General features: G+C 71.3%; 51 protein-coding genes (2 of these 51 cut by a window edge). 33 read left to right on the top strand and 18 right to left on the bottom strand.

Annotation, left to right across the window (positions count from 1 at the left end):
* From ACSMXX_RS13260 to ACSMXX_RS13245, 4 genes are all read left to right on the top strand, one after another.
* Positions 1–689, top strand: partial view of an aldehyde dehydrogenase family protein gene (locus tag ACSMXX_RS13260; protein ID WP_473184225.1) — the end only. 769 nt of this gene lie to the left of the window's left edge; 689 of the gene's 1,458 nt are visible here — the last part of the coding sequence; its start codon lies off the left edge, out of view; its stop codon occupies positions 687–689.
* Positions 690–810: 121 nt separating this feature from the next.
* The gene (locus ACSMXX_RS13255; protein ID WP_473184224.1) at positions 811–1,395 is read left to right on the top strand and encodes a DinB family protein; all 585 of its coding nucleotides are present in this window, start codon (positions 811–813) and stop codon (positions 1,393–1,395) included.
* 424 nt (positions 1,396–1,819) lie between these two features.
* Positions 1,820–2,440 carry a PadR family transcriptional regulator gene (locus ACSMXX_RS13250; RefSeq protein ID WP_473184223.1) on the top strand — a complete coding sequence of 207 codons (621 nt, stop codon included), beginning with the start codon at positions 1,820–1,822 and terminating at the stop codon, positions 2,438–2,440.
* A 189-nt stretch (positions 2,441–2,629) separates the two neighbouring features.
* Positions 2,630–4,285 (top strand): threonine/serine exporter family protein, encoded by a 1,656-nt coding sequence (locus tag ACSMXX_RS13245; protein WP_473184222.1) that lies wholly within the window; start codon positions 2,630–2,632, stop codon positions 4,283–4,285.
* Positions 4,286–4,442: 157 nt separating this feature from the next.
* Here the strand turns inward: ACSMXX_RS13245 and ACSMXX_RS13240 are convergent, their stop codons facing one another.
* Positions 4,443–4,934 carry an inorganic diphosphatase gene (locus ACSMXX_RS13240; protein WP_473184767.1) on the bottom strand — a complete coding sequence of 164 codons (492 nt, stop codon included), beginning with the start codon at positions 4,932–4,934 and terminating at the stop codon, positions 4,443–4,445.
* Between the two features lie 85 nt (positions 4,935–5,019).
* Here ACSMXX_RS13240 and dacB point away from each other — a divergent pair, with 85 nt between their 5' ends.
* The 6 genes from dacB (at position 5,020) to folE (ending at position 12,840) form a co-directional block, all read left to right on the top strand.
* The gene (gene dacB, locus ACSMXX_RS13235) at positions 5,020–6,639 is read left to right on the top strand and encodes a D-alanyl-D-alanine carboxypeptidase/D-alanyl-D-alanine endopeptidase (RefSeq protein WP_473184221.1); all 1,620 of its coding nucleotides are present in this window, start codon (positions 5,020–5,022) and stop codon (positions 6,637–6,639) included.
* A gap of 79 nt (positions 6,640–6,718) precedes the next feature.
* Positions 6,719–7,855, top strand: a complete 1,137-nt coding sequence (locus ACSMXX_RS13230; RefSeq protein ID WP_473184220.1) for a zinc-dependent metalloprotease — start codon at positions 6,719–6,721, stop codon at positions 7,853–7,855.
* 346 nt (positions 7,856–8,201) lie between these two features.
* Positions 8,202–9,287 (top strand): tRNA lysidine(34) synthetase TilS, encoded by a 1,086-nt coding sequence (gene tilS / locus ACSMXX_RS13225; protein ID WP_473184219.1) that lies wholly within the window; start codon positions 8,202–8,204, stop codon positions 9,285–9,287.
* Between the two features lie 83 nt (positions 9,288–9,370).
* Positions 9,371–9,910, top strand: a complete 540-nt coding sequence (gene hpt, locus ACSMXX_RS13220) for a hypoxanthine phosphoribosyltransferase (protein WP_473184766.1) — start codon at positions 9,371–9,373, stop codon at positions 9,908–9,910.
* Positions 9,911–10,082: 172 nt separating this feature from the next.
* Positions 10,083–12,113, top strand: a complete 2,031-nt coding sequence (ftsH, locus tag ACSMXX_RS13215) for an ATP-dependent zinc metalloprotease FtsH (RefSeq protein ID WP_473184218.1) — start codon at positions 10,083–10,085, stop codon at positions 12,111–12,113.
* A gap of 118 nt (positions 12,114–12,231) precedes the next feature.
* Positions 12,232–12,840, top strand: coding sequence for a GTP cyclohydrolase I FolE (folE, locus tag ACSMXX_RS13210; RefSeq protein ID WP_473184217.1), 609 nt, complete (start codon positions 12,232–12,234; stop codon positions 12,838–12,840).
* A gap of 207 nt (positions 12,841–13,047) precedes the next feature.
* Here folE and ACSMXX_RS13205 read toward each other — a convergent pair whose 3' ends face one another.
* The 8 genes from ACSMXX_RS13205 to ACSMXX_RS13170 form a co-directional block, all read right to left on the bottom strand.
* Positions 13,048–13,542: a DUF3180 domain-containing protein gene (locus ACSMXX_RS13205; protein ID WP_473184216.1), complete on the bottom strand. Its 495-nt coding sequence runs from the start codon at positions 13,540–13,542 to the stop codon at positions 13,048–13,050.
* 14 nt (positions 13,543–13,556) lie between these two features.
* Positions 13,557–14,153: a 2-amino-4-hydroxy-6-hydroxymethyldihydropteridine diphosphokinase gene (folK, locus tag ACSMXX_RS13200; RefSeq protein ID WP_473184215.1), complete on the bottom strand. Its 597-nt coding sequence runs from the start codon at positions 14,151–14,153 to the stop codon at positions 13,557–13,559.
* Complete coding sequence (gene folB, locus ACSMXX_RS13195; protein ID WP_473184214.1) at positions 14,150–14,518, bottom strand: dihydroneopterin aldolase; 369 nt, start codon at positions 14,516–14,518, stop codon at positions 14,150–14,152. Before folB ends, folK begins: the two co-directional genes overlap by 4 nt.
* 239 nt (positions 14,519–14,757) lie before the next feature.
* Positions 14,758–15,237, bottom strand: coding sequence for a nuclear transport factor 2 family protein (locus ACSMXX_RS13190; RefSeq protein ID WP_473184213.1), 480 nt, complete (start codon positions 15,235–15,237; stop codon positions 14,758–14,760).
* A complete protein-coding gene (gene folP, locus ACSMXX_RS13185) occupies positions 15,234–16,241 on the bottom strand; it encodes a dihydropteroate synthase (protein WP_473184212.1) in 1,008 nt (335 codons plus the stop codon). The genes ACSMXX_RS13190 and folP overlap by 4 nt, the downstream gene beginning before the upstream one ends.
* Positions 16,238–16,723 (bottom strand): rhodanese-like domain-containing protein, encoded by a 486-nt coding sequence (locus ACSMXX_RS13180; protein ID WP_473184211.1) that lies wholly within the window; start codon positions 16,721–16,723, stop codon positions 16,238–16,240. The genes folP and ACSMXX_RS13180 overlap by 4 nt, the downstream gene beginning before the upstream one ends.
* Positions 16,724–16,829: 106 nt before the next feature.
* Positions 16,830–17,366, bottom strand: coding sequence for a cupin domain-containing protein (locus tag ACSMXX_RS13175; protein ID WP_473184765.1), 537 nt, complete (start codon positions 17,364–17,366; stop codon positions 16,830–16,832).
* Positions 17,367–17,716: 350 nt separating this feature from the next.
* Positions 17,717–18,910 carry an ABC transporter ATP-binding protein gene (locus ACSMXX_RS13170; protein ID WP_473184210.1) on the bottom strand — a complete coding sequence of 398 codons (1,194 nt, stop codon included), beginning with the start codon at positions 18,908–18,910 and terminating at the stop codon, positions 17,717–17,719.
* Positions 18,911–19,186: 276 nt separating this feature from the next.
* Between ACSMXX_RS13170 and ACSMXX_RS13165 the strand changes: the two genes are divergently transcribed.
* The 4 genes from ACSMXX_RS13165 to ACSMXX_RS13150 all read left to right on the top strand — a co-directional run bounded on the left by ACSMXX_RS13165 (position 19,187) and on the right by ACSMXX_RS13150 (position 24,500).
* A complete protein-coding gene (locus ACSMXX_RS13165; protein WP_473184764.1) occupies positions 19,187–20,050 on the top strand; it encodes an ABC transporter permease in 864 nt (287 codons plus the stop codon).
* A gap of 2 nt (positions 20,051–20,052) precedes the next feature.
* On the top strand, positions 20,053–20,859 hold the full coding sequence (locus ACSMXX_RS13160) for an ABC transporter permease (protein ID WP_473184763.1): 807 nt from the start codon (positions 20,053–20,055) through the stop codon (positions 20,857–20,859).
* A gap of 134 nt (positions 20,860–20,993) precedes the next feature.
* Entirely contained in the window at positions 20,994–21,998 is a 1,005-nt protein-coding gene (locus ACSMXX_RS13155) for an ABC transporter substrate-binding protein (RefSeq protein ID WP_473184762.1), read from the top strand.
* A 162-nt stretch (positions 21,999–22,160) separates the two neighbouring features.
* Positions 22,161–24,500 (top strand): hypothetical protein, encoded by a 2,340-nt coding sequence (locus tag ACSMXX_RS13150; protein ID WP_473184209.1) that lies wholly within the window; start codon positions 22,161–22,163, stop codon positions 24,498–24,500.
* A gap of 87 nt (positions 24,501–24,587) precedes the next feature.
* Here ACSMXX_RS13150 and ACSMXX_RS13145 read toward each other — a convergent pair whose 3' ends face one another.
* On the bottom strand, positions 24,588–25,781 hold the full coding sequence (locus ACSMXX_RS13145; RefSeq protein WP_473184208.1) for an NADH-quinone oxidoreductase subunit D: 1,194 nt from the start codon (positions 25,779–25,781) through the stop codon (positions 24,588–24,590).
* Between the two features lie 96 nt (positions 25,782–25,877).
* Here ACSMXX_RS13145 and ACSMXX_RS13140 point away from each other — a divergent pair, with 96 nt between their 5' ends.
* Together ACSMXX_RS13140 and ACSMXX_RS13135 are read left to right on the top strand one after the other, a co-directional pair.
* The gene (locus ACSMXX_RS13140) at positions 25,878–26,468 is read left to right on the top strand and encodes a PH domain-containing protein (protein WP_473184207.1); all 591 of its coding nucleotides are present in this window, start codon (positions 25,878–25,880) and stop codon (positions 26,466–26,468) included.
* 22 nt (positions 26,469–26,490) lie between these two features.
* Positions 26,491–28,155, top strand: coding sequence for a PH domain-containing protein (locus tag ACSMXX_RS13135; protein ID WP_473184206.1), 1,665 nt, complete (start codon positions 26,491–26,493; stop codon positions 28,153–28,155).
* On the opposite strand, the gene ACSMXX_RS13130 is transcribed toward ACSMXX_RS13135, so the two are convergent.
* Complete coding sequence (locus ACSMXX_RS13130; RefSeq protein WP_473184761.1) at positions 28,141–29,283, bottom strand: SAM-dependent methyltransferase; 1,143 nt, start codon at positions 29,281–29,283, stop codon at positions 28,141–28,143. The two genes, ACSMXX_RS13135 and ACSMXX_RS13130, sit on opposite strands and share 15 nt — an antisense overlap.
* A 321-nt stretch (positions 29,284–29,604) precedes the next feature.
* On the opposite strand from ACSMXX_RS13130, the gene ACSMXX_RS13125 reads away from it, so the two are divergent.
* Together ACSMXX_RS13125 and ACSMXX_RS13120 are read left to right on the top strand one after the other, a co-directional pair.
* Complete coding sequence (locus ACSMXX_RS13125) at positions 29,605–30,873, top strand: sensor histidine kinase (protein ID WP_473184205.1); 1,269 nt, start codon at positions 29,605–29,607, stop codon at positions 30,871–30,873.
* Between the two features lie 42 nt (positions 30,874–30,915).
* Positions 30,916–31,605 carry a response regulator gene (locus tag ACSMXX_RS13120; protein ID WP_473184204.1) on the top strand — a complete coding sequence of 230 codons (690 nt, stop codon included), beginning with the start codon at positions 30,916–30,918 and terminating at the stop codon, positions 31,603–31,605.
* Between the two features lie 21 nt (positions 31,606–31,626).
* Here the strand turns inward: ACSMXX_RS13120 and ACSMXX_RS13115 are convergent, their stop codons facing one another.
* On the bottom strand, positions 31,627–32,811 hold the full coding sequence (locus tag ACSMXX_RS13115) for a threonine aldolase family protein (protein ID WP_473184203.1): 1,185 nt from the start codon (positions 32,809–32,811) through the stop codon (positions 31,627–31,629).
* A gap of 167 nt (positions 32,812–32,978) precedes the next feature.
* Here ACSMXX_RS13115 and ACSMXX_RS13110 point away from each other — a divergent pair, with 167 nt between their 5' ends.
* The 9 genes from ACSMXX_RS13110 to ACSMXX_RS13070 all read left to right on the top strand — a co-directional run bounded on the left by ACSMXX_RS13110 (position 32,979) and on the right by ACSMXX_RS13070 (position 41,191).
* Positions 32,979–33,935 carry a Rossmann-like and DUF2520 domain-containing protein gene (locus ACSMXX_RS13110; RefSeq protein WP_473184202.1) on the top strand — a complete coding sequence of 319 codons (957 nt, stop codon included), beginning with the start codon at positions 32,979–32,981 and terminating at the stop codon, positions 33,933–33,935.
* On the top strand, positions 33,932–35,005 hold the full coding sequence (panC, locus tag ACSMXX_RS13105) for a pantoate--beta-alanine ligase (protein ID WP_473184201.1): 1,074 nt from the start codon (positions 33,932–33,934) through the stop codon (positions 35,003–35,005). The genes ACSMXX_RS13110 and panC overlap by 4 nt, the downstream gene beginning before the upstream one ends.
* Positions 35,002–37,059 (top strand): L-aspartate oxidase, encoded by a 2,058-nt coding sequence (locus tag ACSMXX_RS13100; protein ID WP_473184200.1) that lies wholly within the window; start codon positions 35,002–35,004, stop codon positions 37,057–37,059. The genes panC and ACSMXX_RS13100 overlap by 4 nt, the downstream gene beginning before the upstream one ends.
* The gene (nadC, locus tag ACSMXX_RS13095) at positions 37,056–38,279 is read left to right on the top strand and encodes a carboxylating nicotinate-nucleotide diphosphorylase (protein WP_473184199.1); all 1,224 of its coding nucleotides are present in this window, start codon (positions 37,056–37,058) and stop codon (positions 38,277–38,279) included. Before ACSMXX_RS13100 ends, nadC begins: the two co-directional genes overlap by 4 nt.
* The gene (locus tag ACSMXX_RS13090) at positions 38,279–39,076 is read left to right on the top strand and encodes a type III pantothenate kinase (RefSeq protein WP_473184198.1); all 798 of its coding nucleotides are present in this window, start codon (positions 38,279–38,281) and stop codon (positions 39,074–39,076) included. The genes nadC and ACSMXX_RS13090 overlap by 1 nt, the downstream gene beginning before the upstream one ends.
* A gap of 169 nt (positions 39,077–39,245) precedes the next feature.
* Positions 39,246–39,416, top strand: coding sequence for a hypothetical protein (locus ACSMXX_RS13085; protein ID WP_473184197.1), 171 nt, complete (start codon positions 39,246–39,248; stop codon positions 39,414–39,416).
* A gap of 51 nt (positions 39,417–39,467) precedes the next feature.
* Positions 39,468–39,875, top strand: coding sequence for a BlaI/MecI/CopY family transcriptional regulator (locus ACSMXX_RS13080; RefSeq protein WP_473184196.1), 408 nt, complete (start codon positions 39,468–39,470; stop codon positions 39,873–39,875).
* Between the two features lie 266 nt (positions 39,876–40,141).
* Positions 40,142–40,669, top strand: a complete 528-nt coding sequence (locus ACSMXX_RS13075; protein ID WP_473184195.1) for an amino-acid N-acetyltransferase — start codon at positions 40,142–40,144, stop codon at positions 40,667–40,669.
* A 189-nt stretch (positions 40,670–40,858) separates the two neighbouring features.
* The gene (locus ACSMXX_RS13070) at positions 40,859–41,191 is read left to right on the top strand and encodes a histone-like nucleoid-structuring protein Lsr2 (RefSeq protein ID WP_070009461.1); all 333 of its coding nucleotides are present in this window, start codon (positions 40,859–40,861) and stop codon (positions 41,189–41,191) included.
* Here ACSMXX_RS13070 and ACSMXX_RS13065 read toward each other — a convergent pair.
* Positions 41,170–41,598 carry a hypothetical protein gene (locus ACSMXX_RS13065; protein WP_473184194.1) on the bottom strand — a complete coding sequence of 143 codons (429 nt, stop codon included), beginning with the start codon at positions 41,596–41,598 and terminating at the stop codon, positions 41,170–41,172. The two genes, ACSMXX_RS13070 and ACSMXX_RS13065, sit on opposite strands and share 22 nt — an antisense overlap.
* 582 nt (positions 41,599–42,180) lie before the next feature.
* On the opposite strand from ACSMXX_RS13065, the gene ACSMXX_RS13060 reads away from it, so the two are divergent.
* Positions 42,181–44,706 carry an ATP-dependent Clp protease ATP-binding subunit gene (locus ACSMXX_RS13060; protein ID WP_473184193.1) on the top strand — a complete coding sequence of 842 codons (2,526 nt, stop codon included), beginning with the start codon at positions 42,181–42,183 and terminating at the stop codon, positions 44,704–44,706.
* Positions 44,707–44,776: 70 nt separating this feature from the next.
* Here the strand turns inward: ACSMXX_RS13060 and ACSMXX_RS13055 are convergent, their stop codons facing one another.
* A complete protein-coding gene (locus tag ACSMXX_RS13055; protein WP_473184192.1) occupies positions 44,777–47,557 on the bottom strand; it encodes an NACHT domain-containing protein in 2,781 nt (926 codons plus the stop codon).
* A gap of 271 nt (positions 47,558–47,828) precedes the next feature.
* Positions 47,829–48,224 (bottom strand): winged helix-turn-helix transcriptional regulator, encoded by a 396-nt coding sequence (locus tag ACSMXX_RS13050; protein ID WP_473184191.1) that lies wholly within the window; start codon positions 48,222–48,224, stop codon positions 47,829–47,831.
* Between the two features lie 88 nt (positions 48,225–48,312).
* Between ACSMXX_RS13050 and ACSMXX_RS13045 the strand changes: the two genes are divergently transcribed.
* Entirely contained in the window at positions 48,313–48,969 is a 657-nt protein-coding gene (locus tag ACSMXX_RS13045) for a carboxymuconolactone decarboxylase family protein (protein WP_473184190.1), read from the top strand.
* A 25-nt stretch (positions 48,970–48,994) separates the two neighbouring features.
* On the opposite strand, the gene ACSMXX_RS13040 is transcribed toward ACSMXX_RS13045, so the two are convergent.
* The gene (locus ACSMXX_RS13040; RefSeq protein WP_473184189.1) at positions 48,995–51,703 is read right to left on the bottom strand and encodes an NACHT domain-containing protein; all 2,709 of its coding nucleotides are present in this window, start codon (positions 51,701–51,703) and stop codon (positions 48,995–48,997) included.
* Positions 51,704–52,174: 471 nt separating this feature from the next.
* Here ACSMXX_RS13040 and ACSMXX_RS13035 point away from each other — a divergent pair, with 471 nt between their 5' ends.
* The 3 genes from ACSMXX_RS13035 to ACSMXX_RS13025 all read left to right on the top strand — a co-directional run bounded on the left by ACSMXX_RS13035 (position 52,175) and on the right by ACSMXX_RS13025 (position 54,196).
* Positions 52,175–52,912: a M23 family metallopeptidase gene (locus tag ACSMXX_RS13035; protein ID WP_473184188.1), complete on the top strand. Its 738-nt coding sequence runs from the start codon at positions 52,175–52,177 to the stop codon at positions 52,910–52,912.
* 172 nt (positions 52,913–53,084) lie between these two features.
* A complete protein-coding gene (locus ACSMXX_RS13030; RefSeq protein WP_473184187.1) occupies positions 53,085–53,633 on the top strand; it encodes a helix-turn-helix transcriptional regulator in 549 nt (182 codons plus the stop codon).
* An 80-nt stretch (positions 53,634–53,713) separates the two neighbouring features.
* The gene (locus tag ACSMXX_RS13025; protein WP_473184186.1) at positions 53,714–54,196 is read left to right on the top strand and encodes a VOC family protein; all 483 of its coding nucleotides are present in this window, start codon (positions 53,714–53,716) and stop codon (positions 54,194–54,196) included.
* A 72-nt stretch (positions 54,197–54,268) separates the two neighbouring features.
* On the opposite strand, the gene ACSMXX_RS13020 is transcribed toward ACSMXX_RS13025, so the two are convergent.
* Entirely contained in the window at positions 54,269–55,225 is a 957-nt protein-coding gene (locus ACSMXX_RS13020) for an HhH-GPD family protein (RefSeq protein ID WP_473184185.1), read from the bottom strand.
* 847 nt (positions 55,226–56,072) lie between these two features.
* Between ACSMXX_RS13020 and ACSMXX_RS13015 the strand changes: the two genes are divergently transcribed.
* Positions 56,073–56,483, top strand: a complete 411-nt coding sequence (locus ACSMXX_RS13015; RefSeq protein WP_473184184.1) for a hypothetical protein — start codon at positions 56,073–56,075, stop codon at positions 56,481–56,483.
* A gap of 215 nt (positions 56,484–56,698) precedes the next feature.
* Here ACSMXX_RS13015 and disA read toward each other — a convergent pair whose 3' ends face one another.
* Positions 56,699–57,065: the 3' portion of a DNA integrity scanning diadenylate cyclase DisA gene (gene disA / locus ACSMXX_RS13010; protein WP_473184183.1), read on the bottom strand. The gene runs 761 nt beyond the window's last position; the window shows 367 of its 1,128 coding nt (coding positions 762–1,128); its start codon lies beyond the right edge, outside the window — the gene reads right to left on this strand; the stop codon is at positions 56,699–56,701.

Below are 57,065 nucleotides of genomic sequence, written 5' to 3'. Positions count from 1 at the left end.
ACAGCGCACTCATCGTCCTCGACGACGCCGACGTCGACTACGCGGTCGACGCCGCGGTCTTCAGCCGCTTCGTGCACCAGGGGCAGGTGTGCATGTCGGCCAACCGCATCATCGTCGACCAGGACATCTGCAAGGCGTTCAACGAGAAGTTCACCGCCAAGGTCGAGACCCTCAGGGTCGGCGATCCGAGGGACCCGGACACGCAGATCGGCCCGCTCATCAACGCCGTTCAGGCCGACAAGGTCAACTCCCTCGTGGAGCGCACCGTCGCGGACGGCGCCACCGCCCTCGTACGCGGCACCAAGCTGGGCAATCTCGTCTCGCCCAGCATCCTCACGGACCTGCCCGACGGTTCGCCGGCCCTCCGCGAGGAGATCCTCGGTCCCGTGGCCCTGGTCATTCCGGTGGACGGCGACGACGAGGCCGTGCGGGTCGCCAACGACACCCCTTACGGCCTCGGCGGCGCGGTGCACACGGGCAACATCGACCGCGGTCTGCGGATGGCCCACCGGATCGACACCGGCATGGTGCACATCAACGACACCACCGTCGCCGACGAGCCGATAGTCCCGTTCGGCGGCGAGAAGAACTCCGGCCTGGGCAGGCTCAACGGCGAACAGATGGTGGACGCCTTCACCACCACCAAGTGGATCTCCATCCAGCACGACCGCAGCGGTTTCCCCTTCTGACCGGGTCTGATTCGGCATCGGGTCCGGGGGCCTTGAGGACACTCCCTGACCGCAAGCCCTCATAGCGTGGTCGTCATCGAGAGGCGCCGTACAGGGCGGCTCCTGGCGGAAGGTGACGACCATGCCCGTAGTGGTGAAGCCCGAGGCACCCGGCGACGAGCGCGGCGCGCTCCTGGCGTACCTGGACGCACAGCGCGGCGGAATCCGGCGGGCACTGCACGGACTGACCGAGGAGCAGGCCCGCAGCGTCCCCTCGGCCAGCGCCCTCTCGCTCGCAGGGGTGCTCAAGCACGTGGCGGACGGGGAGCGCGGCTGGCTTCGCACGTTCCAGGCGGACGGCCAGGACTACGACTTCGCGGCGGAGGCCGCCCAGTGGGAGGACAGCTTCACCCCGCACGAGGACGAGACCGTCGAATCGCTGCTCGACCTGTACACCCGGGTCGCGCAGGAGACCGACGCGGCCGTACGTGCCGTCGGTTCCCTGGACGAGACGTTCGACTCCCCGAAGGTCCCCTGGGACGAGGGCGGCAAGCGCTCCTGGCGCTACGGGCTCCTGCACCTCATCGAGGAGACGGCACGGCACGCGGGCCATGCCGATGTGATCCGGGAGAGCATCGACGGCAAGGGTGCATTCGACCTCGTCTTCGAAACGGGTGCGATGCCCGAGCCGGACTGGGCGGCCTTCGGCAGCGAGCCCCTGAAGTAGCCGCTCCCGGCCCGCAGTCCACGGCCCGCCGTCCCGCAGTCCGGGCGGCGGTCCGGCAGCCCCGCGGCCTCCGCCGACGCCCGAGTCCCGCCCGTCCAGTGCCCCTCCCGGCAAGCTTTGCCCTGTCGCGCCGCCCTGCACGCACGCTCTCCCCCACTTCGTGGGTGGGGGTCCCCCCAGCGGAGCGAGGGGGAGTACCCCCAGCGTTGGCCAAAAGCCCTGGTAGCTCCTCCCCTGGGCTTCGCTATGGGGGACCCCAACGGACTTCCGGCCGCCCTGCGATCGCACGCACCGGACGACGCTCCTGGGGGTCCCCCCGGGGGCCCAGGGGGAGGGCAAACATTGCCGGTCACGGCACTAGGCTTGCGGCCACGTGGGCGGGACCGCGGAAGTCGCGGGCGCTGGAAGCGAGGGACGAGGGACGATGTCGGCGATCCGGCTGCTGGTGCTCGGGGCGGTGCGCCAGCACGGGCGGGCACACGGCTACATGGTCCGCAACGACCTGGAGTTCTGGGGCGCTCACGAGTGGTCCAACGCCAAGCCGGGCTCGATTTACCACGCGCTCAAGCAGCTGGCCAGGCAGGGCCTGCTCCACCCGTACGAGACCGCCCCGAGCACCGCGGGCGGTCCGCCCCGCACGCAGTACGAACTGACCGACGCCGGCGAGGCGGAGTTCATGAAACTGCTCCGGCACGCGCTCACAGCGATCGACGAGAAGCAGGACATGCTCACCTCCGGCGTCGGCTTCATCGTCGACCTGCCGCGTGACGAGGCGGTCGCGCTGCTCGAGAAGCGCATCGCGGCCCTGGAGGAGTGGCGGCAGGAGGTCACGCGGCACTGGACGCCCGAGGAGAGCACCCCGGAGGAGTGGGGCCACATCGGCGAGATCATGAAGCTCTGGGTGCACAACGCCGACAGCGGCGCGCAGTGGGCGCGCGGCCTGGTGCAGCGGCTGCGGAACGGCGCGTTCGTGATGGCGGGCGAGGGCGAGCGGCAGGTCAACGTGCTGCCGCCGGGCACCGGGAATCCGTACGCGGAGAAGTGAGCCGGCCCCTCCGCTTCGCTCGGGCAACCCGCTCGGCGTCGTCGCCCCGGTGACGCTCGCACACGCGTGTCGGCCACCCCCGTACGGGCACCCTGACCGGGACCTCGCTACGGGAGCGACCTTATGCTCGGTCCATCGGGCGGAAGCGGGCGAAGGCCGCAGACGCAAGTGTGAGGGAGCGGGCAGAGAGTGGTCGGGGAGCCGAAGCGGAACGGCCGGTCGGCGGAGAACGGGGACTCCTCGGAGGAGGCCGGGCAGCAACTCGCCGACGAGGTGCGCAGCGCGTTCACGCCGCCGCAGGGAATGCCTCTCCCGCCCCTGCCGGACGACGAGCACCCCAGCTCGGAATTCGCCGTCCCCGAAGGGCTGTTGACGTCGCCGCCGCCGGAGTTCGGCAGCGCCTTCACCCCGCCCGAGGGCATCCCGAAGGTCTCCCTGATCAAGCCGGGCGTTCCCTGGCAGGACCGGATGCGGACCATGATCCGGATGCCGCTGGCCGAGCGCCCGGCACCGGAGCGCATGAGCCGTCCCGAGGACGCCGAGACGGGCCCGGCCGTGCCCCGCGTGCTCGACCTCACCCTCCGCATCGGCGAGCTGCTGCTCGCGGGCGGTGAGGGGGCCGAGGACGTCGAGGCAGCGATGTTCGGAGTGGCACACGCCTACGGGCTGGACCGCTGCGAGCCCACGGTCACCTTCACGCTGATCTCCATCACGCACCAGCCCTCACTGGTCGACGACCCCGTGACGGTCGGACGCACCGTGCGCCGGCGCGGCACCGACTACACGCGGCTCGCAGCCGTCTTCCGGCTGGTGGACGACATCACCAAGGGCGACATCACGCTGGAGGAGTCCTACCGGCGTCTCGCCGCCATACGCCGCAACCGCCACCCGTACTCCAAGAACGCGCTGACCCTCGCGAGCGGCACGCTCTCAGGCGCCGCGTCGCTGCTCGTCGGCGGCGACGGGCTCGTCTTCGTGCTGGCGGCGATCGGCGCGATGCTCGGCGACAGGCTCGCGTGGCTCTGCGCCGGGCGCGGGCTGCCGGAGTTCTACCAGTTCACGGTCGCGGCCGTGCCGCCGGCCGCGATGGGCGTCGTGGTGGCGGTGGCGGGCTCGTCGAACGATACGAAGCTGAGGGCCGCGGCCGTCATCACCGGTGGCCTCTTCGCGCTGATCCCCGGCCGGGCGCTGGTCGCCGCCGTGCACGACGGGCTGACCGGCTTCTACATCACCGCTGCGGCCCGCCTGCTGGAGGTCATCTACCTCATCGTCGGCATCGTCGGCGGCGTGCTGGTGATGCTCTACATCGGTTCCAAGCTGGGCGCGGAACTCACGCCGGAGAGCACGCAGGGCGAAATCCGGCCCGTGCTCCAGCTCTTCGCGGCGATGCTGCTGGCGCTGGCCTTCTGCGTACTGCTGCAGCAGGAACGTCACACCGTGCTGCTGGCCACCCTCAACGGCGGCGTGGCCTGGCTGATCTACGGCGCCCTGGTCAACCCGCCGGTGAACGTCGACGCGGTGCCGGCGACCGTCGCCGCGGCCGGACTCGTCGGCCTGTTCGGGCAGTTGATGTCCCGTTACCAGTTCGCCTCGTCGCTGCCGTACATCACGGCGGCGATCGGTCCGCTGCTGCCCGGCAGCGCCACGTACTTCGGGCTGCTCAACATCGCCCAGGGCCACATGGACGAGGGCATCCTGAGCATCTCGCGGGCCGTCGCCCTCGCCCTGGCCATCGCCATCGGCGTCAACCTGGGCGGTGAGCTGGCGCGGCTGTTCATCAAGAGCCCCGGCGTCGAGACGCCGCTCCCGGGCCGCCGCGCCGCCAAGCGCACCCGCGGCTTCTAGGTTTTCCGGGCTTCCGGGCTTCCAGGCCTGGAACCGGCGGCCGGCCGCCCCGTCCCCGTACGCACGAAGGGTGCGCCCCTTCCATGGGGACGCACCCGGTGTGCCGTCCGTACGCCGTTCGCACGCTCCCGTCTCGCCGGAGACCCGGTCCGGTGCTTCAGTGGTCGCCGTGGGCCTCAAGTCGCTTGATCGACGCTTCGACCTCGGCCTCGGCCTCGGTACGGCCGACCCAGTTCGCACCCTCGACGGACTTGCCGGGCTCCAGGTCCTTGTAGACCTCGAAGAAGTGCTGGATCTCCAGCCGGTCGAACTCGCTCACGTGATGGATGTCCCGCAGGTGCTCCATCCGCGGGTCGGACGCGGGCACGCACAGCAGCTTGTCGTCGCCCCCCGCCTCGTCCGTCATGCGGAACATGCCGATGGCGCGGGCCTTGATGATGCAGCCGGGAAAGGTGGGTTCATCGAGCAGCACGAGCGCGTCCAGCGGGTCGCCGTCCTCGCCGAGGGTGTGGTCGACGAAGCCGTAGTCGGCGGGGTACACGGTCGAAGTGAAAAGGTGCCGGTCCAGACGGATGCGCCCGGTCACGTGATCCACCTCGTACTTGTTCCGCGAACCCTTCGGGATCTCGATGACGACGTCGAACTCCAAGGAAGGCTCCTCCATGATCAGCACATGTATCTGGTGATTAAGTGTCCCCCACCCACGTACACGGGCGCGAAAGGGGCTGATCGAGGTGCGTGACACCGCCTCAGAGGTGCGTGACACCGCGATCCGGGCATACCGGAAGGTCCGGTCCCGTGCCCGTCGTCACGGGCGGCGGATCCGGCAGCACTGGCGGACCGCGGCTCCGCAGCAGCGGCAGACCGCACGAGTGACGGCCGGTGCTGCCGGACTCGGACTGGTACTCGCCGTCACGGCGGTGGCCACGAGCGGACCGTGGGACTCGGGCCAGCGTACGGCGGAGCGTTCGCGGGCCGCCGCCCGGGAAGGCCGAAGTGGCGGGAACCACACCGGCGAGGCCCCACAAGCGCCCCGCGTGCTCGCGGCTCTGGACATGGACGCCGTACGGGGCGACGCCGCGGGCGGCGGCCGCGACGCCAAGCCCTCGCACGGCCCGGGTGCGGCGGGGGTTCCGCCGCCCAGCGAGGACGCGCTCGCCGACATCCTCGAACCGCTCCTGAAAGACGGCGACTTGGGCAAGCACCGCGGCGTCTCGGTCGTCGACGCCGCCACCGGACGGAAGTTGTACGGCTCCAAGGCGCGCACCGCCGCCACCCCGGCCTCCACCGTCAAGGTCGCCACCGCCGCGGCCGCCCTCTCCGCGCGCGGAGAGGGCCACCGCATCACCACGCGGGTGGTGCGCGGCAAGGCCGAGGACGAAGTCGTACTCGTCGGCGGCGGCGACCCGACTCTCAGCTCCGGCGCCCTCGACGGCCTCGCCCGCGACACGGCCCGCAAGCTGCGCGGTCACGACAGCGGCAAGATCTCCGTCCGTTACGACACTTCGCGCTACAGCGGCCCCGTCCGCCACTCCATCGGCACCAACGACAACCTCGCACCCGTCAGCCCTCTCATGGTCGACGAGGCCCGTCTCGGGCGAACCTCCGGCTCCGGCGACGAGCGCGACGAGGACGCCCCCGCGCACGGTCCCGCCCCGCGCTCCACCGACCCGGCCGGGGAGGCCGCCGAGGACTTCGCCGACGCACTCGGCGAGCACGGCGTCGACGTCGAGCGCGAACCGAAGGAGGCGAAGGCACCCGGTGATGCGAAGGAACTGGCCGCACACCGTTCGGCCCCGGTCTCCGAACTCGTCGAACGCATGCTGACCTACAGCGACAACGACATCGCGGAGGCCCTGGCCCGCCAGACCGCCCTCGCCGCCGGCGAGCCCGCGAGCTTCAAGGGCGCCGGGAAGGCGGTACGCCGCACCCTCGGCAAGCTCGATGTCCCCCTGAAGGGCGCCCACTTCGCCGACGGCAGCGGCCTCGACCGCGACGACAAGGTCTCCCCGGCGCTGCTCACCGGCCTCCTCGCACGCGCCGCCGACCCCGACCACGCGGCCCTGCGTCCCGTCCTGACCGGCATGCCGGTCGCTCATTTCACCGGCACCCTCGGCAGCAGGTACGGCAGCGACAAGGGCAAGCAGGGCGCCGGTCTCGTACGCGCGAAGACGGGGACCCTGACCGGTGTCCACACGCTGGCGGGCACCGTCGTCGATGCCGACGGCAGAATGCTGGCCTTCGCGTTCATGGCGTCCGGAAGCAATGACGGCAAGGGCGCGCAGCGCTCACTGGACAGCCTCGCCTCGGCCCTCGCCAACTGCGGCTGCCGCGAGTCGCCGTCCGGGAGCTGACCGCACGCCGCCGGGCCCGCACCCCCCGCCGCGCCGGTGCAGCCTCCCGCGCGGCGGCAGTGACACGTACCGTGAAGTCATGACGAGCCTCGGTGGTGTGGAGATGGTCGACTGGAATCTCGCGGTCGCGACCGCGACCCGGCTCGTACGGCCGGGCCCCGAAGTGAGCCGTGAGGGAGCACGGGCGGTCGTCTCGGAGCTTCGCCGCCACGCGAAGGCGTCCGAGGAACACGTCCGCGGTTTCACGCGCATGCAGCCCGACCGCCCCTCGGAGACGGACACCCCCGTCCTCGTGGTGGACCGGCCCGGCTGGGTCCGCGCGAACGTGGCGGGCTTCAGAGAACTGCTCACGCCCCTGCTGGAGAAGGTCCAGGAGCGCCGCTCCGGTTCTCCCGGCGGGGCCGTACTGGGCGCGGTCGGCGGCAAGGTGACGGGCGTCGAGGTCGGCATGCTGCTGTCGTTCCTGGCCTCCCGGGTGCTCGGTCAGTACGAGACGTTCGCACCGGCGACGCGCGAGCTGCCCGGCGGAGCGGACGGCAGCGGCCGACTGCTCCTCGTAGCGCCGAACATCGTGCACGTCGAGCGCGAACTCGAGGTCGACCCGCACGACTTCCGGCTCTGGGTCTGCCTGCACGAGGAGACGCACCGCACACAGTTCGCCGCCGTCCCCTGGCTCCGCGACCACATCCAGGGTGAGATCCAGTCCTTCCTCGGCGAGACCGACATGGACCCCTCCACGCTGCTGGAGCGCCTGCGCGAGGCGGCGCAGTCCCTCTCCGGCGCCCGCGCGCAGAGTGCCGCCGGCACGGAGGAGAAGACGGAGACCGAGCGGGCCGGGATCGCCGAACTGGTGCAGACACCCACACAGCGCGAGATCCTCGGCCGCCTCACCGCCGTGATGTCCCTGCTGGAGGGCCACGCGGACTACGTGATGGACGGCGTCGGACCGGAGGTGGTGCCGAGCGTCGCGGAGATCCGCGAGAAGTTCCAGAAGCGCCGCGCCACCGGCGCCGGACGCCTGGACCAGGCGCTGCGCAAGCTGCTCGGCCTCGACGCCAAGCTGCGCCAGTACCGCGAGGGCGAGCGCTTCGTACGTGCCGTCGTCGAGGACCTGGGCATGGACGGCTTCAACCGCGTCTGGACCTCGCCCAACACGCTCCCCACGAAGTCGGAGATCAGCCGCCCCGCCGACTGGATCGCGCGGATGCGCTCCTGATCTCCGCGACCGCGGACCGCGGGGGCCGGGGCCGGACGGGCAGGGGACCCACGGACCGGCCGCCGGGCCCGTCGGCGCGCGCGAGCCGCGAGTCGTCACGCGACCGTGCGGCCTGAGGACACGACGGCGGACGTGATGGGAGGCGCGGGGGTGCGGGAGCGGTACCCGCACCGGACTCCGGCGGCTACTCTCCGGATCGGGCACGGACCACTGGAAGCCCCGGTAATCACTCGTCCGAGGGACCGAGAATGCCCGGCCCGCGTGCGATGCTCTGGGAACACCTCCATCTCTGTCACCATCGACACACTCAGCGTGACAAGACCTTCTTCGAGGAAGTGAATCGGACATGGGTCCCCACCCCGCGGTCGCTGCAATACGTCTCGCGGTTCGCCGCGCACTCCACGACGTCCTCAGCGAACAAGCCGTCGTCAGTGAGAAAGCCGGCGACACTCGCAGCCCCGGCGAGCCCCCGCTCGTCCTCGTGGCCTGTTCCGGCGGCGCCGACTCCATGGCGCTCGCCTCCGCCCTCGCCTTCGAAGCACCCCGACTCGGCCTCCGCGCGGGAGGCGTGACGGTCGACCACGGTCTGCAGTCCGGATCGGACGACCGCGCCCAGGAGGTCGCCGACCGGCTGACCTCCCTCCGACTCCACCCCGTCGAATCGATCGCCATCACCATCGGCCGTACGAACACCGGTCCCGAAGCCGCAGCGCGCACGGCGCGGTACGCCGCGCTCGACGACATGGCCGACCGCTGCGGTGCCAAGGCCGTGCTGCTCGGACACACCCGTGACGACCAGGCCGAGACGGTTCTCCTCGGGCTGGCCCGCGGTTCCGGTACGCGCTCCCTCTCCGGCATGGCAGAAGTCACCGGTCCCGCGGACCGCTACCGCCGGCCGTTCCTCGCCATCGACCGGCAGACCACCCGCAAGGCCTGCCTCGCCCAGTCGCTCCCCGTCTGGGACGACCCCCACAACGACGACCCCGCGTACACAAGGTCCCGCGTGCGCCACGAGGCCCTGCCGATGCTGGAGAAAGCATTGGGCAAGGGCGTGATCGAGGCGCTCGCCCGTACCGCACGCCTCTCCCGCGACGACGCCGACGCGCTCGACGCCTGGGCCCTCCAGGCCGAGCGGTCCGTACGCACCGACCAGCCCGGCACCGACGGCTGGGACGGCGTGGAGCTGGACACCGCCCGGCTCTACGCGCTCCCGTCCGCCGTCCGACGCCGTGTGCTGCGCCGCGCCGCCGTCGCCGCGGGCGCCCCGGCGGGTTCGCTCTTCGCCCGCCATCTCGAAGAAGTCGACCGGCTGATCACGGCCTGGCGCGGGCAGCGTGCCATCAATCTGCCCGGGCGTGTCGAGGCCGCGAGGCAGGGTGGCAGACTGGTCATCCGGCATGGCTCACAGACCCCGCCGACACCGACCTGCTGACCGTCCTGCCAGGGCGGTCCCGGGCCGGCGGCAGCGTGGGCCGGAGACCTCGACCGAGAGCGGCACGGGTGGACGAGAAGGACATGGGCACCGACCTCAAGTCGGTGCTCATCACCAGGGAAGAGATCGAAGCGAAACTGGCCGAGCTGGCCGGCAAGATCGACGAGGAGTACGAGGGCAGGGAGCTGCTCCTCGTCGGCGTGCTCAAGGGTGCCGTGATGGTGATGGCCGATCTGGCGCGCGCCGTGTCGACGCCGGTCACCATGGACTGGATGGCGGTCTCCTCCTACGGAGCGGGCACGCAGTCCTCGGGAGTCGTCCGCATCCTCAAGGACCTCGACACCGACATCAAGGGCAAGCACGTCCTCATCGTCGAGGACATCATCGACTCGGGGCTGACACTGTCGTGGCTGCTGTCCAACCTCGGCTCGCGTGAGCCCGCGTCCCTCAACGTCTGCACGTTGCTGCGGAAGCCGGACGCCGCCAAGGTGGCGATCGACGTGAAGTGGGCGGGCTTCGACATCCCCAACGAGTTCGTGGTCGGGTACGGCCTCGACTACGCGGAGAACTACCGGAACCTCCCGTTCGTCGGAACGCTCTCCCCGCACGTCTACGGCGGCTGAGCACCGCGGCACCCAGCGGGAACCATGCGGGGCCGCGCTCCGTTGGAGGAGCCAGGACGGTTCTGTTTGACCGTCCTCGGCGGCGCCCTGAGACAATGCTGAGGTACCGTCCGAAGGTCAGCCTTTTCAACTCACTGTGGCAGGAGGGACGGGGCGTACGCGCTCCGTATGGATGGACGTGAAGCGATACTTCCGCGGGCCGGTCATGTGGATCGTGCTGGCCGTCCTCGCCGTGGTCGTGTTGATGCAGGTCGTCGGCTCGTCCGGCGGCTACAAGACGGTGGACACGGGACAGGTCGTCCAGGCGATCGACCAGGACAAGGTGAAGTCCGCCGAGCTCACGACAGGCGATGAGCAGATCGTGAAGCTCGAGCTCAAGGACGGCGCCAAGGTCGAAGACAGCGACAAGATCAAGGCGAGCTACATCGACAACCAAGGTGTCGACCTCGCCAAGAAACTCCAGAGCAAGTTCGACCAGAAGGAAATCACCAAGGGCTACACGGTCGCGCCGCAGCAGCAGAATCCGTTCGTCGGGATGCTGCTGTCGTTCCTGCCGTTCGTCCTCATCATCGTCGTCTTCCTGTTCCTGATGAATCAGATGCAGGGCGGCGGCTCCCGGGTGATGAACTTCGGCAAGTCGAAGGCCAAGCTGATCACCAAGGACACCCCGAAGACGACGTTCTCGGACGTCGCGGGGTCGGACGAGGCGTGCGAGGAGCTCCAGGAGATCAAGGAGTTCCTGCAAGAGCCCGCCAAGTTCCAGGCGGTCGGTGCCAAGATCCCCAAGGGTGTGCTGCTGTACGGGCCGCCCGGTACGGGCAAGACGCTGCTGGCCCGCGCGGTCGCGGGCGAGGCGGGTGTCCCGTTCTACTCGATCTCCGGCTCCGACTTCGTCGAGATGTTCGTCGGTGTCGGTGCCTCCCGTGTCCGTGACCTGTTCGAGCAGGCCAAGGCGAACGCCCCGGCGATCGTCTTCGTCGATGAGATCGACGCCGTCGGCCGCCACCGCGGCGCCGGTATGGGCGGCGGTCACGACGAGCGCGAGCAGACGCTGAACCAGCTGCTGGTCGAGATGGACGGCTTCGACGTCAAGGGCGGCGTCATCCTGATCGCCGCCACCAACCGGCCCGACATCCTCGACCCCGCGCTGCTGCGTCCCGGGCGCTTCGACCGGCAGATCGCGGTCGACCGCCCCGACATGCAGGGCAGGCACGAGATTCTCAAGGTCCACCAGAAGGGCAAGCCGATGGCGCCCGACGTGGATCTGGGCGCGGTGGCCCGCCGTACGCCGGGCTTCACGGGTGCCGACCTCAGCAACGTGCTGAACGAGGCGGCGCTGCTCACCGCGCGCGGCGACCACAAGCTGATCGACAACAGGTATCTGGACGAGGCGATCGACAGAGTCGTGGCGGGACCGCAGAAGCGGACCCGGATCATGAGCGACAAGGAGAAGAAGATCACCGCGTACCACGAGGGCGGGCACGCCCTGGTCGCGGCGGCTTCGCCGAACTCCGACCCCGTACACAAGATCACGATTCTCTCCAGAGGCCGTGCCCTCGGCTACACGATGGTTCTGCCGGACGAGGACAAGTACTCGACCACGCGCAACGAGATGCTCGACCAGCTCGCATACATGCTGGGCGGGCGCGCGGCCGAGGAGCTGGTCTTCCACGACCCGACCACGGGTGCGGCGAACGACATCGAGAAGGCGACGGCGACGGCCCGTGCCATGGTCACGCAGTACGGCATGACCGAGCGGCTGGGTGCGATCAAGTTCGGCTCCGACCAGTCCGAGCCCTTCCTGGGCAAGGAGATGGGACATCAGCGCGACTACTCCGAGGAGGTCGCCGGGCTGGTGGACGAGGAGGTCAAGAGCCTTATCGAGACGGCGCACAACGAAGCCTGGGAAATCCTGGTGGAGAACCGCGACGTCCTCGACAACCTGGTTCTCTCCCTGCTGGAGAAGGAGACGCTGGGCAAGGAGGAGATCGCCGAGATCTTCGCTCCGGTCGTCAAGCGCCCGTCGCGGCCGGCATGGACGGGCTCCTCACGGCGTACGCCGTCGACGCGTCCCCCGGTCTCGTCGCCCGCTCTGAGCAACGGGAACGGCTCCGTGCCGACTCTCGACAAGAGCGGCGGCAAGGAGATCGGGCCGCGGGATTCGGACGCCATCGTCGAGCCGGTCGATCCGACGGAGAACTAGCAGCAGTCCCTGTGCGACGGCCCACAGCGGGCCGTGGAATTCAAGCCGCGCCCCCTGGGTTGTGAGACCTGGGGGGCGCGGCTGATTGTTTACACAGGTACCAGGAACGAGGCATCACATGACCGATCCGGTGACGCTCGGTGGAGAGGGCGATTTCACGCCAGCCGACTTCGACGAGAAGCGGGCGGAGAACGCCGTGCGCGAGCTGCTGATCGCGGTCGGTGAGGACCCGGACCGCGAGGGGCTGCTGGAGACCCCCTCCCGTGTGTCGCGGGCGTACAAGGAGCTGTTCGCCGGCCTGCACCAGCGTCCCGAGGACGTGCTGACGACCACCTTCGACCTCGGGCACGACGAGATGGTCCTGGTGAAGGACATCGAGGTGTTCAGCACGTGTGAGCACCATCTGGTGCCGTTCCACGGCGTCGCGCACGTCGGCTACATCCCGTCCGCCGACGGGAAGATCACGGGCCTGTCGAAGCTGGCACGGCTCGTCGACGTCTACGCCCGGCGGCCCCAGGTCCAGGAGCGGCTGACCACGCAGATCGCCGAGTCGCTGATGCGGATACTGGAGCCGCGCGGGGTGATCGTCGTCGTCGAGTGCGAGCACATGTGCATGTCCATGCGCGGCATACGGAAGCCGGGCGCCAAGACCGTCACGTCCGCGGTACGCGGGCAACTGCGGGACGCCGCGACGCGCTCCGAGGCGATGAGCCTGATTCTGCGCTGAGCCCTGAGGAACGCCGCCCGAGGCGCCCGGTGATCACCGCCGTGCAGCGTTCAGCGTCGTCGCCCACGTCATCGGCGAAGCGGTGGCGCTGCGAGCGCTGCTGCTGGAAGAAGCGAGCTACGTGGACCTGACGTCTTCGACGCGGTAAGCGGCGGTGAATGGGAGCCCCGTGCGTCTGGTGCAGGGCCGGAGGACCGAAGGGCGACGTCAGGCTGCCGGAGCGGCCGACGGGCCGTCGTTGTCGTCCTCGTCGTCGGGGAGACGGCAGACCCGTTCCAGGAAGATCGCCGTCGCGACCACCGCGATCCCGGCAAGTACGGACAGGCCCGCGTAGACCGTCTGGTCCTGGCGTGCCGGAGCCTCCGACGGGTCCATCAGCAGGGCGACTCCGACGCCTCCGTAGATGCCGGAGACCAGGGAGGCCACCAGTGCGCTGGCGTGCCCGAAGAGGACGGCACGCGCCGCCATCATCGGATCCACGCCCTTGGCGCCCGGTTCGCGTTCGCGCTGTGCCTTGAGGCGCGAGCGCAATGAGAGAGCGGTGGCCAGCAGCACGGTGGCGATGATCGCCAGTACGACCGGAGCCGCGACGGGCACCGCCGGCAGCGTGCCCAGGGAACTCCACAGCCGGGCGACCGCCCAGGCCAGTACCCCGGCTACGACGAAGACACCCGCAAGGACGGGGATACGCAGTTCCTTCACGGGGTTCCCAACGACTACTCGGGCAGGCTGAGTTCCAGGTCCGTACGGGCTGCGACGCCTTCGTGGCCGAGCGAGGCCAACAGCTCCGCCACCGCTCCGTGGCCGGGCACTTCGGCGCCCGGGTCCACGTCGTGCCACGGCACCAGGACGAAGGCCCGTTCGTGGGCCCGCGGGTGAGGCAGCGTCAGTCTCGGGTCGTCGGAGACGACGTCCTGGTAGGAGACGATGTCGACGTCGATGGTGCGCGGCCCCCAGTGCTCGTCCCGCACCCGTTCCAGGGCCTCTTCGATCGCGTGTCCGCGCTCCAGCAGAGAGCCGGGCGGCAGGGTCGTCCGTACGAGCACGACGGCGTTGAAGTACGAGGCCTGGCTGCCGGGATCCACTCCCCACGGCTCCGTCTCGTAGACGGGCGAGACCGCGAGGACCTTCATCCCCGGGGTGTCGGCGAGTGCGTCGACGGCGCTCTGCAGCCGCTCGAGGCGGTTGCCCACATTGCTGCCGAGAGCGATCACCGCCTGCTGCGGGTTCTGAAGGGTGGTGTCGGCCGCATCCACCTGATGCACGACGGAGGCGGGCACCGGCTGTACGGTCGGGTCACTGTTCGGCGTCATGCGCGGCTCCGCTTGATAGTGATGGTCACGTCGTCGAAGGGCACGGTGATCGGGGCGTCCGGCTTGTGCACGACCACCTCTGCCACCTGCACGCGCGTGTGCGAGAGACAGGCGTCGGCGATCCGCTCGGCGAGGGTCTCGATCAGGTCGACGGGCTCTCCCTCGACGATCCCGACGATCTCCTCGGCCAGAACGCCGTAGTGAACGGTCTTCGTGAGGTCGTCGTCGCCCGCGGCGGGCCGGGTGTCGAGGCCGAGCTCCACGTCCACGACGAAGATCTGACCCTCCTCCCGTTCCCGCTCGAGGACTCCGTGATGCCCGCGGGCCCGAAGGCCCCGCAGTGCGAGGTGGTCCACGCGTATCACTCCCGTCCTCTGTCCTGGTCGCAGCGGCGCGGCGCGCCCTCTCCGCATCGAATCTACCCGCGGGCGGCCCAGCCACCTGCTCGGGGCGGGTGCCTACCCGACAGCGCCGAGGCCCACGCTCGCATTCCGGCCGAGCTGCTGCGAAGGAGTGGTACGGGCCACACCGGGGGTGGCGCGAACGGGGTCGGCCGCCGGGGTGCGGCGGGTGCCGCCGGGGCGTGAGGCGGCTGGGCCGTGCGTCAGAGCTGGACGTCGCCGTCGTCGAGGCCGCCCTCGTCCTCGTCCTCGCCCTCGCGCTCGACCAGGACCGGCGACCCGTGGTGCGACCACACCTTCCAGCGGCCGCCCTCGTCGCGACGGAAGACGTTGGTGGCGACGACGAGCCCGCCGACGAGGGGGCCCGCGGAGCCGTCGTCCTCGGCGGGGCCGCCGCTGAGGATGTTCTCGGTGCAGTTCACGAGCGCGGTGTCGCCGTGCACCGACACCTCGACGTCCGTCAGGAAGAACTGCACGTAGTCCGTGTTCGCCATGATCAGGGCGTAAGAGCGCAGCACCTCCTCCCGGCCGGTGAGAACCGGCCAGCCGGGGTGTACGACGCTGATGCCGTCGTCCATCCACAGGGTCTGCAGGGCTTCCAGGTCGGCGTGCTCCACCGCGTCGTACAGGGCGGTGTTGGCGGCTTCGACCGCCTCGATGTCCGTACTGGCGCCCCGGCTCACCCTTGCCGCCTCGTGGTCTCGGTGCTGCCGGCGTGATCCGGGGCCTCTTGGCCCCCCGAGCTCCCAGGGCTCCCTGGGCTCCCTGGGCTGCCGGGGTTCGCCGGGCTTCCGGGGTCGGCGGCGTCGGCGTCCGGGAGGCCGGTGGCGCTTTCGACGGCGTGTACGACGCGGACGGCGTCCGCGCTCGCCCGCACCTCGTGCACGCGCACCGCCCAGGCGCCCTCGCGGGCGGCGATGGCCGAGACGGCGGCGGTGGCGGCGTCCCGTTCACGAGCCGGCGGCAGCGGTACGGGTGCGCCGTCGGTGCCGGCGAGCACGCGGCCCAGGAACCGCTTGCGCGAGGCGGCCACGAGCAGCGGCCTGCCCAGCTCCTCGCGCAGCCGGCCGAGCTCCGCGACGAGGCGCAGATCGTGCTGGGCCTGCTTGGCGAAGCCCAGCCCGGGGTCGGCCACGATCCGGTCCGGGGAGACACCGCCGTCCACCGCGCGGTCCAGGCCGGCCCGCAACTCCGCGACGACCTCCGCGATGACGTCGCCGTAGACGGCGCGGTTGTTCATGTCGATGGACTGGCCGCGCCAGTGCATGACCACGAAGGGCACCTCCGCGGCCGCGACCGCGGGGACCATCCGCGGGTCGGCGAGGCCTCCGCTGACGTCGTTGACGAGCACCGCGCCCGCCTCCAGCGCCTGCTCCGCGACGGAGGCCCGCATGGTGTCGACGCTGACGAGCACGTCCTCGGAGGCCAGGCCGCGGACCACGGGAAGCACCCGCCGCAGCTCCTCGGCCTCGTCGACGCGGGGGGCGCCGGGACGCGTGGACTCGCCGCCGACGTCGACCAGGTCCGCGCCCTCGGCGACGAGGTCGAGGCCGCGCTTGACCGCGGCCTCGCTGTCGAACCACTTGCCGCCGTCGGAGAAGGAGTCCGGAGTGACGTTGACCACCCCCATCACGGCACAGCGGTTCCAGTCCGGGAGTCCGGTGACGCGGCCACGCGATGGGTTCATGTCTCCAGCGTAGGGCGCGCGTCCTCTCCGGGGGCGACGGGTGGGGAGACGGGGAGTCCGGCGGCACGCCATGACTGGAAGCCGCCGTCGAGGTCCGTCGCCCGGTGAAGACCGAGCTCGCGGAGGGAACGGGCGGCGAGGCTGGAGGCGTAACCCTCGTTGCACACCACCACGACGGGCAGGTCCAAGCCGGTGGCCTCGGGGGAGCGGTGCGGACACGTCGGGTCCAGACGCCACTCCAGCTCGTTGCGCTCGACGATCAGGGCCCCGGGGATGGTGCCGTCCCGCTCCCGCAGGGCCGCGTAGCGGATGTCCACCAGCAGTGCGCCCTCCTCACGCCGGGCGCGTGCGGCGTCCTGGGCGGTGATGCGGGTGAGGTCCGAACGCGCCGCTTCCAGCAGGGAGTCGACGCGGCTCGGGCCGGTGCCGGTGCCGTCGGCGGGCGGCTGCGGTGCGGCGGGCCGTTGCGGTACGCCGGTCATTCCCGCTCCTCCCCTCGGCCGTCGGGGTCCGGGAGGCCCGCACGCCGCCCGCGCTGCTGCAGGGAAGGCGCTGTGCCCGTACGGCTGTGGCTGCAGCAGCGGTGCATCAGTCCCACTCTCCCGGGCGCTCGACCTGCTCCAGGCGCAGCAGTGCGCCCGTACGGCTGTAGCGGCGCATCAGCGGCAGTGGCGGGTAGTAGGCGTGGACGGAGACGGCGTGCTCCTCCTCCGTCTCGTTGAGCACCTGGTGGACATGGTGGGCGCCGAAGGCGCGTCCCCGGCCCGCGGTCAACTGCCGCTCGCGGTCCACGCCGTCCGCGAGTTCCAGCGTCTTCCAGCCCTCGGTGGGAAGCCGGGCGGCGAGGGACTGTTCGGTGAGGCGGCCCCGGGCGGTCGCGAAGGCGCCGTGGGAGCCGCCGTGGTCGTGCCAGCCCGTACCGGTGCCGGGGGGCCAGCTGATGATCCATGCCTCGCTGCCGCCCGGGCCGTTGAGCCGCAGCCAGGTGCGGCCCTCGGGGTCGATGGGGAGTGAGGCGATGAGCCCGGCGTCGGCGACCGTCTCACGTACGAAGTCGAGGAGCTGGGCCTGAGTGGGCGCGGGTGCCGATGCGGGCTCCGCGGAACCGGAGCCGGAGTCGGACACAGGTGTTGCGGGGGATGCGGATGACACGGAGAACCGTCCTGGGTGTGATCGAGGGCACGCGCTCACGAAGAGCGCGCGGAATGGCCTGACTTGATCAGCAGGACGGACGACACAGGCAGCCCACGTAGCGGAGCAGGTCCAGGTGGACCCTCCGCCAGGGGTGCAACGCGGTGCCGTTCATGCGGTGGAGTACAGCACGAGACCCCCGGGCGGTCAACTTGCGTCCGCATGCTGCCGGGTGGACGGACGGGCCACCGGAACTCCCGGCGTACGGCGTGCTCACGCCTCTCCGGAAGTGCCTCCCGGCCGTGATGCCCATGCCTCTCAGGCCGCGTCCCCGGCCGTGGTGCTCATGCGTCGCCGATCGTCTCCAGCTCCACCTCTTCGCGGCGTACTTCACGCTCGTCCGCGTCGATGGAGCGGCGCAGCGCCTCGTGCAGGCTGCCCGGCGTCAGTACGCCGACGAAGCGGTCCGCGTCGTCCAGCACCGCGATCCAGCCGGCGTCGTGCTGGAGCATGCTGCTGAAGGCCTGCTTGAGGGGCGAACCCAGCGGCAGCCAGGCCTCCATGCGGCGCGCGTGGTCCGCGACGGTAGCTCGGTCCGCGACAGTCGCAGCGCTCTCCGCGGCCTTGCCGCCGTCCAGCGCGTCGGCCGCGAGCCATCCGTGCAGTTCGTCCGCGTCGTCCAGCACCACGGCCCAGCGTGCGCCTTCGCTGCGCATGCGGGTGCGGGCCTTGTCGATCGGGTCGTCCAGATGGACGACCGGCGGCTCCTCCAGGTCGCCGCGCTCGATAGGGGTCACCGACAGCCGCTTCAGTCCGCGGTCGGCGCCCACGAAGTCCGCGACGTACGGGGTGGCCGGTGCGCCCAGCACCTTCGCCGGAGGGTCGAACTGCTCGATGCGGCCGTCCCCGTACACCGCGATGCGGTCGCCGAGCCGGACGGCCTCCTCGATGTCGTGCGTGACGAAGAGCACCGTCTTGTGCAGCGTGGACTGGAGCTTCAGGAACTCGTTCTGCAGATGCTCGCGCACGACCGGGTCGACGGCGCCGAACGGTTCGTCCATGAGCAGCACCGGCGGGTCCGCCGCGAGCGCACGCGCGACGCCGACGCGTTGCCGCTGGCCGCCGCTGAGCTGGTCCGGGTAGCGGTCGCCGTAGCGGGCGGGGTCGAGGCCCACCAGGTCCAGCAGCTCGGCCGCGCGCTTGCGGCGCTCGGTCTTGGACCAGCCCAGCAGGAAGGGGACGGTGGCGGTGTTGTCGAGCACCGTCTTGTGCGGGAAGAGACCCACCTGCTGGATGACGTAGCCGATGCGGCGGCGGAGTTCGACCGGGTCGACGGCGGAGATGTCCTCGCCGTCGAGCAGGATCCGCCCCGAGGTCGGTTCGATGAGCCTGTTGACCATCTTCATCGTCGTCGTCTTGCCGCAGCCGGACGGCCCGACGAGGGTGACGAGCTCGCCTCGCGCCACCTCCAGCGACAGCTCGTGCACGGCGGTCGTGCGGTCCGGGTAGCGCTTTGTGACGTTCTCGAAGCGGATCATCTTCTCATTCTCATCGCTCGGCTCGGGCGCGGGATGCGGTCGCGGGTCCGGTCGCGGACCCCGTCCGCGCATTCTTCCGGGGCCTGTATGAAGTGTGTGTTGCAGGAGTGTGGCAGTTCGAAGCGGCTGTCGGTAGCGGACTGTAAGGTCTCCCGGCATGCTTACGGGCGCACGGAGGCGCCCCTGCCGGAGGGCCGGAGGTGCCGGGCGTGAGCGGTCTGCGGCGGGCAGAGCGAGCGGGGTGAGCGGATGAGTGTGTTGAGCGGGGTGAGCGGATTGAACGGGACCGGGCACGCGGCGGTCCTCGCCCGAGCTGCCGCGGAGCAGGGGGGCGACTGCCTCTCCGCGAACGACTGGATCTGCGCCGAGTACGTGCGTACACGCGGCCAGGAGCTGACCGACGCCACCGTCGAGCATGTCGGGATCACCGTCGCTTCGGTGCTGCTGGCGCTGCTGGTCGCCTTCCCGCTCGCGCTCGCCGCCCGCCGCTGGCAGCGCGCCCACGGGCCCGTGCTGGGGCTGACCACGGTCCTCTACACGGTTCCGTCGCTGGCGATGTACGCGCTGCTGCTCCCCCTGTTCGGGGTGGGCGCGGCGGTCGTCGTGACGGGGCTGGTGCTCTATTCGCTCACCGTGCTCGTACGGAACATCCTGGCCGGTCTGGAATCCGTCCCCGAGGAGTCCCGTGAGGCGGCGCGCGGCATGGGATACGGCCCGTACCGGCTGCTCTTCGGGGTGGAGATGCCGCTTGCGCTGCCCGCGTTGATGGCCGGTGTGCGCATCGCGACGGTTTCGGCGGTGGCGCTGACGACTGTCGGGGCGATCGTCGGGTTCGGCGGTCTCGGCAACCTCATCTACGACGGCATGGACAGCTTCTTCAGGGCGCAGGTGCTGACCGCGTCGGTCATCTGCGTGCTGCTGGCGGTGCTCGCCGACGCGCTGCTGCTGGGGCTGCAGCGGCTGCTGACCCCGTGGGCCCGTACGGGCAGGCGAGGGCGGGGCCTCGGGCGTACCGGCGGATCGGACGGTGCGGAGACCGCGACCGGCGCGGGCGATGGGGGCGGCGCACGCGGGGACGGAGCGGACGGCGCGGCCGGCCGTGTCCGTGTGGCGCCGGAGCCGGCCGGCAAGGGGGCGTGACCGTGGGCTTCTTCGTGGACGCATGGACGTGGCTGACGACGGGCGCCAACTGGGCGGGCGGCGACGGCGTGACGCACCGGCTCACCGAGCACCTCTACCTGACCGTGGTCTGTCTCGGCATCGCCTGCGCCGTCGCGCTGCCCGTCGCCCTGTGGCTCGGGCATGTGGGCAGGGGCGGCGCGCTCGCCGTGAACATCTCCAACGTCGGCCGCGCGGTGCCGACCTTCGCCGTGCTGGTGCTGCTGACGCTGAGTCCCCTCGGCAAGTACGGCGACGTTCCGACGATCGTCGCGCTGGTGCTCTTCGCGATGCCGCCGCTGCTGACCAACGCGTACGTCGGGATGCGCGAGGCGGACCGTGACGTGGTGGAGGCGGCCCGCGGAATGGGCATGTCCGGGTGGCAGCTGCTGGGCCGCGTCGAAGTACCTCTGGCCTTCCCGCTGATCATGACGGGTGTGCGGTCGGCCGCCGTGCAGGTCGTGGCGACCGCGACGCTCGCCGCGCTGCCGGGAGGGGGCGGGCTCGGGCGGATCATCACCGCCGGATTCGGGACGTACGACACTCCGCAGGTGGTCGCCGGCGCCGCGCTGGTCGCGGCGCTCGCGCTGCTCGTGGAGGGGGTGCTCGTCGTCGCCGAGCGGCTGCTGGACCCGATGCGGGGCCGCCGCGGGAGCGGGAAGCCGCGGGCCGGGAGGTCCGGGAGCTCCGGTGAACCGCGCCGGTCCGGGGACGGGGGGTGGGGGCCGCATTCCCCTTCGACGCCCCGGGGCTTCGATGAAAAGGTGATTCCCGCGCAGTCGACGTCCTGACCGCCTACCGCTTACCCGCCCTGTCTCCGACCGTTGCCGCTTACCGCTTACCGATGACTACGACTTGGCCGGCCTGGGGTTCCGACGCCTCGGGTGACCCCGTACTCCGTACCCCTGAACGAACGGTGGACATGATGAATGAGGCAGCAGACCGGAACCGCCGGAGCCCCTTGAGCCCCGCGGGCCCTCGTAGGACGCGCACCCTGCTGGCCGCCGGCGGCGCGGTGGCCGTGCTGGCCACCGGCCTGACCGCGTGTGGCGGCAACAGCCTGGAGAAGGAGGGCGGCGGCTCGGCGGACGGCGGTTCCAAGGGCGAACTCGTCGTCGGCTCGGCCGGGTTCACCGAGTCGCAGATCATGGCCGAGCTCTACTCGAAGCTGCTGGCCAAGGCCGGCTACAGCACCTCGATCAGCAAGCTGAAGAACCGCGAGCTGTACGAACCCGCCCTGGAGAAGGGCGAGATCGACGTCGTACCGGAGTACGCGGCGACGCTCGCCGAGTCCCTGAACGCCAAGGAGAAGGGGCCGGACGCGAAGCCCGTCGCCTCCAACGACGTCGACGAGACGGTCACCGCGCTGGAGAAGCTCGCGAAGCCCCGCGGCCTGAAGGTGCTGCCCGCCGGAGAGGCCGTCGACCAGAACGCGTTCGCGGTCACCGAGAAGTTCGCGAAGAAGCACAAGCTCAAGACCCTCTCGGATCTGGGTGACTCGGGTGAGAAGGTCAAGCTCGCGGCGAGCGACGAGTGCGAGGAGCGGCCCTTCTGCCGCCCCGGCCTGGAGAAGTCCTACGGCATCGACATCACCGGCATCGACCCCAAGGGCGTCGGGACGACCCAGGCGAAGGAGGCCGTCAAGGACGGCACCGACCAGATGGTGCTGACGACCACGACCGACGCCACCCTCAAGGACTTCGGACTCGTGCTCCTGGAGGACGACAAGGGCCTGCAGAACGCCGACAACGTGCTGCCGGTCGTGAACGCGAAGAAGGCGGGCGGTAAGAACGTGGCCGCGGCTCTGGAGAAGCTGACCAAGGTTCTCACCACCAAGGACCTCGCCGACCTCAACAGGAAGGTGGACGCCGAGCGGCAGAAGCCGAAGGACGTCGCCGAGGAGTACCTGAAGGCGAAGAACCTGCTCTGACGCGCCTTCCGGGGGCCTTCGGACGACGCCGCCCGGACGCCCGGAGCGAGGAATTCCAGAAGGGGACAGCCGAGGCGAAAGAGGACAGCACCGGGTTGTGGCGGCGTAACAATGCCCCTTGTCCGGTGCCTGACCGGAGTCTTGCAAGGTACATTCCAGGCCATGCCTCGTGGACGTCATCGCCATTCGCAGCCACTGCACCGGGCCCTCGCCCCGGCAACCGTCACAGTGGCCGCGCTGCTCTGCGCGGGAGGCGCCTGGCTGTTCGGTGAAGCCGGTGTCGGTGACACGGACACGGTGCTCCTTCGCGTCTGTTCTGCCGCTGCCGCAGCGGCCGCCGTGACCGGTGCCGTACTGCTGCGGGCGTGGGACCGGGCGGCGGGCAAACGCGTCGGCGAACTGAAGGCCAAGCAGGCGAGCACGGAGTGGCGGGCCGAGGAGCGGCAGGCCGAACTGGAAAGCGAGCTCGAGGAGTTCCGCCAGGCGCGCGAGAAGACGCGGGGCCGGCTGCGGGACAAGCGCTCGGAGCTTGCCCGGCTGCGCAGCGAACACGCGGACCTGCTCCGCCGGTACGCACATGCCGAGACCGAGCGGGCGAGCGCGCTGGAGGGGCGCCGGCAGCTGGAACTGGAGTCCGGCGAGCCGACGAAGGCCCTCACGGCGGCGGCGACCGACCACCGTCAGCCGTCGGGCGCACCGACTCCGCTGACGTATCTGCAGGCGAACGAGGCGCTGCGGAACCTCAGCCGCAACCTCGCACGGAAGCAGGAGCGCGAAGAGCGGGAGCGCGAGGAGCAGGAGCTCGAGGAGCGGGAACGGGAGGAGGCCCTCCGCAGGGAGCGCGAGCTGCGCGAACAGGAGCGGGAGGCCGTACGGCAGGCGGCACTGCACAAGCAGGGGCCCGCGCCGGTTGAGGAGCGCCGTCCTGTCGAGGCGGAGAGCGGAAAGTTCGACTTCTTCGGTACGGGGAGCACGGGTAAGCCGAAGCGGCGCGCGAAGCGGCTGCCGGCCCCTCATGCCGCGGCGACGGCGTCGTCCGTACCGTCCAGGGCGCGTGAGCCCCGGGAGGCGGCCGAGCTGTTCGAGCGGCGCGAGGCGCGTGAGGCGGGTGAAGCGCGGGAGCCCCGGGAGGCGGCTGAGGGTGCTGCGACCGCCGAGGGTGCTGTGAACGCCGAGGACGGCGTCGATGCCGCCGCTCAGGCAGAAGGTGCCGCGAAGGCAGAGGCGCCGGGTACGGACGAAGGCACGCGGTCCGCGGTGAACGGCCGGGACACCCGGCACGGTTCGGACAAGCCGCCTTCACCGCCCGCCGGGTCGGCGAACCGTAAGGACTCCGTGACGGAAGCGCCCAAGGAGCCCGAGAAGTCCAAGGAGTCGGAGAGGTCCAAGGAGTCGGAGAAGCCCAAGGACCCGACCGCGAGGGCGAGTTCCGGGCCTTCGGCTGCACGGACGAGCCCCGGACGGGAGGAGCCGGGGACCCGTTCCGGCACAGGACCGGCGACAACGGCCCAGGCCCCGTCGGGCAGACATGCCAAGCGTGACGAGGCCGCGCAGCAAGAGCCGTCGGCGTCGGAGCCCGTGGTGGGGGCGTCCGGGCCCGATGTCGCGACCCGGGGTGGTCCGGTTACGGATTCCCCGTCCTCGGGTGGCTCCAAGCCGCCCGGGCGCGAAGCCCGTTCGGAGACCGGCAAGCCCGCAGGGCAGACCGTTCCCGCGGACTTGAAGAAGCCCGGTGAGGCAGCGAAGCCGGGCAACGAGAAAGAACCCGTCAAGAGGGAGCGGGACGGGGACGGCCCGGCCGAGAAGGCCGAAGCGGCCGCCGGACCGAAGCCCGGGGCGGAGAACAAGCCCGAGCAAAAGCCGGAGCAGAAGCCCGATCCCCTGGCCGGTGGAAAGCCGGATCCGGCCGCGAAGCCCGATCCGGCCGCGAAGCCGGAAGGCGATCCGTCCGCCGGCAAGCGGGAACCGGCTCCGTCTGCCGACAAGAGGCCGCAGCCGGAGAAGAGCGCTGAGCCGGAGTCGAAGTCCGAGCCGGAACCGGAGTCCGAGACGGAGCCGAAGCCCGAGACGGGATCGAAGCCCCAGGCCGGATCCAAGCCGGAGACGGGATCAAAGCCCGGGACGGAGTCGAAGCCGGAGGCCGAGCCGAAGCCCGAGGCCGGAACCAAGGCCGAGGCCGGAACCAAGCCCGAGACCGGGCCGAAGTCCGAAAAGGAGCCGAATTCCGGGACGGGGTCGAAGCCCGAGCCGGAGTCGAAGCCCGAGGCCGGGTTCAAGCCCGAGGCCGGGTCCAAGCCCGAGCCCGGATCCAAGCCCGAGCCCGGATCCAAGCCCGAGCCCGGGCCGAATTCCGAGACCGGGTCGGACTCCGGGGCGGAGTCCGACCCCGAGCCGGAGGCGAAATCCGGGCCGAAGTCCGGGCCCTCCGCTCCCAAGCCCCGTGCGTCGACGTCGACGGGCTCCAAGCCGAAGTCCGACTCCGGGATGCGCAACGCCGGCTGAGCCGCAGGCTCGGCACGGTCCTCGACCCGTCCGGACGTGGCGCGCCCCGGGCGCCCAACGCACGCACGCGCACGCACCCGCCGCGCACTACTTGTCGATGTCGCCGACCACGAAGAAGAACGACCCGAGGATCGCCACCATGTCGGCGACGAGCGTTCCCGGGAGCAGTTCCGTCAGCGCCTGGATGTTGTTGAACGAGGCCGAGCGGAGCTTCAGCCGGTACGGCGTCTTCTCTCCCTTGGAGACGAGGTAGTAGCCGTTGAGCCCGAGCGGGTTCTCCGTCCAGGCGTACGTCGCGCCCTCCGGCGCCTTGAGCACCTTCGGCAGCCGCTGGTTGACGGGCCCGGGCGGCAGTCCGGCGAGCCGGTCGAGGCAGGCGTCGGCCAGGTCGAGGGAGTTGTGCGCCTGTTCCAGCAGCACTTCGAAACGGGCGAGGCAGTCGCCGTCGGTGCGCGTTACGACCTTGAGGGTGTCCTGCAGTTCTCCGTACGCCAGGTACGGCTCGTCGCGGCGGAGGTCGAAGTCCACCCCCGAGGCGCGGGCGATGGGGCCGCTGACCCCGTACGCGTGAACGGTCGCCGGATCGAGGACGCCGACGCCGCGCGTACGCCCGCGGAAGATCTCGTTCCCTGTCACCAGGCGGTCGAAGGTGTCCATTCGCGACCGTACGGCGGCGACCGCATTCCTGGCACGGCGCTGCCAGCCGGCCGGAAGGTCCTCCTTCAGGCCGCCGACCCGGTTGAACATGTAGTGCATCCGGCCGCCGGAGACCTCCTCCATCACATGCTGCAGTTCCTCGCGTTCGCGGAACGCGTGGAAGACGGGCGTGATGCCGCCCAGTTCCAGCGGGTAGGAGCCGAGGAACATCAAGTGGTTGAGGACGCGGTTGAGTTCGGCGAGCAGCGTCCGTGTCCACACGGCGCGCTCGGGGACCTCCATGCCCAGCATGCGCTCCACGGCCAGTACGACACCGAGTTCGCTGGAGAAGGCGGACAGCCAGTCGTGACGGTTGGCGAGGACGATGATCTGCCGGTAGTCGCGGGCCTCGAAGAGCTTCTCCGCGCCCCGGTGCATGTAGCCCACGACGGGCTCGACCTCGCTGATCAGTTCCCCGTCCAGAACGAGCCGCAGCCGCAGCACCCCATGCGTGGAGGGGTGCTGAGGGCCGATGTTGAGCACCATGTCGGAGCTCTCCGCCGCGCCGCCGACGCCGACCGTGGTCTGCTTCCCCGGGCCGTCCGGCGTCGCGTCGGTGCCGTCCGTCATCGTCCGCTGACTCATGGGCTCAGTCTCGCACCCGTTCGCGCGGCGGCCACCGGCGGCGGTGTATCTCCCGGAGCCTGCCCGGCCGCACGTCACCGGCCGTAGGGTGGCCGCATGACGAGGGGGACGGGCAGGGCCGACGCCGGGAAGAGCGCCGGAAGCCTCGGAAGCGCGGAGACAGCCGAGAGCGAGGGCGGCTCGGAGATCGCAGGGACCGCCGCCGCCGGGGACGTACCCGCGCCGGACGGACGCTGGAACGGCGTCGAGCGTGCGCTGCTGCGGGTGCGCCGGCTCGTGCTGGTCTGCACGCTGCTGCCGCTCGCCGCCGTCACCGCGCTGCTGCTCTGGCTGACCGCCGGGCCCGTCTGGGCCGTGTTCGCGCTGCTGCCGCTCGCCGCCGTGGCATGGGGCTGGGGCGCGCTGGGGCGCAACTGGCGCTCGTGGCGGTACGCGGAGCGCGCCGACGACCTGCTCATCAGCCGCGGGGTGCTCTGGCGTCAGCTGACGGTGGTGCCGTACGGGCGCATGCAGCTCGTCGAGGTCACCTCCGGACCGCTGGAGCGGCGTTACGGCCTCGCCCGCGTCCAGCTGCACACCGCCGCCGCGACGACCGACGCCACGATCCCCGGGCTCGCACCGGACGAGGCGGAACGCCTGCGCGACAGGCTCACGGAACTCGGCGGCGCCAGGTCGGCGGGGCTGTGAGCCGGGCGGTGGGTACGGAGCTGTGAGCGAGGGGCAGGGAGAGACCGCGGACAACGGGGCGGCCGTGCGGGAAGGCACCGCACGGGCGGCACAGTCCGGCACCGGCTCGGGCTCCGGCACCGATACCAGCACCGGCACCGATCCCAGGACCGGCACCGGCACCGCTGCGGGTACCGGCACCGGGGCACCGCTGCCCGGCCGTCCGGAGGGCAAGCGGCTGCACCCCGTCACCCCGTGGCGCCGCGCATGGGCCCCGGTCGCCGGCTTGGTCGCCTTCTCGGTGCACGACTTCGAGCGCACCCGCGAATGGTTCACACATCTCACGACGGGCTGGCTGATCGCCGCCTTCGGCGTGCTGCTGCCGGTGGCGGCGGCCTACGGGTTCTTCTCCTGGTGGTTCACCAGCTACCTGGTCACCGACACCGAGCTGCGCATCCGTACGGGCCTCGTCTTCCGGCGCACCGCCCACATCCGGCTGGACCGCGTACAGGCAGTGGACGTGGGCAGGCCGCTGCTCGCCCGCGTCGCCGGGGTCGCCAAGCTCAAGCTGGACGTCGTCGGCACCGAGGCCAAGGACGAACTGGCCTTCCTCGGCGAGCGCGAGGCCGTCGCGCTGCGCGCCGAACTCCTCGCCCGCGCCGCCGGGATCGCCCCCGAAGCCGCACCGGAGGCGGGGGAGGCTCCTTCCCGGGAACTGCTGCGCGTCGGTACGCGCACGCTCGTCACGGGCCTGCTGCTCATGGGAACGGGCTGGGGCGCGCTCCTCGCGACGCTCCTCGTCCCCACCGTCGTCTACTTCGCCAGCGACAGCGTGCTGGGCGCCCTCGCCGCTCTCGTGCCGGCCCTGGGCGGGGTCTGGGCGAGCACCGGAGGGCGCTTCCTCAAGGAGTACGACTGGACGGTGGCCGAGTCGCCGGACGGTCTCCGCCTCGATCACGGCCTGCTGGACCGCGAGCACGCCACTGTGCCGCCGGGGCGTGTGCAGTCCGTACGGATCACCGAGCCGCTGCTGTGGCGGCGCCGCGGCTGGGTGCGCGTCGAACTGCAGATCGCCGGCGCGGGGAAGGACAAGGGCGGGGTGCTGATCCCGGTCGCACCGCGCGGCGACGCGGCCGTCGTCCTGGCCCGTGTGCTGCCGGGCGTGGATCTCGCGAGCGCGGCCGGTGCCGCCGCTCCGGTGCCGCGCCGTGCACGCTGGTGCGCGCCGCTGCTGTGGCGGGGTTACGGGCACGGGGCGACCGAGGCGGTCTTCGTCACCCGCAGCGGGCTGATCAGGCGCCGCGTCACGCTCGTCCCGCATGCGAAGGTGCAGAGCGTGCGCTTCGCGCAGGGGCCGTGGGAGCGCAGGATGCGCCTCGCGGACGTGGCCGTCGACCACGGTGCGAACGGCTGGACCGCCGCCCGGCTGCGAGACGCCGAGGAGGCGCGGGCCCTGGTGCACGCACAGGCGGAACGCTCCCGCACGGGCCGCCGGGAAGCAGGCCCGGAGCGCTGGATGACGGGCGGCGGCGGAGCCGGAGACGGGCAGGCCGCGGCCCCCGCGCAGGCCCCGGCAGCCTCGGACCCCCCGGCCTCCCCGGGCCCCCCGGCCCCAGCGGACGCCCCGTCCCCGTCCCCGGCCCCGGTGGACGAGGAGAGCCCGCCGGCGGGTCCGCCGGAGGCCGAGGGCCGGTCAGCCGAAGGGTGACGGGACGCCGCCGACAGGCTGCACCAGCCAGCTGAAGGCCCCCAGACCGGCCTTGTCGGTCAGCTCCGCGGCCTCCCCGGCGGACGCCAACTGCCGTACGTACGCGGCCGGGTCGCTTGACGCCAGCGAGAGCGGGGGACGGGCGCCGTCGATCCCCAGGGTGTGGAGGGCGTCGCGCTGGGAGCGCAGGACCGGCGGCGCGGAGCCCGCGGCGCCGCCCGTGCGGCGCCCATCCTGCCGCGCCGCGGCGGCTCGCGCGCCCGCCGCCGCGCACGCGTCCATCGCGACGTGCGCGGTCAGGTCCCGGCTGCCGTCCGGTACGGGGCGGACCTCGCGGCCGTCGAGGTAGCCGGTGAGCGTGCCGAAGGGCGGGCGGGCCTCGCGGAAGTGCGCGTAGTCGACGGCGACGGCGAGACCGCGGCTGAGGGCGCGCACGGCCCCGGCCCACGCCGCGTCGCGGGGAGACCCGATCTCGGCGCGCAGACCGCCCGCCTCAGCGTCGACGCCGCCGGCAGCTCCGAAGTCGGCAGCTCCGCCGCCGGCAGCTCCGCCGCCGGCAGCTCCGCCGCCGGCAGCTCCGCCGCCGGCAGCTCCGCCGTCGGCGTCGTCGGCACCGGGCACCTGGTCAAGCGCCGAGCCGGACTCGGACCCGGCCGGGGCGAGCGGCCACCAGCGGTCGAGCCACTCGGCGTCGGGTCCCCGCACGGGATCGCCGAGCCGCTCCGCCCCGTCGGACGGTCGTACCAGCACGGTCCGCGGCACACCGTCCGGGCCGGTCCCGGCGATGTCGAGGGGCACGTTGTCGAGCCACTCGTTCGCGAAGAGCAGCCCGGCCCGCTCCGCGGGTGCGGGCAGCCGGTGTGACCAGACGACGCGCTCGTCCAGCCCGTCGGGACGGGGCGCCCGCTCGACCGCGTACGGGCGCACGCGTGCGGAGACGTCCGTGGGCAGCGCCTCCAGTACGCCGGTGAGCAGCTCACCGCGGCCGGCGCCCACGTCCACCATGGCGAGTTCGCGGGGGCGGCCGAGCGCGTCATCGACGTGGCACAGCAGGCGGGCGACCGCGACCGCGAAGAGCGGCGAGGCGTGCACGGACGTACGGAAGTGGGCCGCGGGCGCCTCGCGCAGAAAGAAGCCGCCGCCGGGACCGCCGCCGGGACCGCCGCCGGGACCGCCGCCGGTCTCCCGGCCGTGCCGGTCCCGGTCCTCGCCCCCGTCCCGCTCCCCGTTCCGCTCCCGCTCGCCGTCCCCGCTCCCGTACAGCGCACGCTCGGCGGCTGCCCGCCATGGCAGCCACGGCCCCTCGGTTCCGGCGTCCTCTGTGTTCACGCGGCCACGGTAGGCGAGCCGTGCGGACGGTCTTCCTCCACCTTGCGGAGTATGCGGGCGCTCAGGGATCGGCCCGCGGGCTGACCCCGGCACGTACCGGGCCTGAATACGCTGGGTTATGTGAACCGCATTTACGATTTCATCCGCCGGCACCCCACCTGGGTGGACAGCTGGTGGGCGGTCCTGCTGCTGATGATGTCGGCGGTATGGCTCATCTCGAGCATGGACGGCGACGCGGAAGGCCTGCCACAGGGCCCCAAGGAGCAGACAGCCGCGGTTCCCATCGTCCTGGCCATGTGCACGGTGGTCGCACTGCGCCGCCGCGTGCCGGAGAAGATGCTGGTCCTGGCGACCGGCACCGGCGTGGCCCAGGTCATCACCCATGTCGACGTCGGGCCGAGCAACTTCGCCATGCTGGTGATCGTCTTCACCGTGGCCTCCCGGAACATCCGCTGGGCATCGCGCTTCGCGCTGTGCGGTGCGCTCGTCGCCCCGACGATCGCCGAGCTGCGCTGGCCGAGCGAGAGCCAGTCGCTCACCGGCGCGATCCTCAGCGACGTCTTCATGACGGTCACGTTCCTCCTGGCCTGGGTACTGGGGGACTCGCTGCGCACCCGGCGCGCCTACTACGCACAGCTCGAGGAGCGCGCCACCCGGCTGGAGAAGGAGCGCGAGGCACAGACGAAGATCGCTGCGGCTGCCGAACGGGCCCGGATAGCACGCGAGTTGCACGACGTCGTCGCACACAACGTGTCGGTCATGGTCGTTCAGGCCGACGGCGCGGCCTACGTGCTCGACTCCGCGCCCGACCAGGCCAGGCAGGCCCTGACGACCATCTCCGGGACCGGCCGCCAGGCGCTCGCGGAGATGCGCCGCCTGCTGGGCGTGCTGCGTACGGGCGAGGGCGGCGGCGCCGCGGGCAGCGCTCCGGGCGGCAACGGGCGCGAGGGCAGGGACGCCGTCGGCGAGTATCTGCCGCAGCCCGGTGTCGAGCAGCTCTCGGAGTTGGTGGAGCAGGTCAGGGGTGCGGGGCTCATGGTCAGCTTCTCGATAGAGGGAACTCCGCGCCCGCTGCCCAGCAGCGTCGAACTGACGGCGTACCGCGTGGTGCAGGAGGCGCTGACGAACACACGCAAGCACGGCGGCCCGGAGGTCGGCGCGACCGTCCGGCTCCGCTACGACGCCGACGAACTGTCGCTGCTCGCCGAGGACGACGGCCGTGGCGCGGAGCGCGAAGTGTACGAGGACGGCGGCACCGACGGCCTCGGCCACGGACTCATCGGCATGCGCGAACGCGTCGGCATGGTCGGCGGCCGTCTGGAGACCGGGCCACGTCCGGGCGGCGGCTTCCGGATCAGCGCGGTCCTGCCGTTGAAGGCCGCGCACTGAACGAATCCGCCACGACCACACCGCCCCTGAAAGGGACTCCCGATGACGATCCGCGTGATGCTCGTCGACGATCAGGTGCTGCTGCGCACCGGCTTCCGCATGGTGCTTACGGCGCAGCAGGACATGGAGGTCGTCGCCGAGGCGGGTGACGGCGCCGAGGCGCTGGCCGCGCTGCGTTCGACGGCCGTCGACGTCGTGCTGATGGACGTGCGGATGCCGAACGTCGACGGGGTCGAGGCCACCCGTCGCATCTGCACCGGCGGCGAGGGCGGCGCCGGTTCGCCGAAGGTGCTGATCCTCACGACCTTCGACCTCGACGAGTACGCCTTCTCCGCGCTCAAGGCCGGTGCGAGCGGGTTCATGCTCAAGGACGTCCCGCCCGCGGATCTGCTCGCCGCCATCCGTGCCGTGCACAGCGGGGACGCAGTCGTCGCGCCGAGCACCACGCGCCGCCTCATCGACCGGTTCTCGACCGTGCTGCCGGCCACCACGCCCGAACCCCTCTCGCGCGGGCTGGAGCGGCTGACCGACCGTGAGCGTGAGGTGCTGACGCTCGTCGCGCAAGGGCTCTCGAACGGTGAGATCGCCGCCGGACTGGTCCTCTCCGAGGCCACGGTGAAGACCCACGTGGGCCGCATCCTCGCCAAGCTCGAACTGCGCGACCGTGTGCAGGCCGTCGTCCTCGCATACGAGACGCGGCTGGTCAGAGCGGGAGGCGCCGGCTCGCAGTAACGGGCGGCCCGCCCGCCGCGTTCACACCGTTCCGGGCCCGGCGTCCGCTCCCGGCCTGGCGTCCAGGAAGCCGAGGAAGGCGCCGACGGCCTCCCGTACGTCCCCGGCGGACCACGACAGCCCCGGCCCGGCAACCGTCACCTCGTGCATCGACAGACCGGGCGGCGCGCCCGCGGGCTCGGACCAGCGTCTGAAGAGCAGCGTGCCCGTATCCTCCGCCTGCCGTGCGCCCGCCTCGGTCAACTCCCGTACGCCGTACGGCAGCCAGAGCTGGAACTGGTGAGTGTGCGGCACGCGCGGCCACACCAGCCACCACGGCACGTCTGACGCGGCCAGCGCCTCGTGCAGCGCCTCCGCGACGAGGGCGGCGTGCGCCACGTACTCGGGCAGGCGCGGCAGTTCACGGTCCAGCCCCACCAGCGCGGCCAGCGCGGCGGGCCACTGCTGGAAGAGGGCGCCGCCGTAGCGGTGACGCCACGCCGTCGCCTCCTCCACGACCGCCGACGGTCCGGCGAGCGCGGCTCCGGAGAGGCCGCCGAGTGACTTGTAGAAGCTGACGTAGACGGTGTCGGCGAGTGAGGCGATCTCGGGGAGCGAGCGGCCGAAATGCGCGGCGCACTCCCAGAGCCGGGCACCGTCGAAGTGCACCACCGCCTCCCGCTCCCGCGCCGCTTCGACCGCCGAGGTGAGCTCGTCCCACGTCGGCAGCAGGAACCCGGCCTCGCGCAGGGGCAGTTCGAGCGCGAGAGTGCCGAACGGCTCGGCCAGATCCCGCACTTCACGGGCGGTCGGAAGCCGTGGCGCGTCCGTCGGATGGACGATCCGCAGCCCGGTGAGCTGCCGAAGGGCGTCGCGCTCCCAGCGGACGGGGTGCGCCATCGGATGCATGGCGACGGTGCCGTTGCCCGTGCGGTCCGCCCAGCAGCGCAGTGCGGCCTGCTGCGCCATCGTCCCGGTGGGGAAGAAGGCGGCCGCCTCCGTGCCGAGGGCGGCGGCCGTACGGCGCTCCAGTTCTCCGACGATGCCGTCCGGGTTGCCGTACACGTCGGACCAGTCGGTGAGGTCGTACGCCTCGGCGCCCTCCGCGGCCAGCCGCGCCAACCGTGCGCCGATGGGCTCGCGGCCGGGGACCGGTGCGAGCGCGCGCCCGGCACCGTTCCACGCCCGCAGCAGCCGTGCCCGTTCCTCCTGCTCCGACTCGGTCATGAGCGGCATCCTCGCCGTCGGCGCCGCGTATCGCCAGAGTGCCTCGCGGGCCCTGAAGGGGGGCGTATGCCCCGTCTGCCCTGGCGCCCGACGCGAAGGAATAGCATGGCCGCAGGACGTCCGGTACCCGGCGAGGACCGGAACGGATTACGGAAGGCCGCAACGCCGTGAACGATCAGCATCCAGCCCGTCCCCCGGACGCCCCCGGCCCGGGCGAAGCCAGCCACGTCCGGGCGTCGGACCGGCCCGCACGCCTCTCCGTCGGCATCGTCGGCACGGGCCGGGTCGGCCCCGTGCTCGGTGCCGCGCTGCGCCAGGCCGGGCACCGTCCGGTCGCCGCGTCCGGCGTCTCGGAGGCTTCGCGCCGCCGCGCGGCGGAGCTGCTGCCCGGCGTGCCGCTCGTCGATCCGCCCCAGGTACTGGCCGGCGCCGATCTGGTGCTGCTCACCGTGCCGGACGACGTGCTGCCCGAGCTGATCACCGGACTCGCCGCGACCGGCGCCGTACGCCAGGGTCAGCTCATCGCCCACACCTCCGGCCGGTACGGGACTCGCGTGCTCGAACCGGCCCTGCGCGCGGGCGCGTTGCCGCTCGCGCTGCATCCGGTCATGACGTTCACGGGTACGCCCGTGGACGTACAGCGCCTGGCGGGCTGTGCGTTCGGCGTGACCGCTCCCGAGGAGCTGCGGCTCGCCGCTCAGGCACTCGTCATCGAGATGGGCGGGGAACCCGAGTGGATCGCCGAGGAAGCGCGTCCGCTCTACCACGCGGCGCTGGCGATCGGCGCGAACCACCTCGTCACCCTCGTCGGGCAGTCCATGGACCTGCTGCGCGAGTCCGGTGTGGAGGCACCGGAGAAGATGCTCGGCCCGCTGCTCGGGGCCGCGCTCGACAACAGCCTGCGCTCCGGCGACGCCGCCCTGACGGGCCCCGTGGCGCGCGGGGACGCGGGCACGGTCTCCGCGCACCTCGCCGAACTCGGCGAGCACGCACCCCGGATGGTCGCCAGTTATCTCGCGATGGCCCGCGCGACCGCGGACCGCGCCATCGACCACGGTCTCCTCAAGCCCGAACTCGCCGAGGAACTCCTCGACGTACTGTCCGAAGGGGGCCGGAGCCGATGAAGGGCACGGCAGAGAACGCACAGGCCGCCGCGGCGCCGGGCACGGCGGAGACCGCAGCGAAATCCGCGCCGGCAAGGGCGCAGGCGAACGGTGGCGGCGCCGGAACTCGCCGCCAGGGCATACGACTTGTCCGTACGTCCGCCGAACTGCGGGCCACAGCGGCCGGGTTCGGCGGCGACGCAGCCGGACGGCGTGCCGTCGTCATGACGATGGGCGCGCTGCACGCGGGGCACGCGTCGCTCATCCGCACCGCCCGTGAGCGCGTCGGACCCTCCGGGCAGGTCGTCGTGACGGTCTTCGTCAACCCGCTCCAGTTCGGCCCGTCCGAGGACCTCGACCGCTATCCGCGCACGCTGGAGGCCGACCTGGCCGTGGCCGAAGAGGCAGGCGCGGACGTGGTGTTCGCACCGTCCGTCGAGGAGGTCTACCCCGAGAGCGCGGGCACCGGCGCGGGCACCGGCACCGGGGCCGCCCCCGGCACCGCCGGGCCGCAGGTCCGCATCGCAGCCGGGCCGATGGGCGAGCGCTTCGAAGGGGCGTACAGGCCGGGGCACTTCGACGGAGTGCTCACCGTCGTCGCGAAGCTGCTGCACCTCACGGGGCCGGACGTCTCGCTGTACGGGCAGAAGGACGCCCAGCAACTCGCCCTGATCCGGCGGATGGTGACGGATCTCAACTTCCCCGTGGAGATCGTCGGCGTGCCGACCGTCCGCGAGTCCGACGGCATGGCCCTCTCCAGCCGCAACCGCTACCTCTCGCCCGATGAGCGGGAGAGCGCCCTCGCCCTGTCCCGGGCGTTGTTCGCCGCGAGGGACGCCCTGCCGGACGGGGTGGACGCCGCACTGGCCGCGGCGCGTACGGTCCTGGACGCCGCCGTCCGGCACGAACCGCCCCTGAACGTGGACTACCTGGCCCTGATCGACCCCGCCGACTTCACCGAACTCACCGAGCGCGCAGGGGAGTCGGGGGCGGACGTGCAGCCCGGCGAGGCGGTGCTGGCCGTCGCCGCCCGCGTCGGCGGCACCCGGCTCATCGACAACATTCCGCTCCCGCTCGGATCGCTCCGATGACGGGGCGCACGGAGGACACGCGGCCCGCCGGGTACACGCCTCCCCCGGCGGGCCCGCCTCCCACGGCGAGCCCGCATGACGCGCAGGACCCGCAGGACCCGCAGAACCGGCAGGACACGGGGCCCGCAGAGCGTGCGTACGCCCGCGGCAGCGCCCCGCTCCGCGCCCCCGCCCCCGGCTGGCGCATCGACGCGGACGTCGTGGTCGTCGGTTCCGGCGTCGCCGGGCTGACCGCCGCGCTCCGCTGCGACGCCGCCGGTCTCCGTACGGTCGTCGTCACCAAGGCGCGGCTCGACGACGGTTCCACCCGCTGGGCCCAGGGCGGCATCGCCGCCGCACTCGGCGAGGGCGACAGCCCCGGGCAGCACCTCGACGACACCCTCGTCGCCGGCGCCGGCCTCTGCGACGAGGAGGCCGTTCGTACGCTCGTGACCGACGGCCCGGCCGCCGTACGGCGTCTCGTGGCGACCGGAGCCCGGTTCGACGCCGACCCCGGCACCGGTGAGATGGAGCTGACCCGCGAGGGCGGCCACCACAGGCGCCGCATCGCGCACGCGGGCGGCGACGCCACCGGAGCGGAGATCTCCCGCGCGCTCCTCGCCGCCGTACGGGGCGGGCACGCCGGGAGCGACGGCCGGGGGCACTCCGGCGAGGACGGGCACAGCGCCGGCGGCGGCCTCCGTACCGTCGAGAACGCCCTCGTCCTCGACCTGCTCAAGACGGCGGACGGCGCGGCGGCGGGCGTAACGCTGCACGTCATGGGCGAGGGCCAGCACGACGGCGTCGGGGCCGTGCACGCACCCGCGGTCGTACTCGCGACCGGCGGCATGGGCCAGATCTTCTCCGCGACCACCAATCCGCCGGTCTCCACGGGCGACGGCGTCGCGCTCGCGCTGCGCGCCGGTGCCGAGGTCAGCGACCTGGAGTTCGTGCAGTTCCATCCGACGGCGCTCTATCTCGGTGTCGGCGCGGAGGGCCAGCAGCCGCTGATCTCGGAGGCCGTGCGCGGCGAGGGAGCCCACCTCGTGGACGCCGACGGCGTCCGCTTCATGGCAGGCGTGCACGAGCTGGCCGAGCTGGCCCCGCGCGACATCGTCGCCAAGGCGATCATGCGGCGAGCCGCCGAAACGGGCGCGGAACCGGGCACCGAGCACATGTACCTCGACGCCCGGCACTTCGGCGCCGCCATGTGGGAGTCCCGCTTCCCCACCATTCTCGCGGCCTGCCGCAGCCACGGCATCGATCCCGTCACCGAGGTCGTCCCGGTTGCACCGGCGGCCCACTACGCGAGCGGCGGCGTACGCACCGATCTGCACGGCCGTACGACGGTGCCGGGCCTCTACGCGTGCGGCGAGGTCGCCTGCACCGGGGTGCACGGCGCGAACCGGCTCGCGTCCAACAGCCTGCTGGAGGGCCTGGTCTTCGCGGAACGGATCGCGGAGGCGATAGCCGGGGCCGTCGAGCGGGGAGCCGGCGGCGGCGACCCGGGTGACCCGGGTGACCCGGGTCCGAGCCGTGCCGCGGCGGCCCCGCCCGCGCATCCCGGCCCGGCCCCCGAACCCGCTCCCGAACCCGCCGCCGGGCCGGCACTCGAAACCGCCCCCGGACCCGCCGCCACACCCCTGCTCCCCGCGGAGGCACGCGCCGCCATCCAGCGCGTCATGACGGGCGGCGCCGGAGTCCTGCGCTCCGCGGCGAGCCTCGTCGAGGCCGCCGCCCGCCTCGACGCGCTCCCCGCGGACACGGCGCACAAGCCGGCCGACCCCGGCGTGGAGACCTGGGAGACGGCCAACCTCCATCTCGTCGCCCGCGTTCTCGTCGCCGCCGCACTGCGCCGCGAGGAGACCCGCGGCTGTCACTGGCGCCAGGACCACCCCGGCCGGGACGATGCCTCCTGGCGTCGCCACCTCGTCGTCGGCCTGCACATGGCGGGCCGTAGTCTCGACGTCCGTACGACCACGACGACCGCGTTCCCGCCGACCGTGTTCCCGCCGCCCGCGGACGCCCTCCCGCCTCAGGCCCCGCCACCACAAACCCCTACGGAGACGCCGTGACCAGCCCCTTTCCGGACTCCCCGGAGGAGCGTCGCCCCCTGCCCGTCGACGTGCCCCTGCTCCAGATCGGCGGGCCCGCCTCGGCCCTGACGGCGCAGGCGGGCGGCGGCTGCGGCGACTCGTGCGGCTGCGGCAGCGGCGGAGCGGACGGAGCGGGCGGACCCGGCGCCGGCTGGGACCTGGACCCGCTGGACTGCGGCCTCGACCCCGAGCTCGCGCAGCTACTGGCGGACGCCGGACTGGACCCGGTACAGGTCGAGGACATCGCACACCTCGCGATCGAGGAGGACCTCGACCACGGCGTCGACGTCACGACCGTCGCGACCATTCCCGAACACGCCGTCTCCTCCGGGGACTTCACCGCGCGGGAGGAGGGGACCGTCGCCGGGCTGCACATCGCCGAGGCCGTCCTCTCCGTGGTCTGCACCGACGAGTTCGAGGTGGAGCGCCACGTACAGGACGGAGACCGCGTCGAAGCCGGGCAGCGGCTGCTGACCGTACGCACGCGCACCCGGGACCTGCTCACCGCCGAACGCAGCGCCCTGAACCTGCTGTGCCGCCTCTCCGGCGTCGCCACCGTGACCCGCAGCTGGGCGGACGAGCTCTCCCGCGCCGCCACCGCCGCCGACGCCGGCACCCACGCGGAGACCCGCGTACGCGACACCCGCAAGACGACGCCCGGCCTGCGCGCCCTGGAGAAGTACGCGGTCCGCTGCGGCGGCGGCACCAACCACCGCTTCTCCCTCTCCGACGCCGCACTCATCAAGGACAACCACGTCGTCGCGGCGGGCGGGGTCGCCGAGGCGTTCAGACTCGTACGGGCCGAGTTCCCCGACGTACCCGTCGAGGTCGAGGTCGACCGTCTCGACCAGATCGAGCCGGTGCTCGCCGAAGGCGCCGATCTGATCCTGCTCGACAACTTCACCCCGGACGAGACGGCTGCCGCCGTGGCCCTCGTCGCGGGCCGCGCCCAGCTGGAGTCCTCCGGGCGCCTCAGCCTGGAGAACGCCGCGGACTACGCCGCGACCGGCGTCGACTTCCTCGCCGTCGGCGCCCTCACCCACTCCTCCCCGATCCTCGACATCGGCCTGGACCTCCGCGACACCCACGGCACCGAGGGCACCCACGGCACGGAGGCCGCCGCGGAGGCGACGGCCGGCACAGCGGGCACAGCCGGCGCGGCCGGCTCCGGCGAGAACCGCGAAGAGGTGGATGACTGATGCTGCTGACCATCGACGTCGGGAACACCCACACCGTCCTCGGCCTCTTCGACGGCGACGACATCATCGAGCACTGGCGCATCTCCACCGACGCCCGCCGCACGGCCGACGAACTCGCCGTGCTCCTGCAGGGCCTGATGGGCATGCACCCCTTGCTCGGCGAGGAGCTCGGCGACCGCGTCGAGGGCATCGCCATCTGCTCGACCGTCCCGTCCGTACTCCACGAGCTGCGCGAGGTGACCCGGCGCTACTACGGCGACATCCCCGCCGTTCTCGTCGAGCCGGGCGTGAAGACGGGCGTGCCGATCCTCATGGACAACCCCAAGGAGGTCGGCGCCGACCGCATCATCAACGCACTCGCCGCGGTCGAGCTGTACGGCGGCCCGTGCGTCGTCGTCGACTTCGGCACCGCCACCACCTTCGACGCCGTCTCCGCGCGCGGCGAGTACGTGGGCGGCGTCATCGCCCCCGGCATCGAGATCTCCGTGGACGCCCTCGGCGTACGCGGCGCACAGCTGCGCAAGATCGAGCTGGCCCGCCCGCGCAGCGTCATCGGCAAGAACACCGTGGAGGCCATGCAGTCGGGCATCCTCTACGGCTTCGCCGGGCAGGTCGACGGAGTCGTCGACCGCATCGCCCGCGAGCTCACCGACGACCCGGACGACGTGACGGTCATCGCCACCGGCGGCCTGGCGCCCATGGTTCTCGGCGAGGCCTCGGCCATCGACGAGCACGAGCCGTGGCTGACACTCATCGGTCTCCGTCTCGTCTACGAACGTAACGTCAGCCGTACGTAACGTCAGCCGTATGTAGCGGCATCCGTTATGTGACGTCAGCCGTAGGCAGACCGCCCCGGACGGCGCTGCCCACCCGCTCGGGGACCAGGGGCCGCCCCGTGGCCGCTCGCGGGCGCCGCGAGGCCCTGCCGTAGGCTGGAGGCCTGCTGGCGAAGGAGGCACGAAAGGCATGGACTACATCGCGGCACTGACCCCGCCGGTCGTGATGGCGGTCGCATTCACCGCTCTCATCATGACGATCGTGAAGAGCCAGGGTGGCGCGAACAAGGCCAAGGAAGACGCCGCCGTGGACGCCGCCTTCGCCCGCGCGGAGAGCGTGCGCCAGAAGAAAGACAGCTGATCCGGGCTCTCCCCTGCGGTATTCGGGACATCTCCGACTATTATTCACGGCGTGCCTCGGCCATTGGGAGAGTTGGAAGACACCGTCATGACGCGTGTATGGCGGTGGAACCGTCCGGTGACGGTGCGGGAAGTCCTGGAGGATCTGCGGGACGACCGGTCCATCGCGTACACGACGGTCATGACCGTAATGGACAACCTCCATCAGAAGGGCTGGCTGCGGAGACGCCAAGAAGGCCGTGCCTATCGATATGAGCCGGTCTCGACGCGTGCCGCGTACTCCGCCGCACTGATGAACGAAGCCTGGGCGTCGAGTGACAACGCGGCAGCGGCTCTCGTGGAGTTCTTCGGCCGGATGACTCCGGAACAGCTCGATGCCGTCCGCGATGCGTTGCGCGTCGTACAGCTGAACGATGTGCATGTCGATGCTCCGGAGAGAGCGCCGCGCGAGAGTCACTAGCCGCCGAACTCCCCGAAGGAAACCGAAGGCGCGAACCGGCGGATCCCCGCTGAACTCGCGGAACCCCCGAAGCCGCAGAACCGGCAGCCGGAACGGAACGCGCACCGGAACCCGAAGCGGAACGCTCCCCGGAAGGCCGCCCTGAACGCCCGGACGGAAGACCCGCAGAAGGCCGGCGGAAGGCCCGAGGAAGCCCCGGCCGAACGCCGCCGGAACGTCACGGACCCGGAGAGCAGTGCCTTCGGCGAGGGCGATAGCGTCCGTTCATGGCGTCAGCATCCCCTTCCGTATCAGAAGTCACCGTTCGCCGTGCACGGACGGCAGATGTGCGCGCTGTGCAACGCCTCATCGATGCCTACTCGCGCGACCGCATCCTGCTCGACAAAGCCACGGTCACCCTTTACGAGGACATTCAGGAGTTCTGGGTCGCGGAACGCGATCATGACGCCGAGGTGGTCGCGTGCGGTGCTCTCCATGTGATGTGGGAGGACCTTGCCGAGGTCAGGACGCTGGCAGTGGATCCCGCGCTCAAGGGCACCGGCGTGGGCCATCTCCTGTTGGAGAAGCTGCTGAACACGGCACGCTGGCTGGGTGTGCGGCGCATTTTCTGTCTCACCTTCGAAGTCGACTTCTTCACCAGGCACGGCTTCACCGAGATCGGTGAGACGCCGGTCGACGGCGATGTCTACAGCGAACTGCTGCGTTCCTTTGACGAGGGCGTGGCAGAGTTCCTCGGTCTCGAACGAGTGAAGCCGAACACCTTGGGCAACAGCCGCATGCTTCTGCATCTCTGAGTGACGGCACGGTGACCGCGCCGAGCCACTCGCCGAGGGATGACGGAGTCGCTTTGTCCGAAAGATCCCGCCAATCCCGCCGGTGGACCGGACAAACTCAACCGAGGGTTTGTGTTTCTCCCCGAAAAGCGGTTTGCTTTCTTCGTCAGTATCAGTAATCGAGTTATCGATGACGAATGGGAGTATGCGGTGGCGCAGAAGGTTCAGGTTCTTCTGGTCGACGACCTCGAGGGCGGCGAGGCCGACGAGACGGTGACGTTCGCTCTGGACGGGAAGTCCTACGAGATCGACCTCTCCACCTCTAATGCGGACAAGCTCCGTACGGTGCTCGAGCCCTATGTGAAGGGTGGCCGCCGCACCGGTGGCCGTTCGGCGCGCGGAAAGGGCCGCGCCTCCGGCGGCGGCAGCAGTCAGGACACCGCGAAGATCCGCGCGTGGGCCAAGGATCAGGGTTACGAGGTCAACGACCGCGGCCGCGTTCCGGCCAATATCCGAGAGGCTTACGAGAAGGCCAACGGCTGATCCCGGGACTTACGTGCGGTGCTTCGCAGCCGCGCCCGGTGGCATTCCGTCGCCGCCGCGCTGACCAGCCGTACGAGATCGACGCGATCCGCCTCACGCCCCGGCTCGGGAGGCCGCAGCCACACAGCGGCCTCCCGAGGGTCGTAAGGAGCGCGGCCCGCCAGGCCCAGTTCGATGCCGCCCCATTCGAGCCACTCCAGCAGTCCCGGCAATTCCTCTGCGCTGCCTTCCGGGACGAGCAGCTGGACGCATCCGCTCTCGCGGTCGTAGGCGACCGGTCCGGTACGTACGCCGGGGCGCCGCAGCAGCGCCAGCCCGGCCTCCGCGGCCAGCACCAGCGCGTCGTACCCCCGCGCGCACTCAGGCGCGTCCGAGTGCGCCTGATGCCGGGGAGTCGCGAAGTTCACGCCGTTCACGCCTGGAGCAACTGACGAACCCCCTACTGGTTACGCGGTGTTGATGCCCGGCTACACTTGCGCGCTCCCGCTGTGTGCCCGGGTGTGCGCACTGCGTGACGGCGACGGAAGCGCCAGGTGCAAGGCTGTTCGCCCACAGCGGATGCGTTGAGCCGACTCCGACAATCCCGGCATGGAGTGTCAGTACGAGCGGGTAAGAAGGTTCTGAGGTCGGTGCCGGCCTGCTTCAGGCGGGTCAGCAGCACAAAGACCTGGTGACACGGGGGTGTGAAGGGCGATGCCGGCGAACCGGGAGCGTTTCGGCCAAGGGCCGTTCGCCGTGGGCGTAGGGAATCAGCGTGGATACGCCTGGCCTGCGGGAACATCGTCTCGCACCATCGGGTTGGAACTGTTGTCGGCTGTTCGGGGAAGGAGGCCCGACTGTGCTTCCCTCGGGAGCGTGGCCGGCCGTCGGCGCAGCCGGGCCGGAGTCGGCAGATGGAATGAGCGGTCCCCGCTTGCGGGACTAAGCTGCGGAAGGACAGAGAGGGGAGCGTCCCCTTCCTGCCTGACCGCTCTGAGGAGCGATTAACGATGTTCGAGAGGTTCACCGACCGCGCGCGGCGGGTTGTCGTCCTGGCTCAGGAAGAAGCCCGGATGCTCAACCACAACTACATCGGCACCGAGCACATCCTCCTGGGCCTGATCCACGAGGGTGAGGGTGTCGCCGCTAAGGCACTGGAGAGCCTCGGGATTTCGCTCGAGGCGGTCCGTCAGCAGGTGGAGGAGATCATCGGCCAGGGCCAGCAGGCGCCCTCGGGCCACATCCCCTTCACGCCCCGTGCGAAGAAGGTCCTGGAGCTCTCGCTCCGCGAGGCCCTTCAGCTCGGCCACAATTACATCGGTACGGAGCACATCCTGCTCGGCCTGATCCGCGAGGGCGAGGGCGTCGCCGCCCAGGTCCTCGTGAAGCTGGGCGCCGATCTGAACCGGGTGCGGCAGCAGGTCATCCAGCTGCTCTCCGGCTACTCCGGCGGCAAGGAGGCGGCCACCGCAGGCGGCCCCGCCGAGGGCACGCCCTCGACCTCCCTTGTCCTGGACCAGTTCGGCCGCAACCTCACGCAGGCCGCCCGCGAATCCAAGCTCGACCCGGTCATCGGGCGCGAGAAGGAGATCGAGCGGGTCATGCAGGTGCTCTCGCGCCGTACGAAGAACAACCCGGTGCTCATCGGCGAGCCCGGCGTCGGCAAGACCGCGGTCGTCGAGGGCCTGGCCCAGGCGATCGTCAAGGGCGAGGTGCCCGAGACCCTCAAGGACAAGCACCTCTACACCCTGGACCTGGGCGCCCTGGTCGCCGGCTCCCGCTACCGCGGTGACTTCGAGGAGCGCCTGAAGAAGGTGCTCAAGGAGATCCGCACCCGCGGCGACATCATCCTGTTCATCGACGAGCTGCACACGCTGGTCGGTGCGGGCGCCGCCGAGGGCGCGATCGACGCGGCGAGCATCCTCAAGCCGATGCTGGCCCGCGGCGAGCTGCAGACCATCGGTGCCACGACGCTCGACGAGTACCGCAAGCACCTGGAGAAGGACGCGGCCCTGGAGCGCCGCTTCCAGCCCATCCAGGTCGCCGAGCCGTCCCTGCCGCACACGATCGAGATCCTCAAGGGCCTGCGCGACCGGTACGAGGCGCACCACCGCGTCTCCATCACGGACGCCGCCCTGGTCGGCGCGGCCACGCTCGCCGACCGCTACATCTCGGACCGCTTCCTGCCGGACAAGGCCATCGACCTGATCGACGAGGCCGGCTCCCGGATGCGTATCCGCCGCATGACCGCGCCGCCGGACCTGCGCGAGTTCGACGAGAAGATCGCGAACGTCCGCCGGGACAAGGAGTCCGCGATCGACTCGCAGGACTTCGAGAAGGCGGCCTCCCTCCGTGACACGGAGAAGCAGCTGCTGGCGCAGAAGGCCAAGCGGGAGAAGGAATGGAAGGCCGGCGACATGGACGTCGTCGCCGAGGTGGACGAGGAGCTGATCGCGGAGGTCCTGGCCACGGCCACGGGCATCCCGGTCTTCAAGCTCACCGAGGAGGAGTCCTCGCGTCTGCTGCGCATGGAGGACGAGCTGCACAAGCGCGTCATCGGGCAGGAGGACGCCATCAAGGCGCTCTCCCAGGCGATCCGGCGTACGCGGGCCGGTCTGAAGGACCCGAAGCGTCCCGGCGGTTCGTTCATCTTCGCGGGCCCGTCCGGTGTCGGTAAGACGGAGCTGTCCAAGACGCTCGCCGAGTTCCTCTTCGGCGACGAGGAGGCGCTGATCTCCCTCGACATGTCGGAGTTCAGCGAGAAGCACACCGTTTCCCGGCTGTTCGGCTCGCCTCCCGGATACGTGGGGTATGAAGAGGGCGGTCAGCTGACCGAGAAAGTCCGCCGCAAGCCGTTCTCCGTGGTCCTCTTCGACGAGGTCGAGAAGGCGCACGCGGACATCTTCAACTCCCTGCTGCAGATCCTGGAGGACGGCCGTCTGACCGACTCCCAGGGCCGGGTCGTCGACTTCAAGAACACGGTCATCATCATGACGACCAACCTCGGCACCCGGGACATCTCCAAGGGGTTCAACCTGGGCTTCGCCGGCCAGGGTGACACCAAGGCCGGCTACGAGCGGATGAAGTCCAAGGTCAACGACGAGCTGAAGCAGCATTTCCGCCCGGAGTTCCTCAACCGTGTCGACGACACGGTGGTCTTCCACCAGCTCACCCGCGAGGACATCATCCGCATCGTCGACCTGATGCTGGCGATGGTGGACGAGCGGCTCAAGGACCGCGACATGGGCCTGGAGCTGAGCACGGACGCCAAGGAGCTGCTCGCCAAGCGGGGTTACGACCCGGTGATGGGCGCCCGGCCGCTGCGCCGGACGATCCAGCGCGAGATCGAGGACCAGCTCTCCGAGAAGATCCTCTTCGGCGAACTGCGTCCCGGTCACATCGTGGTCGTGGACACCGAGGGCGAGGACGAGGAGAAGAAGTTCACCTTCCGCGGTGAGGAGAAGGCCGCACTGCCGGACGCACCTCCGGTGGAGTCCGCCGCGGGCGGCGGCCCCAACCTCTCCAAGGAGGCGTGAGCCCGCAGCCCCAGGGCTGAGCGACAGCGAGAAGTCCCCCGTCACCTTGTGGCGGGGGGCTTCTCGCTGTTCACGCGGGGTGCTCCAGGACGCGTACGCCTTCGGGTACGCCTGTGACGGGAGGCAGACGCGGATCCACGCGGAGCGTCGTCAGCGACGGGAACGAGCTCAGCCATCCCATCTTCATGCCGGCGCCCAGGTCGTAGGCGATCCACAGATGCGTGAGCCGGTCGGACACCAGCCCGTCCACGAGCTCGCCCGGTGTGAACCGGCCGATGATCTTCACCCGTTCCCTGCCGCCCAGCTTTCCGAGCACGTTCAGCTCGGCCCGGTCCGCGACCGGGAAGAAGAGCCCTTCGGGATCGAGATGCGCTATGACCTCGGCTGCGTACCGCTCGGTCTCGAAGTTGCGCCAGCCGCGGGCGAGTTCGGTCCGCACCTTCAGCGACTTGCGGTCCCGCATCCGGGCCAGGTAGTCCACTGCCGCATCGTCCTCGATCCGCGTCACGGTGAGGGCCAGCCGGTACGCCTTCTCGTCCGGGACCTTCGCGGGGTCGGGGATCATCTCCAGCACGATCGGGCCCACCCAGCCCAGCCCGCGGGCTCCGCGGTCGTCCGTCGGAGAGACCATGTTCTGCGTCTCGCGACGCACGCGGGCGTGGGTCTCCGGGTCCAGTTCCGTGACGTACTCCAGGCAGGCCGCCGCCAGCAGCCGGCGCCGTTTGCGCTTCATACCCAGCGCGCCGGGCGCGAGCAGACCCTGGAGCAGGGTCGCGCACTCGCCCGGGCGGGAGTGTGCGACCGCCATGCGGAACACTTCCTCCCACTCCGGCTCGTGTGCGTGCTCCAGCAGCAGATCGAGATCGCCACGCTCCACGGCCTCCTTCGCCGCGAGATGGTCCTGGACCGTGCGGTGCACGAACTCCACCGATCTGTCGGCCTGTTCACGCAGCAGCCCCGTGCGTTCCAGCAGATGGTCGAAGATCTCGCCGGGATCGCCCTGCCTGGCGACCTTGGGGATGGCCGGGAGGTGGTGTTCGATCTCGCCGAGCGCGGTCGCATGATCGAGCACGGTGCGCTTGTCGGTCAGCATGCGGTAGGCGAGTTTCCGCAGCAGGGTCTCGCGCGGTGCCCGCGGCAGGTCGATCGTGTCCGCGTGCACCTGCCGTTCGGGATCACGCCGCTCCAGCAGCATCTTCATCGCGGCGTCGTACAGCTCCCGGCGGCCCTTGGGTAAGGACCCGGACCTGTCCCGGTTGAGGGCGCAGATCAGGCCGCACATCAGTGGGTTGGTCGCGAGTACGCGCAGCTCACGGAAGAGCGGGATGGACCGCAGCAGCATGTCCTTGTATTCGTTCAGCCGCGCATGGTCCTTGCCCTCGTCCGTGCGGGCCGCGGTGTGCCATGCCGTGACGAAGGCTGAGACCTGGTCGCGGTTCATGGGGGCGAGGGTGACTTCCGTGAAGCCGTCCTCGGCCAGCCAGTCCGCGTCCACGGCCGGCGGACGGGAGGTGACGAGGCAGAGGTTGCCCGAGTACCTCCGAAGCAGCGGGCGCAACTCGACGTGAACCGCCTCGCGTTGGGGCTCGGGCGCCTCGTCGATGCCGTCGACGAGAAGCAGGCCCCGCTCCGCGGCGAGTACGCGCGTGACCCAGCCCTCGGGTGCCTCCGCAGCGAGCGGATGCTGCACGGCCGTCAGGAACTCCTCCGGGGACGGGAAACCCTCGTCGGCGAAGTGGCGTACGGGCAGCACGAAGGGAATGCGGCCGTGCAGCGTAAGCAGTTCCTCGGGCAGCGCGGCCCGTGCCGTGGAGACGGCCAGCCACTGTATGAGGGTCGTCTTGCCGGAGCCCGCCACCCCACGCAGCAGCACACGCTTGTGCCGCGCCAGTGCCCGGTCCGCGGTCATCACGGGGGTGACGCTGCCGGAACCGGCGGGCCCGGCTTCGGAAGCGGTTTCGGCTCCGGTCTCGGAACCGGTCCCGGTCCCGTCACCGTGTCCCTCCGCTTCTCGGTCTCCTTCTCCTTCTCCGTCTCCTTCTGCCGGCTCTTCCACGTGGCCGGCTGCGCCTCCGCCGTCGGCCTCGGCGTCCTCGCCGCCCGCGGTGCCCTCGTCCGCGTCGCCGTCGGAGCTGAACTCCGCGGAGAGGTTGAGGTAGGTCGCGTCCAGGGACCAGTGGTCGGGAGCGTCGGGGTTGGGCAGGTCGATGCCGTAGATGGTGACGCGGTTGTACTGCTCGGCGACGGACCTCAGGTACCGCTCCTCGAACTCGGCGTCCTCAGGGGCGGGTTGGGAGACACGGGCGGCCAGCGCCTCGGTGTCGTCGAGCTCCACGAGATCGCGGATGTGGTGACACCGGTCGGGAAGCCGTCCGGCGAGCCCGGGGGAGCGCTGGATCAGCAGACGGAGGAAGTGGAGACATACGGCCGCGAGCAACTCGTCGTAGAACCAGGCGGCTTCGGAGGACAGTTCACGTTCGGCACCCGGTACGGCGGAGTGCAGCCGCACCGCGAAGGCGGGCGGGCCCAGTTGCACGGCCTCGGTGTCGGTGGTGTCCAGGTCGCCGATGACCCAGAGCGAACGAGCGAGTACGGCGGCCACGCCGCCCTCCTCGCCCTCCGGCAGCCGCTGCCCGGCCGTTCCCAGCCCCAGGCGGACCAACTCGCCCGCAGCAGCGAACACTTCCTCCCAGCCGAGCGCCGGCTCCTCTCCGCGGAAGGAGACCAGACGGGCCAAGAGCCGCCCGGAACCGGAGACCGGAACGGCGGCGGCGACGGAAGCCGGAACGAGGAGAGGACCGATGAGCGGTTCGACGGCATAGGACGCGAGACGTACGGCGGGTTGTTCCATGAGCTGGGGGACTCCCGGCTTGGCAGCTTCGTCGGTGGTCGGGTGCTGGGGCGTATCGGCGTCGTAGGCGGCGGAATGTGCGTCAGATCACGTTGCTGCTCAGCCTATTGGGGAGGGCCGCCGCTCGGCCACGGGGGAACCGGCCCATGGGCGCGGGCGTGGCAGCACCGTTACGTGGACGGACCCGCCGGGGCACTGGTGGCCGAACTCCCGTACGTCCGTGCCCGGTTGAATCCCGTGCATCCCGTGGCCGTTGAATCCCGCCAGCTGTTCAGTCTTCTTCCTTCCGCCCTTCGCGGCGGCCTGCGGCCTGGTCTGCCGACCGGGATTCCGCCCAGCGCTCCGACCACGCCTGGAGGGGTGCGAGTGCCCTGATGAGGTCACGGGCCAGCGGTGTGAGCCCGTGCGCCCTGGATTCGTCCTGTTCCAGAAGCCCGGCGGCCCGCATCTCGCGGAGGCGGCTGTTGAGCACAGTGGGAGACACGTCGCCGCACTGCTGCTGGAGGGCGCGGAAGCCCACGGAACCGTGCCGCAGCTCCCACAGGATCCGCAGTGTCCAACGCCTGCCCAGGAGGTCGAACGCGGCCATGATCGGGCGCCCGGTCTGCGAGCCGCGTACCCGCCTGCCCGGCAGAGGTTCGTCTTCGTCCCGCTCCGCGTCACTCATGACCCGCATCCTTCCCGCACTTCTTGCGCTACTGGAAGAGTAGCGGGCAGTCTGGCTGCTACGGAAAACGTAGCGAAGGAGCTCTGTGGTGAACGATCAGGAGAACACCCCCCGGAACGCCCCCGCCCCCGAGGACGACCCGGAGCGGGCACCCAGGACAACGGCTCCGTCCAGCAGTGGACCGAGGATGACGCCGGTCGGACCCCCGTACGACGAGGCAACGGAACGGCTGCTGGCCAAGCTGATGCCGGCTGGCACGGACCTCGAACCGCTCATCCTCTTCCGGGCGCTCGCCGTCCACCGGGACCTGGCCGAACGCGTCCGCCCGATGGCCTCCGGCCTGCTCAACAAGGGGCTGCTGCCTGCCCGCGACCGGGAAGTCGTGATCAGCCGGATCACCGCCCGCGCCGGTGCCGAGTACGAGTGGGGCGTGCACGCGGTGTTCTTCGGCCCGGCGGTCGGCCTCGACCAGGACACGCTCGACGCACTCGTCACCGAGCAGGCCGACGCCCCCGCCTTCGACGAGCGGACCGGACTGCTGGTCACCGCGGTCGACGAACTCTTCGACGACGCCACGGTCAGCGGCGGCACCTGGCACCGGCTGCGGGAGATCTACGACGACGCCCGCCTCGTGGAGTTGCTGCTTCTGGCCGGCTGGTATCGCACGCTGTCCACCGTGATCACCTCGGCGGCGCTGCCCCTGGAACCGTGGGCCGTACGCTTCCCCGCCGCCGCGTCCCGCTGAGCCCCCGTCCTGTCCGTACGGCGCGTCAGCCCGCGGCGCCGAGGTCGCTCTCCCGTACAACCGTCAGGTGGGACGGGAGAGTTGCCGCGTACCGGGGCGTGGTCTCCGGGACGACGAGCGTGTGCAGGCGGGGAAAGGCCGACAGCCACTCCTCCCCGTCCCGTCGCGCGTAGCCGTCCCGCAGCCACAGATGCGTCAGCCTGGCGGGATCGAGGTGCTCGACCAGCTGGTCCGGGTGGTATCTGCCGACGATCTGGACGCGTGCCCGGCCGCCCATGACACGCAGAGCGCGCAGGTGATCCGTGTGGTGCGCGGTGAAGTACAGGTCCGTCTCGTCGAGATGGGCGATGATCTCGCGCGCGTACTCGTCGGTGTCGAAGCGGTGCCACGCCCACACCAGTTGGCGCCGCAGACCGAGCGAGGAGTGGCCGCGGAAGCGGGCCAGCACCGGCAGCGCGGCATCGGTGCCCGTACGGGACGCGGCCACGACCGCGCACGTGGCTTCGGCGTCCGTGAGCCCCTCCGGCCCGGGCAGCAGCCCCAGCAGCATCGGGCCTCCGATGTCGGCCACGTGACGCGCCGCCACCATGCTGCGGGGCGGGAAGAGCGGCGACGTCCTCGCCGCGACCTCCTCGCGCACCTGCGGAGGCAGATCGGTCGCATGCTCGAGGCAGGCCGCGGCGAGCAGCAAGTTCCGTACGCCGCCGGGCCGTTCGTCCCCGCCCTCGCTCCCTGCCTCCGTCTCGTGCGGCACCTGGGCGACGAGCCCGCGCAGCAGCCTCGCGCGGTCCATGGGCCGCGCGTACGCGACCGCCATCCGGATCACGTCCTCCCACTGGTCCTTGTGCGCGTTGTCGAGCAGCAACGGGAAGTCGCCCTCCTCGACGGCGGCCTTGGCCCCCAGCGCGTCCTGGAAGGTGCGGTGGACGAAGTCGACCCGGCCCTCGGCCGGTTCGCGCAGCACACCCGAGCGGTCGAGCAGGTGTCTGTAGACCTCCCGCGGGGTGGCGTCGACGGCCGCCGTCCCTGCCGTCCCCGCCGTCCACGGAAGCGAACGGGCGAGCTGGGCTACGGCGTCCTCCTCTTCCATCTCCGAGCGGCCGTTGCGGATCATCCAGTGCGCCAGCCGCTGCAGCAGCTGGATCTGCGCGTCCCTCGTCAGGCGCAGCCCGGCGAGCACAGGGACGGAACGCGCACGGTCGCGTCCCTCCAGCAGCATGGAGAGCGCCGCGTCGTAGAGATCCCTGCGGCCGTACGGGAGCGACCCGCGCCGCTCGCGGTTCAGTGCACACAGCAGGCCGCACATGAGCGGGTTGACGGCGAGACGTCCCAGGTCGGGGTTGGTGCGGACCGCTGTGACGAGGCCCGCCGCCAGCTCGGGTTCGGCCTCGGCGGCGCGGTGCCAGCGGTTGATGAACGCGGCCACGTCGTAGCGCGACATCGGCGAGAGCGACAGCTCCGTGAAGCCCTCTTCGGCCAGCCAGTTCTCCGGCACGGCCGACGGACGTGACGTCACCAGCCAGAGATTTCCCGGGAAGTCGCCCGACAGCTCCCGCAGCCAGCGCCGGGTCTCCGCCCGGCGGGCGGCCGGGACCTCGTCGATCCCGTCGATCAGGAGCAGCGCACGCCCCGCCGCCAGCACCCGCCCGGCCCAGCCGTCCGGCTGCGCCCCCGCGAGGTTGCTGCGTACGGCGTGCAGGAACCGGTCGGGGTCCGGCAGACCGTCGGCGGCGATCCGGCGCAGCGGCAGTACGAAGGGGACGCGGCCCAGCAGGTGCGTCATCTGCTCGTCGTAGGCCTGGCGGGCGGCGGTCACCGCCAGCCACTGCATCAGCGTGGTCTTGCCGGAACCGGCGCCGCCGCGCAGCAGCACCCGCGGGTGGCCGGCCAGGACGCGGTCGGCCGGCACCGGCGCCCCCGCAGGGACGTGCTCTCCCGCGCCTCCGGCGCCCTGTATGCCCTGGCCGTCCTGGCCGCCCTGTCCGGTCTGCCCGTCCCGCCCGTCCCGCCCGTCCCGCCGGTCCGGCGTGTCCTGCGTGGCTTCCAGCGGGAGGTACGCGGCATCGAGCCGCCACTCGCGAGCAAGGCCGGCATGGCCCAATTCGAGCCCGTAGATGGTCAGTTCGCCGTGCTTGCGGGCGATGTGCTCCGCGTACCGCTGCTCGAAGCGGGCGTCCTCGGCCGAGCGCGCCGGAACGCGTTCGAGCAGGAGGTCGGCGGCGCTGATAAGCCGGTCGAGCTGCTGCGTCTGCTCCGTGAGGGTGCGCGGGATGAACGTCGAACGGCGGCTGAAGAAGTCCAGGATGTGCAGACAGGCCGTGTTGAGCAGGGGGCCGAAGTACGCCTCGGCGCCGGCTGAGAGCGAGCGCGGGCGGGTCAGCCGCCGCGCCAGGCCCTCCGGCCCGAGGCGTACGGCCTGCACGTCGTCCATGTCCAGATCGCCGAGGCTGTGCAGCGCGGCCGTCAGCGCGTCGGCCAGCTCACGCCTGGTCTCGGCGCCTGGTCCCTCACGCGGCCCGGACGCCTGAGCGGCACGCTCGGTCAACTCCCCGGCCAGCTTGCGCAGGTCCTTCGCAGCGAGGGTGCGCTGCTCTCCCCTGAAGGAGACGAGAGAGGAGATACGGACCGGCCTGTCGGTCAGGCCCGCGCCAGGGGCCTCCTGCACGAACAGCTTCTTGACGATCGGCGCGACCGCAGCGGAGGCCATGCGCGTGGCGATCGTGACAGGCTCCATGGGCGGATCGTAGGCGAAGGAAAGCCTGCCCGGCGCGGGAGTTGGGGAGTCGCGGAGGGGCCGCGTACATGTACGCACCCGCCCCCCTCACGCACACACCGTGACGCGATGCGGGTCACATTCCGGCGCCCGGCAGCGGGCTTGCGGCTCCCTTCCGGGTGAGCTGCGGCACAGCCCGTCAGGCCGCTACGAGCGCGGTTAGGAGCAGCACGGGACGAAGGTCCCCGCCCGCTCCGTACCCCCTCCCCACTCCGGTACGGCGCCTGCACAGAGCGCCTCGCGGACGCACCTCCGCATGGGTGCTGTCCGAATAATCCTTAAGGGTGCCTTGCTGTCTGCTCTGTCCGTACGGGCCCTATTAGTAATAACGCTCTTTGGTATGCCGGATCAGGCGGGTTACCAATGATTTGTCCCCCGATGGATCCCACGCCTTCGGGGTCCCCCCAAGCCATTTCCGGAGGTAGTACCCGTATGTCGAAGACGCCCAAGAACGCGCACAAGCCTCGTGGCCGTACCAGGGTCGCCGTAATAGCGACCGGTATCGGCGCCTCGATGCTGCTGGGCGCGGGCTCGGCCGCCGCCGTCAGCATGGACGGGCAGAGCGACGTCTTCGCGTCAGGCACCGCGTCTCAGCTCGCCGAGTCGGCCCGCGCACAGGCCGACCAGCAGCACAAGGAGGCCCTGGCCAAGAAGAAGGCAGAGCAGCGCGCGAAGGACAGCAAGGACAGCAAGAGCGACCGGAGTTCGCGGGATGCCGACCGCAAGAACCCGGCGAAGAAGAAGCCCGGCTCCTGGACGAAGCCCGTCGACGGCAAGTACGAGCTGAGCGCCGGGTTCGGCAAGGGCGGCGACCGCTGGTCGAGCAAGCACTCCGGCCAGGACTTCGCCGTTCCGACCGGCACCCCCGTGAAGTCCGTGAGCAGCGGCACCGTCGTCAAGGCCGGCCCGAACGGCGCCGGCGACGGCTCCTCGTACGGCAACGCCGTCGTGATCAAGCACAAGAACGGCACGTACTCCCAGTACGCCCACCTCTCGAAGCTGAACGTGAAGTCCGGCCAGCAGGTGAAGACCGGCCAGAAGATCGGCCTCTCGGGTTCGACCGGCAACTCGTCCGGTCCGCACCTGCACTTCGAGATCCGCAGCACGCCTGACTACGGATCCGGCAAGGAGCCGGTCGAGATCATGCGTTCGCACGGCGTCACGGTGTGACGACCGGACCGGTGTGACGCACCGACCGGTGTGGACGCACGGAGCCGGGAAGCGGGGCCGTGGCGGTCGATATGGCCGCCACGGCCCCGTCCGTCTGTCCGGACGGCCCCGGACCACCGGACGGCCTCGGACGACCGGGTGTGGTGTCGGCGCCCTGTGGCAGCCTGAGCGCATGAACACCCCGGGTATGGCACGGCTGCGCGCGATGCGCCTGGCCAAGGACGCCATGGACCGCGACTGGGCGGACCCGGATCTCGATCTGGACGCCGTCGCGTCGTACGCCGGCTACTCCCGGTATCACTTCGTCCGGGCCTTCAAGGCCGCTTACGGGGAGTCGCCGGGCCAGTACCTCGCCCGTCGCCGCATCGACCGGGCCGAGGAACTGCTGCGCTCGGCGAACCTGTCGGTGACCGAGATCTGCATGGCGGTGGGCTTCACCAGCGTCGGCACCTTCTCGGCCCGCTTCAAGAAGCAGACCGGCACCAGCCCGTCCGAATACCGCAGGCGGCACGGACGGCGGGCAGCGGCGATGATCCCCGGCTGTTACGCGATGCTCTTCACCGGCGGATTCAAGGAGGGCCCCGCTCATGGGCCGCCGTCACCGGGGGTGCCGCTGCCGCAGAGCACGGGCGGGGTGGCCGAGCAGCCCGGCGGGCGGCCGGGAGAGCAGCCGGAGGGGCAAGAGCGCAACAACGGAGAAGCGCGCAGGGAGCCGCAGTGACACGGTGAAACGGAGCCGGGGCACAGCGCTCACCCCTTTCCCCGGCTCGTTCATGCCACTGCGAACATCCGGAGACCGCCGTGATCAAGAGTCTGGCCATCGCCACCGTCTGGTCCACCGACCAGGAGCGGGACAAGAAGTTCTTCGTCGAGACCCTCGGCTTCACCGAGCGCATGGACATGTCCATGGGCGACATGCGCTGGGTCACCGTCAGCCCGCCCGGCCAGCCGGACGTGCAGCTCACGCTGATGCGCCCGGACGGGCCGGGTCTGGACCCGGAGTCGCGTGAAGCGGTGCTGAAGCTGGTCAACAAGGGTGCGCTCGGCGCCGGCGTGTTCAGCACCGACGACTGTCACGCGACGTACGCAGAGCTGAAGGCGAAGGGCGTCGAGTTCGTCCAGGAGCCGCAGGAGCGCCCGTACGGCATCGAGGCTCTCTTCCGCGACCCGTCCGGCAACTGGTATTCGCTCACTCAGCAGCACGAGCTCGGAGGGCTGGACATGAGCAAGCCCTGGAGCGGATGCGTCAACGACGAGGCGGACGACGACGCTCGTCGCGCCTGACGTCGTCGGTGTCTTCGGTTCCGGCGCCGGCGCGGGCGCCGGTGCCGTTCCCGGCACCGGTGCCCGGCGGGGTCAGCTGAGCGGCAGCCGGTAGACCCCGCCCGGCAGCGGTTCGACCAGGCCGTCGGCCACCAGCCCGTCCAGGGCGCGTGCACGCTGGACGGAGTCGTTCCAGACGCGGTCCAGCGTGGACTGCGGCACCGGCGTCACCGCCTCGCGGAGCACGGCAAGCAGCTTGCCGCGTACCTGCCGGTCCGTGCCGGCGTACGTCTGGGTGCGGCGCGGCGGGTCGACGTGCTCGGGGGCGCCCGCGAGCTGCCACGCACACAGCTGCGCGATGGGGCATCGCGAGCAGTCAGGCGCGCGAGCGGTGCACACGAGCGCGCCGAGTTCCATCGTCGCCGCGGCCCAGCGTGCCGCCGTCGCCTCGTCCTCGGGGAGCATCGCGCGGGCCAGCTTGCGCTCCGCCGCGGTGGTGGCGTTCGGCGGGTACTGCCGGCCGCTGACCGAACGTGCGAAGACACGGCGCACATTGGTGTCCAGAACGGCGTGCCGCTGCCCGTAAGCGAAGGAGGCCACGGCCGCAGCCGTGTACTCGCCGACTCCGGGCAGCGCGAGAAGCTGTGCGTGCTCGCGCGGTACGTCGCCGCCGTGCCGTTCCGCTATGGCCGCTGCCGCACCGTGCAGGCGCAGCGCGCGCCGCGGGTAGCCGAGGCGGCCCCAGGCGCGCACGGCCTCACCGGGCGCTTCGGCGGCGAGGTCGGCGGGGCGCGGCCAGCGGCTGAGCCACTGCTCGTACACCGGCAGCACCCGGTTCACGGGTGTCTGCTGCAGCATGAACTCGCTGACCATGACCCCCCATGCGCCCGCCTCGGGGCGGCGCCATGGAAGGTCTCGGGCGTTCGCGTCGAACCATTCGACGACGGGGGAGTGAAGGGCGCGGGCGGTCTGCTCGAAGGAGCCGGAGGTCTCTGCCGGCTCGGGTCCGGGCTCGGGCTCGGAGGGTACGGTCTCGGTGGTCGCAGTCATGGCAGGACCGATCCTGACACGGCAGCTGCCGCCCGGGAAACGCGACGCACGGCCGACGGGTGTGGTCCTCAGACTCTTGCCTCCGACTCCGCCGCGCGTTGATGCCCCGCCGGCGCGGCGAGTTGAGGCTGGAAGGTGCGAAGTGGGCTGTGGCGCAGCCGAGATCGCAGCGTACGGACGTGGGGGAGGCTCTGCGCCGAAGCATGCGGAACGGTGGTGGACCCGGCGTGCCGTGCCGTCACATCAGCCGATGAGCGGTCTGTGCGCAGGGCTTTCGCGATTCCAGTACGGCTGTTCCGCGCGTTCATCATAAAAGTTGCCGCATCGTGCGACGGGTACGGGGTTTTGGGGCCGGTGTTGTCTCGTAAGGTTTCCGCGTGGGATCACTGCGTAATCCGATCGGCCCCCTCCCTTCCTCCATCTACTGGCGGCGAAGGGCAGTTGCTCTTGCCATCGTCGCGCTGCTGGTTCTGCTGACGGTCTGGGCGCTCGGCCTGGGCGGCGGTGACACCGGCAACCAGGGCCAGGGCGACGACGGCAAGCCCCCCGTCAGCACGATCACTCCGGGGCCGACGGATTCCGGCCCGGCCGTCACCGAACGCCCCGGCGGGCGCGACGAGTCGACGGAGGGCGGCGACTCCCAGGGCGCCTCCGGCAGCGGGGGCGAGGACGGCGGTTCCGGCGGAGCGGGCGGCGGGGGGCCGGACGGCGGCTCGGGCTGGCAGCCCGGCGGCAGCGGCTCAGCTGGTTCCGGGGCCGGTGGCGGTGACAGCGCGGGCGGCGGCTCCGGGGCGGAGAGGGCTCCGCCGGTTCGGGTGGCTCCGGAGGTTCCGGCGGAGGCGTGGCCGTGCCGGCCGACTCCAAGCTGCCGGACTGCGGCTCCGGCGTCACCGTGTCCCTGCGGAGCGTGCACGAGGAGTACGAGGCGGGTGAGGACCCGGAGTTCGAGCTGATCGCCAAGAACAAGCGCGGCACCGCCTGCAAGCTCGACCTGGGGGCCACCGCGTCGGTCGTCACGATCAAGAACGCCGGTGGCAAGAAGATCTGGGCCTCCGACGACTGCGTACGCGACGAGAAGCCGGCGCTCTTCCAGCTGCCCGCGAGCGGGACCACCACCCACACCTTCACCTGGTACCGCAAGGCCGGCGCCGCCAACTGCGGTACGCCGGCGAAGGGTTCGATCAAGGCCGGCGAATACGAGGTCGAGGTCGACGTCAACGGCCTGAAGAAACTGGACGCCTCCTTCGAACTGAAATAGGGGGCCCCTGGCTCCGGACGGGACCGCGGCAGCATGCGCGCGCCATGGCGCCGCGCGCCCCTGAGCGCCCCGGCGCACGCCGTCCTGGGGCCTTCAGCCCTGGGAACTTGAGTCCTGCGACATACCGTGCTGCGACGTACCGCGCTCGGACGTACCGCGCTGGGACGGGTGAGAGCCGAGCCGTCCAGTAGCCCTGGACGTGGCCGGCATGTGTCCTAGACGTACCGCTCCAGAATGCTGGACTCCGCGAGCCGCGAGAGGCCCTCCCGCACCGAACGGGCCCGTGCCTCGCCCACCCCGTCGACCGTCTGAAGATCGTCGACGCTCGCCGCGAGCAGCTTCTGCAGGCCGCCGAAGTGTTCGACGAGCCGCTCGATGACGGCGCCCGGCAGCCTCGGCACCTTCGCCAGCAGCCGGAAGCCGCGCGGGGAGACCGCCGAGTCCAGCGTTTCGGGCGCGCCGCTGTAGCCCAGTGCCCGCGCCACAGTGGGCAGTTCGAGCAGCTCGGAGTGTGTCAGCCGGTCCAGCTCGCTGAGGGCCATGCCGACCGTGCGTGAGCGGCGGCCGCTCGGCTCCGGCACA

The sequence above is a fragment of the Streptomyces sp. DSM 116795 genome, from assembly GCF_055792905.1.
Note: the sequence above shows the minus strand (reverse complement) of the source record. Positions and strands in the feature narration are given on the sequence as shown.

Bases quoted from the DNA above. Each gene is read 5' to 3' on its own strand.
- ACSMXX_RS13230 (WP_473184220.1), top strand. From the start codon at position 6,719: ATGACGAGCCTCGGTGGTGTGGAGATGGTCGACTGGAATCTCGCGGTC.
- panC (WP_473184201.1), top strand. From the start codon at position 33,932: ATGAAGGGCACGGCAGAGAACGCACAGGCCGCCGCGGCGCCGGGCACG.
- folP (WP_473184212.1), bottom strand. From the start codon at position 16,241: ATGAACCCATCGCGTGGCCGCGTCACCGGACTCCCGGACTGGAACCGC.
- ACSMXX_RS13180 (WP_473184211.1), bottom strand. From the start codon at position 16,723: ATGACCGGCGTACCGCAACGGCCCGCCGCACCGCAGCCGCCCGCCGAC.
- ftsH (WP_473184218.1), top strand. From the start codon at position 10,083: ATGGACGTGAAGCGATACTTCCGCGGGCCGGTCATGTGGATCGTGCTG.
- ACSMXX_RS13090 (WP_473184198.1), top strand. From the start codon at position 38,279: ATGCTGCTGACCATCGACGTCGGGAACACCCACACCGTCCTCGGCCTC.
- ACSMXX_RS13085 (WP_473184197.1), top strand. From the start codon at position 39,246: ATGGACTACATCGCGGCACTGACCCCGCCGGTCGTGATGGCGGTCGCA.
- hpt (WP_473184766.1), top strand. From the start codon at position 9,371: ATGGGCACCGACCTCAAGTCGGTGCTCATCACCAGGGAAGAGATCGAA.
- ACSMXX_RS13055 (WP_473184192.1), bottom strand. From the start codon at position 47,557: ATGGAACAACCCGCCGTACGTCTCGCGTCCTATGCCGTCGAACCGCTC.
- ACSMXX_RS13115 (WP_473184203.1), bottom strand. From the start codon at position 32,811: ATGACCGAGTCGGAGCAGGAGGAACGGGCACGGCTGCTGCGGGCGTGG.
- ACSMXX_RS13120 (WP_473184204.1), top strand. From the start codon at position 30,916: ATGACGATCCGCGTGATGCTCGTCGACGATCAGGTGCTGCTGCGCACC.
- ACSMXX_RS13020 (WP_473184185.1), bottom strand. From the start codon at position 55,225: ATGACTGCGACCACCGAGACCGTACCCTCCGAGCCCGAGCCCGGACCC.
- ACSMXX_RS13060 (WP_473184193.1), top strand. From the start codon at position 42,181: ATGTTCGAGAGGTTCACCGACCGCGCGCGGCGGGTTGTCGTCCTGGCT.
- ACSMXX_RS13155 (WP_473184762.1), top strand. From the start codon at position 20,994: ATGAATGAGGCAGCAGACCGGAACCGCCGGAGCCCCTTGAGCCCCGCG.
- ACSMXX_RS13075 (WP_473184195.1), top strand. From the start codon at position 40,142: ATGGCGTCAGCATCCCCTTCCGTATCAGAAGTCACCGTTCGCCGTGCA.
- ACSMXX_RS13145 (WP_473184208.1), bottom strand. From the start codon at position 25,781: ATGAGTCAGCGGACGATGACGGACGGCACCGACGCGACGCCGGACGGC.
- ACSMXX_RS13100 (WP_473184200.1), top strand. From the start codon at position 35,002: ATGACGGGGCGCACGGAGGACACGCGGCCCGCCGGGTACACGCCTCCC.
- tilS (WP_473184219.1), top strand. From the start codon at position 8,202: ATGGGTCCCCACCCCGCGGTCGCTGCAATACGTCTCGCGGTTCGCCGC.
- ACSMXX_RS13140 (WP_473184207.1), top strand. From the start codon at position 25,878: ATGACGAGGGGGACGGGCAGGGCCGACGCCGGGAAGAGCGCCGGAAGC.
- ACSMXX_RS13050 (WP_473184191.1), bottom strand. From the start codon at position 48,224: ATGAGTGACGCGGAGCGGGACGAAGACGAACCTCTGCCGGGCAGGCGG.
- ACSMXX_RS13170 (WP_473184210.1), bottom strand. From the start codon at position 18,910: ATGATCCGCTTCGAGAACGTCACAAAGCGCTACCCGGACCGCACGACC.
- ACSMXX_RS13150 (WP_473184209.1), top strand. From the start codon at position 22,161: ATGCCTCGTGGACGTCATCGCCATTCGCAGCCACTGCACCGGGCCCTC.
- folK (WP_473184215.1), bottom strand. From the start codon at position 14,153: ATGACGCCGAACAGTGACCCGACCGTACAGCCGGTGCCCGCCTCCGTC.
- ACSMXX_RS13250 (WP_473184223.1), top strand. From the start codon at position 1,820: ATGTCGGCGATCCGGCTGCTGGTGCTCGGGGCGGTGCGCCAGCACGGG.
- ACSMXX_RS13035 (WP_473184188.1), top strand. From the start codon at position 52,175: ATGTCGAAGACGCCCAAGAACGCGCACAAGCCTCGTGGCCGTACCAGG.
- folE (WP_473184217.1), top strand. From the start codon at position 12,232: ATGACCGATCCGGTGACGCTCGGTGGAGAGGGCGATTTCACGCCAGCC.
- ACSMXX_RS13255 (WP_473184224.1), top strand. From the start codon at position 811: ATGCCCGTAGTGGTGAAGCCCGAGGCACCCGGCGACGAGCGCGGCGCG.
- ACSMXX_RS13040 (WP_473184189.1), bottom strand. From the start codon at position 51,703: ATGGAGCCTGTCACGATCGCCACGCGCATGGCCTCCGCTGCGGTCGCG.
- ACSMXX_RS13030 (WP_473184187.1), top strand. From the start codon at position 53,085: ATGAACACCCCGGGTATGGCACGGCTGCGCGCGATGCGCCTGGCCAAG.